Origin of the sequence: Bradyrhizobium hereditatis (genome assembly GCF_020329435.1) — a bacterium.
GTDB lineage: Bacteria > Pseudomonadota > Alphaproteobacteria > Rhizobiales > Xanthobacteraceae > Bradyrhizobium > Bradyrhizobium hereditatis.
Map to the genome: position 1 here is coordinate 1 of NZ_JAGKJK010000015.1, position 57,386 is coordinate 57,386.

General features: G+C 63.1%; 49 protein-coding genes, 1 tRNA gene and 1 pseudogene (1 of these 51 running past the window's edge). 27 read left to right on the plus strand and 24 right to left on the minus strand.

Features of this window, described 5'->3' with window-relative positions; genetic code table 11:
* A pseudogene (locus J6524_RS28970) lies at positions 1 to 286 on the plus strand (IS4 family transposase); the annotation flags it as partial.
* A gap of 49 nt (positions 287 to 335) precedes the next feature.
* Here the strand turns inward: J6524_RS28970 and J6524_RS28975 are convergent.
* Complete coding sequence (locus J6524_RS28975) at positions 336 to 1,610, minus strand: MFS transporter (protein ID WP_225677011.1); 1,275 nt, start codon at positions 1,608 to 1,610, stop codon at positions 336 to 338.
* 260 nt (positions 1,611 to 1,870) lie between these two features.
* Here J6524_RS28975 and J6524_RS28980 point away from each other — a divergent pair, with 260 nt between their 5' ends.
* From J6524_RS28980 to J6524_RS28995, 4 genes are read left to right on the plus strand one after another with little or no spacing between them, the layout of a single operon-like run.
* Positions 1,871 to 2,557 carry an ABC transporter ATP-binding protein gene (locus tag J6524_RS28980; protein ID WP_225677013.1) on the plus strand — a complete coding sequence of 229 codons (687 nt, stop codon included), beginning with the start codon at positions 1,871 to 1,873 and terminating at the stop codon, positions 2,555 to 2,557.
* Positions 2,554 to 5,013 carry an ABC transporter permease gene (locus J6524_RS28985; RefSeq protein ID WP_225677015.1) on the plus strand — a complete coding sequence of 820 codons (2,460 nt, stop codon included), beginning with the start codon at positions 2,554 to 2,556 and terminating at the stop codon, positions 5,011 to 5,013. Before J6524_RS28980 ends, J6524_RS28985 begins: the two co-directional genes overlap by 4 nt.
* Positions 5,003 to 6,088, plus strand: coding sequence for a lipocalin-like domain-containing protein (locus tag J6524_RS28990; RefSeq protein ID WP_225677017.1), 1,086 nt, complete (start codon positions 5,003 to 5,005; stop codon positions 6,086 to 6,088). The genes J6524_RS28985 and J6524_RS28990 overlap by 11 nt, the downstream gene beginning before the upstream one ends.
* A 30-nt stretch (positions 6,089 to 6,118) precedes the next feature.
* On the plus strand, positions 6,119 to 6,511 hold the full coding sequence (locus J6524_RS28995; RefSeq protein WP_225677019.1) for an MAPEG family protein: 393 nt from the start codon (positions 6,119 to 6,121) through the stop codon (positions 6,509 to 6,511).
* A gap of 147 nt (positions 6,512 to 6,658) precedes the next feature.
* On the opposite strand, the gene J6524_RS29000 is transcribed toward J6524_RS28995, so the two are convergent.
* The 3 genes from J6524_RS29000 to J6524_RS29010 form a co-directional block, all read right to left on the minus strand.
* Positions 6,659 to 7,852 carry an ABC transporter substrate-binding protein gene (locus tag J6524_RS29000; protein ID WP_225677021.1) on the minus strand — a complete coding sequence of 398 codons (1,194 nt, stop codon included), beginning with the start codon at positions 7,850 to 7,852 and terminating at the stop codon, positions 6,659 to 6,661.
* A gap of 241 nt (positions 7,853 to 8,093) precedes the next feature.
* On the minus strand, positions 8,094 to 11,249 hold the full coding sequence (locus tag J6524_RS29005; RefSeq protein ID WP_225677023.1) for an efflux RND transporter permease subunit: 3,156 nt from the start codon (positions 11,247 to 11,249) through the stop codon (positions 8,094 to 8,096).
* Positions 11,246 to 12,421 (minus strand): efflux RND transporter periplasmic adaptor subunit, encoded by a 1,176-nt coding sequence (locus tag J6524_RS29010; protein ID WP_225677253.1) that lies wholly within the window; start codon positions 12,419 to 12,421, stop codon positions 11,246 to 11,248. Before J6524_RS29010 ends, J6524_RS29005 begins: the two co-directional genes overlap by 4 nt.
* 796 nt (positions 12,422 to 13,217) lie before the next feature.
* Here J6524_RS29010 and J6524_RS29015 point away from each other — a divergent pair.
* From J6524_RS29015 to J6524_RS29040, 6 genes are all read left to right on the plus strand, one after another.
* Positions 13,218 to 14,768 carry an AMP-binding protein gene (locus J6524_RS29015; protein ID WP_225677025.1) on the plus strand — a complete coding sequence of 517 codons (1,551 nt, stop codon included), beginning with the start codon at positions 13,218 to 13,220 and terminating at the stop codon, positions 14,766 to 14,768.
* A 263-nt stretch (positions 14,769 to 15,031) separates the two neighbouring features.
* Positions 15,032 to 16,627 (plus strand): ABC transporter substrate-binding protein, encoded by a 1,596-nt coding sequence (locus J6524_RS29020; RefSeq protein WP_225677027.1) that lies wholly within the window; start codon positions 15,032 to 15,034, stop codon positions 16,625 to 16,627.
* A gap of 42 nt (positions 16,628 to 16,669) precedes the next feature.
* A complete protein-coding gene (locus J6524_RS29025) occupies positions 16,670 to 17,617 on the plus strand; it encodes an ABC transporter permease (protein ID WP_225677029.1) in 948 nt (315 codons plus the stop codon).
* Positions 17,607 to 18,515, plus strand: a complete 909-nt coding sequence (locus tag J6524_RS29030; RefSeq protein ID WP_249789672.1) for an ABC transporter permease — start codon at positions 17,607 to 17,609, stop codon at positions 18,513 to 18,515. The genes J6524_RS29025 and J6524_RS29030 overlap by 11 nt, the downstream gene beginning before the upstream one ends.
* Entirely contained in the window at positions 18,515 to 19,528 is a 1,014-nt protein-coding gene (locus J6524_RS29035) for an ABC transporter ATP-binding protein (RefSeq protein ID WP_225677034.1), read from the plus strand. Before J6524_RS29030 ends, J6524_RS29035 begins: the two co-directional genes overlap by 1 nt.
* On the plus strand, positions 19,525 to 20,526 hold the full coding sequence (locus J6524_RS29040; protein WP_225677036.1) for an ABC transporter ATP-binding protein: 1,002 nt from the start codon (positions 19,525 to 19,527) through the stop codon (positions 20,524 to 20,526). The genes J6524_RS29035 and J6524_RS29040 overlap by 4 nt, the downstream gene beginning before the upstream one ends.
* 206 nt (positions 20,527 to 20,732) lie before the next feature.
* Here J6524_RS29040 and J6524_RS29045 read toward each other — a convergent pair whose 3' ends face one another.
* The 7 genes from J6524_RS29045 to J6524_RS29075 all read right to left on the minus strand — a co-directional run bounded on the left by J6524_RS29045 (position 20,733) and on the right by J6524_RS29075 (position 29,441).
* Complete coding sequence (locus J6524_RS29045; RefSeq protein ID WP_225677038.1) at positions 20,733 to 22,709, minus strand: acetyl/propionyl/methylcrotonyl-CoA carboxylase subunit alpha; 1,977 nt, start codon at positions 22,707 to 22,709, stop codon at positions 20,733 to 20,735.
* A complete protein-coding gene (locus J6524_RS29050) occupies positions 22,706 to 24,322 on the minus strand; it encodes an acyl-CoA carboxylase subunit beta (protein ID WP_225677040.1) in 1,617 nt (538 codons plus the stop codon). The genes J6524_RS29045 and J6524_RS29050 overlap by 4 nt, the downstream gene beginning before the upstream one ends.
* A 137-nt stretch (positions 24,323 to 24,459) precedes the next feature.
* Entirely contained in the window at positions 24,460 to 25,326 is an 867-nt protein-coding gene (locus J6524_RS29055) for a beta-keto acid cleavage family enzyme (protein WP_225677042.1), read from the minus strand.
* 64 nt (positions 25,327 to 25,390) lie between these two features.
* On the minus strand, positions 25,391 to 26,212 hold the full coding sequence (locus J6524_RS29060; protein ID WP_225677044.1) for a helix-turn-helix domain-containing protein: 822 nt from the start codon (positions 26,210 to 26,212) through the stop codon (positions 25,391 to 25,393).
* Between the two features lie 113 nt (positions 26,213 to 26,325).
* Complete coding sequence (locus J6524_RS29065) at positions 26,326 to 26,982, minus strand: glutathione S-transferase family protein (RefSeq protein WP_225677046.1); 657 nt, start codon at positions 26,980 to 26,982, stop codon at positions 26,326 to 26,328.
* A gap of 33 nt (positions 26,983 to 27,015) precedes the next feature.
* Positions 27,016 to 28,167, minus strand: coding sequence for an acyl-CoA dehydrogenase family protein (locus tag J6524_RS29070; RefSeq protein ID WP_225677048.1), 1,152 nt, complete (start codon positions 28,165 to 28,167; stop codon positions 27,016 to 27,018).
* Between the two features lie 119 nt (positions 28,168 to 28,286).
* Complete coding sequence (locus tag J6524_RS29075; protein ID WP_225677050.1) at positions 28,287 to 29,441, minus strand: acyl-CoA dehydrogenase family protein; 1,155 nt, start codon at positions 29,439 to 29,441, stop codon at positions 28,287 to 28,289.
* Between the two features lie 203 nt (positions 29,442 to 29,644).
* Here J6524_RS29075 and J6524_RS29080 point away from each other — a divergent pair, with 203 nt between their 5' ends.
* From J6524_RS29080 to J6524_RS29090, 3 genes are all read left to right on the plus strand, one after another.
* Positions 29,645 to 30,859, plus strand: a complete 1,215-nt coding sequence (locus J6524_RS29080) for an ABC transporter substrate-binding protein (protein WP_225677051.1) — start codon at positions 29,645 to 29,647, stop codon at positions 30,857 to 30,859.
* A gap of 645 nt (positions 30,860 to 31,504) precedes the next feature.
* Positions 31,505 to 32,185: a hypothetical protein gene (locus J6524_RS29085; protein ID WP_225677053.1), complete on the plus strand. Its 681-nt coding sequence runs from the start codon at positions 31,505 to 31,507 to the stop codon at positions 32,183 to 32,185.
* A gap of 1,006 nt (positions 32,186 to 33,191) precedes the next feature.
* The gene (locus J6524_RS29090; RefSeq protein ID WP_225677055.1) at positions 33,192 to 34,736 is read left to right on the plus strand and encodes an acyl-CoA synthetase; all 1,545 of its coding nucleotides are present in this window, start codon (positions 33,192 to 33,194) and stop codon (positions 34,734 to 34,736) included.
* Positions 34,737 to 34,873: 137 nt separating this feature from the next.
* Here J6524_RS29090 and J6524_RS29095 read toward each other — a convergent pair whose 3' ends face one another.
* On the minus strand, positions 34,874 to 35,641 hold the full coding sequence (locus J6524_RS29095; protein WP_225677057.1) for a helix-turn-helix domain-containing protein: 768 nt from the start codon (positions 35,639 to 35,641) through the stop codon (positions 34,874 to 34,876).
* Between the two features lie 188 nt (positions 35,642 to 35,829).
* Here J6524_RS29095 and J6524_RS29100 point away from each other — a divergent pair, with 188 nt between their 5' ends.
* A complete protein-coding gene (locus tag J6524_RS29100) occupies positions 35,830 to 37,953 on the plus strand; it encodes a marine proteobacterial sortase target protein (protein ID WP_225677059.1) in 2,124 nt (707 codons plus the stop codon).
* Positions 37,850 to 38,209, plus strand: coding sequence for a di-heme-cytochrome C peroxidase (locus J6524_RS29105; RefSeq protein WP_283843358.1), 360 nt, complete (start codon positions 37,850 to 37,852; stop codon positions 38,207 to 38,209). Before J6524_RS29100 ends, J6524_RS29105 begins: the two co-directional genes overlap by 104 nt.
* A gap of 91 nt (positions 38,210 to 38,300) precedes the next feature.
* Here the strand turns inward: J6524_RS29105 and J6524_RS29110 are convergent, their stop codons facing one another.
* Positions 38,301 to 38,543, minus strand: a complete 243-nt coding sequence (locus J6524_RS29110; protein ID WP_225677063.1) for a hypothetical protein — start codon at positions 38,541 to 38,543, stop codon at positions 38,301 to 38,303.
* A gap of 233 nt (positions 38,544 to 38,776) precedes the next feature.
* On the opposite strand from J6524_RS29110, the gene J6524_RS29115 reads away from it, so the two are divergent.
* Entirely contained in the window at positions 38,777 to 39,739 is a 963-nt protein-coding gene (locus tag J6524_RS29115) for an alpha/beta hydrolase (protein ID WP_225677066.1), read from the plus strand.
* Between the two features lie 16 nt (positions 39,740 to 39,755).
* Here the strand turns inward: J6524_RS29115 and J6524_RS29120 are convergent.
* Positions 39,756 to 39,832 (minus strand) — tRNA-Arg (locus J6524_RS29120).
* A 583-nt stretch (positions 39,833 to 40,415) separates the two neighbouring features.
* Between J6524_RS29120 and J6524_RS29125 the strand changes: the two genes are divergently transcribed.
* A complete protein-coding gene (locus J6524_RS29125) occupies positions 40,416 to 40,907 on the plus strand; it encodes a PRC-barrel domain-containing protein (RefSeq protein ID WP_225677068.1) in 492 nt (163 codons plus the stop codon).
* An 82-nt stretch (positions 40,908 to 40,989) separates the two neighbouring features.
* Here the strand turns inward: J6524_RS29125 and J6524_RS29130 are convergent, their stop codons facing one another.
* The 3 genes from J6524_RS29130 to J6524_RS29140 are packed head-to-tail and all read right to left on the minus strand — an operon-like array spanning position 40,990 to position 43,043.
* Entirely contained in the window at positions 40,990 to 41,949 is a 960-nt protein-coding gene (locus tag J6524_RS29130) for a tripartite tricarboxylate transporter substrate binding protein (protein ID WP_225677070.1), read from the minus strand.
* A gap of 52 nt (positions 41,950 to 42,001) precedes the next feature.
* Complete coding sequence (locus J6524_RS29135; protein ID WP_225677072.1) at positions 42,002 to 42,370, minus strand: cupin domain-containing protein; 369 nt, start codon at positions 42,368 to 42,370, stop codon at positions 42,002 to 42,004.
* A 34-nt stretch (positions 42,371 to 42,404) separates the two neighbouring features.
* Positions 42,405 to 43,043, minus strand: coding sequence for an RraA family protein (locus J6524_RS29140; protein WP_225677074.1), 639 nt, complete (start codon positions 43,041 to 43,043; stop codon positions 42,405 to 42,407).
* 664 nt (positions 43,044 to 43,707) lie between these two features.
* On the opposite strand from J6524_RS29140, the gene J6524_RS29145 reads away from it, so the two are divergent.
* A complete protein-coding gene (locus J6524_RS29145) occupies positions 43,708 to 44,664 on the plus strand; it encodes a helix-turn-helix domain-containing protein (RefSeq protein WP_225677076.1) in 957 nt (318 codons plus the stop codon).
* Positions 44,665 to 44,928: 264 nt separating this feature from the next.
* Entirely contained in the window at positions 44,929 to 45,558 is a 630-nt protein-coding gene (locus J6524_RS29150; RefSeq protein ID WP_225677078.1) for a hypothetical protein, read from the plus strand.
* Positions 45,559 to 45,731: 173 nt separating this feature from the next.
* Here J6524_RS29150 and J6524_RS29155 read toward each other — a convergent pair whose 3' ends face one another.
* On the minus strand, positions 45,732 to 45,926 hold the full coding sequence (locus J6524_RS29155) for a hypothetical protein (protein WP_225677080.1): 195 nt from the start codon (positions 45,924 to 45,926) through the stop codon (positions 45,732 to 45,734).
* Between the two features lie 67 nt (positions 45,927 to 45,993).
* The gene (locus J6524_RS29160) at positions 45,994 to 46,998 is read right to left on the minus strand and encodes a 2-dehydropantoate 2-reductase (protein ID WP_225677082.1); all 1,005 of its coding nucleotides are present in this window, start codon (positions 46,996 to 46,998) and stop codon (positions 45,994 to 45,996) included.
* A 134-nt stretch (positions 46,999 to 47,132) separates the two neighbouring features.
* Here J6524_RS29160 and J6524_RS29165 point away from each other — a divergent pair, with 134 nt between their 5' ends.
* Both J6524_RS29165 and J6524_RS29170 read left to right on the plus strand, forming a co-directional pair.
* A complete protein-coding gene (locus tag J6524_RS29165) occupies positions 47,133 to 47,723 on the plus strand; it encodes a YidB family protein (RefSeq protein ID WP_225677084.1) in 591 nt (196 codons plus the stop codon).
* Positions 47,724 to 47,789: 66 nt separating this feature from the next.
* A complete protein-coding gene (locus J6524_RS29170) occupies positions 47,790 to 48,068 on the plus strand; it encodes a GlsB/YeaQ/YmgE family stress response membrane protein (RefSeq protein ID WP_225677086.1) in 279 nt (92 codons plus the stop codon).
* Positions 48,069 to 48,309: 241 nt separating this feature from the next.
* Here the strand turns inward: J6524_RS29170 and J6524_RS29175 are convergent, their stop codons facing one another.
* The gene (locus tag J6524_RS29175; protein WP_225677088.1) at positions 48,310 to 49,092 is read right to left on the minus strand and encodes an SDR family NAD(P)-dependent oxidoreductase; all 783 of its coding nucleotides are present in this window, start codon (positions 49,090 to 49,092) and stop codon (positions 48,310 to 48,312) included.
* Between the two features lie 301 nt (positions 49,093 to 49,393).
* On the opposite strand from J6524_RS29175, the gene J6524_RS29180 reads away from it, so the two are divergent.
* The 3 genes from J6524_RS29180 to J6524_RS29190 are packed head-to-tail and all read left to right on the plus strand — an operon-like array spanning position 49,394 to position 52,476.
* On the plus strand, positions 49,394 to 50,461 hold the full coding sequence (locus J6524_RS29180; protein ID WP_225677090.1) for an acyl-CoA dehydrogenase family protein: 1,068 nt from the start codon (positions 49,394 to 49,396) through the stop codon (positions 50,459 to 50,461).
* 36 nt (positions 50,462 to 50,497) lie between these two features.
* Complete coding sequence (locus J6524_RS29185; RefSeq protein WP_225677092.1) at positions 50,498 to 51,658, plus strand: acyl-CoA dehydrogenase family protein; 1,161 nt, start codon at positions 50,498 to 50,500, stop codon at positions 51,656 to 51,658.
* A gap of 17 nt (positions 51,659 to 51,675) precedes the next feature.
* Complete coding sequence (locus J6524_RS29190) at positions 51,676 to 52,476, plus strand: enoyl-CoA hydratase/isomerase family protein (RefSeq protein ID WP_225677094.1); 801 nt, start codon at positions 51,676 to 51,678, stop codon at positions 52,474 to 52,476.
* Positions 52,477 to 52,732: 256 nt separating this feature from the next.
* Here J6524_RS29190 and J6524_RS29195 read toward each other — a convergent pair whose 3' ends face one another.
* The 4 genes from J6524_RS29195 to J6524_RS29210 form a co-directional block, all read right to left on the minus strand.
* Positions 52,733 to 53,497: a VOC family protein gene (locus J6524_RS29195; RefSeq protein WP_225677096.1), complete on the minus strand. Its 765-nt coding sequence runs from the start codon at positions 53,495 to 53,497 to the stop codon at positions 52,733 to 52,735.
* A gap of 1 nt (position 53,498) precedes the next feature.
* The gene (locus tag J6524_RS29200; RefSeq protein ID WP_225677098.1) at positions 53,499 to 54,293 is read right to left on the minus strand and encodes an enoyl-CoA hydratase; all 795 of its coding nucleotides are present in this window, start codon (positions 54,291 to 54,293) and stop codon (positions 53,499 to 53,501) included.
* A 33-nt stretch (positions 54,294 to 54,326) separates the two neighbouring features.
* On the minus strand, positions 54,327 to 55,493 hold the full coding sequence (locus J6524_RS29205; RefSeq protein ID WP_225677255.1) for an ABC transporter substrate-binding protein: 1,167 nt from the start codon (positions 55,491 to 55,493) through the stop codon (positions 54,327 to 54,329).
* A gap of 325 nt (positions 55,494 to 55,818) precedes the next feature.
* The gene (locus J6524_RS29210; protein WP_225677100.1) at positions 55,819 to 56,232 is read right to left on the minus strand and encodes a VOC family protein; all 414 of its coding nucleotides are present in this window, start codon (positions 56,230 to 56,232) and stop codon (positions 55,819 to 55,821) included.
* Between the two features lie 41 nt (positions 56,233 to 56,273).
* On the opposite strand from J6524_RS29210, the gene J6524_RS29215 reads away from it, so the two are divergent.
* Entirely contained in the window at positions 56,274 to 57,104 is an 831-nt protein-coding gene (locus tag J6524_RS29215) for a thermonuclease family protein (RefSeq protein WP_225677102.1), read from the plus strand.
* Between the two features lie 100 nt (positions 57,105 to 57,204).
* A protein-coding gene (locus J6524_RS29220; protein ID WP_225677257.1) for a M48 family metalloprotease crosses the window boundary here: on the plus strand, positions 57,205 to 57,386 show its 5' end (the start). The gene runs 1,306 nt beyond the window's last position; only the first 182 of its 1,488 coding nucleotides appear in the window; the start codon lies at positions 57,205 to 57,207; the stop codon falls past the right edge of the window.

Below are 57,386 nucleotides of genomic sequence, written 5' to 3' on the forward strand. Positions count from 1 at the left end.
ACTTGTTCAGGCTCGCGACGGACGCAGCGCTGAACCTGCCAGCAACGCGTTCAACCAAGAGCAGATCAAGTTACTCGCCGCGCTTGCCACCAAATACGAAGGCAGGACCAAACTCCAAAGCAATCCCCATCGCCCGCAAACCTTGGCCTGGGCCTCATGGATCATTGCTCGCCTCGGCGGATGGGATGGATACCCTCGCACCAAACCCGGCCCCATCACCATGAGGCATGGCCTCCAATACTTCTTGGGCGTAGCTTCCGCCTGGGAAACCCTCAAAGACGTGTGAATCAGCTAGTGCTTTCGCAGGGACGACGAGAGAGCTGTTGCTCCCGCCCTCACGCGAACTTCGGCTGCGCCGCGGCCTGAGCCATCAACCGCCTGCGTTCGCTATTCGGCCAGAGCAAGAGCAGCCCGAGCAGGCCCGACGCCGCCATGATTACCGCATTGATGGTAAATCCGGTCATGTAGCCGTCGAGCGGCACCGCCGCATTCTGAATCACGGCGCCCATCACGAACGGCGCGATCATGCCCGCCAGCGTATAGATCGCGCCATAGATCGCGATCACGGCGCCGCGCTGCTGGACTGGCGTGAACTCGCCGAGCATCGGCGGGCACACCACATAGATCGAGCCGCACAGCCCGGAGCCGACCACGAGAAACGCGATCTGCCATCCCGCGCCGTTGACATAGGGCAGCATGGCAAGGATCGCGCCGCCGACGATCAAGGGCACCGAGCCGAGCACGCCGCGCGCGCCGCGCGTGGTGTAACCGCGCGTCAGCATCACCTGCGAAATCCAGCCGGTCAGTAGCACGATGGCCGCGCCGAAGACCCAAGGCAGAACCGAAATCCAGCCCGCATCCGATTGCGAGAAGCCGAGCCCCTTGACAATGAAAGGCGTGAACCAGGTGAGACCGAGCGAGAGCGCCCAATAGGCGCCGAAGGTGGCGGCGACGCAGCCGATGAAGGTTCGTGAGGTCAGAAGCTGCAAATACGGAACACGTGGATCGGCTGATGCCGTCGTAACGGTGTGAACGAGCGGCCCTTCCTTGCCCATCACGAGCCACGCTGCGACCCACATCAGGCCGACGACGCCGAGCGCGCCGAAGGCGTAGTGCCAGCTATGATTGACGATGATCCAGTTGAGCGCCGGCACCGCGAGGATCACGCCGAACGCTGATCCCTGCGAGAGAATGGCTGTTGGTAGCGTGCGCTTCTCGTCGGGAAACCATTTATAGACGGCATGCGCCGCCACTGCGAAGGCCGGCCCCTCGCCGGCGCCGAGGATGATGCGGCAGATCACCAGCGTCGCAAAGCCGACGGTGCCGACCATCGGAAACTGCGCCACCGACCAGATCACCGCCATCGCAAGCAGCACCCAGCGGGTGTCGACGCGGTTGACGATGAAGCCGACGACGATCGCCGAGATCGAAAACAGGAAGAAGAATGAGGAGCCGAGGAAGCCGAATTGCTCCGGTGACAGCTTCAATTCGTCCATGATCGGCGCGCCGGCGAGACCGACCACGATCTTGTCGGCGAAGTTCACCAGCATGAACAGAAACAGCAAGAAGGTGATGGTCCAGGCGCCTTTCGGCGTCGGTTGCGCGGTCATGGCTGGCTTCCCCGTTTTCTCTTTGCTGGCTCTATAAGATCGGCCGGTTCCAATGCTACAAGGGGGTTTGCAGGCAAGGCAACGGGGATTTTGCAGCAAGGCTTCCTCCGCGACTGCCGGCTGCTACGAGATGCACGCCACAATCGGATCACGATCACGTCGCCGCGCGATTGAGACCGTGATCCCGATCGTTCGTCCTGATATGTTGCATGCCACCTTGATCAGGGGATTTTCATGGTCAGATCAGTCCATCGTCGCGCATGACCAAAGACAGTCCCAGTGTGACCGGCCCGGTGCTTTACGTGACCGGCCTGAAGAAGAGCTACCGCACAGCCGGCGAAGAGGTCGCGGTGTTGCGCGGGGTGAACCTGACGGTGTCGGCCGGCGAGAGCGTCGCGCTGACGGGAGAATCCGGCAGCGGCAAGAGCACGCTGTTGCATCTCATCGCCGGCCTCGACGCGGCCGATGGCGGCGAGATCAGGCTGGCGGATGCGGAGGTCTCAGAGCTCAGCGATGCCGAGCGAGCGGAAATGCGCCGCGACCGGCTCGGCCTCGTGTTTCAGCAATTCAACCTGATCCCAAGCCTAACGGTGGAAGACAACCTCGCCTTCCAGTCACGCATTGCCGGCCGTCACGACGCAGCCTGGCACAGCGAACTGGTCGAACGGCTCGGGCTTGGCCGTCTCCTGAAGCGCTATCCCGAACAATTGTCCGGCGGCCAGCAGCAGCGCGTCGCCATCGGCCGCGCCTTGGCCATCAAACCACTGCTGCTGCTCGCGGACGAGCCGACTGGCAATCTCGACGAGGACACTGCGGACGAGGTACTGGCGCTGGCGCGTGATCTGGTGGCGCGAAGCGGCTGCGGCTTCCTGATGGTGACCCACAGCGCCAGGCTGGCTGCTACCCTCGACCGCCAGGTCAACCTCCATGCCGGGGTGATCGCGTGAAGCGCGCGCTGTGGACGCTGGCGGTGTTACTGAGCCATTGGCGACGGCATCCAATGCAGCTCGCGACCCTGCTGATCGGGCTGATCTCGGCAACCGCCCTGTGGAGCGGCGTGCAGGCACTCAATCAGCAGGCACGCATCTCCTATGACCGCGCCGCCGCCACCTTTGGCGGCACGCGCACCGCCATGCTGGTCGCAAGCAGCGGCGTAACCTTCCCGCAAAAACTCTTCGTCGATTTGCGCCGCGCCGGCTGGCCGGTCTCGCCGGTACTCGAGGGTCGGATCCAGATCGAAGGACGATCGTTGCGGCTGATGGGTATCGAGCCGGTGACGCTTCCAGCGGAAGTCGGCAATGCGCCGACGATCGGCAAAGCCAGTTTGCAATCCTTCATGACGCCGCCGGGCGAAATGCTGGTCGCGCCGGAAACGCTTGCCGATCTCAAGCTCGCCGAGGGCGCGCGGCCCGAGGCCAGCGGCACGTTGCTGCCGCCGCTTCGCATCCAGCCGAACCTCGTGCCCGGCGTGCTGGTTGTCGATATCGGCATCGCGCAGAGCCTCCTGAAAATGCCGGATCAACTCTCGCGCCTCCTGATCGGCAAAGCGGCGGGCAAGCGCGCACCGCTCGAAAACGTAACCGGCGACAAGCTTCGCCTGGTCGAACCGGATGCGGAGACCGATCTCGAACGCCTCACCAACAGTTTTCACCTGAACCTGACCGCATTCGGGCTGCTGTCCTTCTTTGTCGGCCTGTTCATCGTCAATTCGGCGATCGGGCTCGCCTTCGAACAGCGCCTGCCCGTGCTGCGCACCTTACGCGCCTGCGGCGTCTCGGCGCGGATGCTGAACGTGGTGCTTGTGCTCGAACTCGTGACGCTGGCGCTGGCGGCGGGACTGATCGGCCTCGTCTGCGGCTATTTCATCGCCGGCGCGTTGCTACCCGACGTCGCAGCGTCCTTGCGCGGACTCTATGGTGCGCAGATTCCAGGCCAGCTGACGCTCAAGCCGCAATGGTGGTTCGCCGGCATCGCCATCAGCATCCTTGGGGCACTTGCCGCAGCGGCCACCAGTCTCACCAAGGCGCTGCGACTGCCGCTGCTTGCCACAGCCCAGCCCTTCGCCTGGCAACAGGCGCAGCGGCGCTGGCTGACGTATCAGAGTGCGCTGGCGCTCGCGGCATTCGCAGGCGCCGGCGGCTTCTTGTGGTTCGGCGATTCCCTGCTGTCCGGGTTTGCGGTATTGGCGGCACTGATGCTCGGTGCCGCATTGATCCTGCCGATGGTTCTGGAGGTCGCGCTGTCGATTGGCCAGCGCTATGCACAGCAGCCGCTCGGTGTCTGGTTCTGGGCCGACAGCCGCCAGCAACTTTCCGGGCTGTCGCTTGCCTTGATGGCGCTGTTGCTCGCGCTCGCCGTCAATGTCGGCGTCTCCACCATGGTCGAGAGTTTTTCCCGCACTTTCCTGGTCTGGCTCGACGGGCGGCTGGCGGCGGATGTCTATGTCAATGCCGCCAACGACGATCAGGCGCACGAGATCAAGTCGTGGCTGCGTGAGCGCCCCGAGGTCGAGGCGATCCTGCCGGGCGGCCGTGCGGATACGCAACTGGCCGGCGCGCCGATCGAGGTATTGGGCCTGCCCGATCACGCCACCTATCGCGACAACTGGCCGCTCCTGCAATCGGCCGACAATGCCTGGACCAAGCTTCGTCCCGGCAACGCCGCCCTCGTCAGCGAACAACTGGCGCGGCGCCTGCAACTATCCGTCGGCGACCGCATTGACGTGCCCGCCTCGGGCGGCAACTGGACGCTCGACGTGGTCGGCATCTATGCCGACTACGGCAACCCCAAGGGCCAGATCGCGGTGAACTTCGCCGCGCTGACGCGGCGCTTCCCGGAAATACCGCTGACGCGCATGGGACTGCGGGTTGCTCCGGCAAACATCCCGGCGTTGATCTCGGCGCTGAAGGAAAAGTTTGGTCTCGACGATCGCAATGTTGCCGATCAGGCGACGATGAAGGCGGAATCGACGCGGATATTCAATCGCACTTTTTCAGTGACCGCCGCGCTGAATACCTTCACGCTGGCTGTCGCCGGTATCGCACTGTTGACGAGCTTGCTCACGCTGGCCAACTCCCGCCTGCCACAACTGGCGCCGCTATGGGCGATCGGCATCACGCGGCGGCAGCTGGCGGTGATCGAACTTCTCAAGACCATGTCGGTCGCGCTGATCACCACCATCTTCGCACTGCCCCTCGGCCTGCTCGTCGCGTGGTGTCTGCTCGCTATCGTCAACGTCAAGGCATTCGGCTGGCGGCTGCCGTTTCACCTCTTTCCGCTGCAATTGCTGTGGCTCACCGGCGTCGCGATGGCGGCTGCGCTTGCCGCCTCTGCGCTTCCCGTCATCAGGCTGGCGAGGATGCAGCCGGCCAGCCTGATCAGGATCTTTGCGAATGAACGCTAGCGGTCGCATCACGCGCCGCGGCTTCGTCGGCGGCGCGCTCCTCGCGGGCTTTGGCGGCGAAGCGCTCGCGCAGGGTTTTGCCGGGCTTGGCGAAAGCGCAGAAGGGTTTGCGCCGGTCGTGCCGGGCCGCACATTTGCTTTCCCCGCCGACCATGGGCCACATCCGGAATTCCGCATCGAGTGGTGGTACGTGACGGCCAATCTCAGTGATGCTAGTGGCAATGCCTACGGCACTCAATGGACACTGTTTCGCCAGGCGATTGCACCGGGCGGACCGCAGGATGGCTGGGCCAACCAGCAGATCTGGATGGGCCATGCCGCCGTCACCCGCGCCGATACCCATCGATTCAGCCAAGTCTTCGCGCGCGGCGGCGTCGGCCAGGCCGGCGTCGAGGCGAAGCCGTTTCATGCCTGGATCGATGCCTGGGAGATGCGCGGACTCGATCCGGCGAGTGACGAAAATATCGCGCCGCTGGAGCTGAAAGCATCAGGCGCCGATTTCAGCTACACGCTGCGCCTCGGCGCGCTGCGTCCGCTGGTGCTGCAGGGCGACGGCGGATATAGCCGCAAATCGCTGCGCGAGCAGGCCTCCTATTACTACAGCCAGCCGCATTACTCGGCGACGGGCATCCTCACCATCGACGACAAGCCTGTCGACGTCACCGGAATGGCCTGGCTCGATCGCGAGTGGAGCAGCCAGCCGCTGGCGTCAGATCAAAGCGGGTGGGATTGGCTCTCGCTGCATTTTACCACCGGCGACAAATTGATGCTGTACCGGATGCGCCAGACCGACGGTCAGCACTACGGCTCCGGCAAGTGGATCACGCCCGATGGCAAGGCTGAACAACTTGCCTCCGGCGACATCACGATGACGCCGCTGGTCTTCACGGAGATCGAGAAACGAAAGATCCCGACGACGTGGCGGATCGCCGTGCCGAAGATGGCACTGTCGATCGAATGCACGCCGCTCAATGCCCGAAGCTGGATGGGCACGAGCTTTCCCTATTGGGAAGGCCCGATCCGCTTTGCCGGCAGCCACACGGGGGTCGGCTATTTGGAAATGACCGGCTATTAAGCCACCGCATGAAGTCGGGGGAATTCTGCCATGTATCACTTCACCGCGCTCGTCACCTTGCTTGCGATCCTGGGCTATTTCTATTCTTCCATTCTGGTGTCGCGGGCGCGCGGCAAATTCGGCGTCAAACTGCCGGCGATTTCGGGCAATGCGGATTTTGAACGCGTGTTCCGCGCGCAGATGAATACGCTGGAATGGCTGCCGATCTTCTTGCCGTCGCTGTGGCTGTTCGCGATCTATGTCAGTGACGGTATCGCGGCGGCGATCGGGCTGGTCTGGGTGATCGGGCGCATTCTCTATGTGCTCGGCTATGCCAAGGCGGTCGCGAAACGCAGCCTCGGGTTTGCGATCCAGGCGTCGGCGACGATCGCGCTGTGGGTCGGAGCTCTCGGCGCGATCGTGTGGCGGATGGTACAGGCGTGACAGTCCGCGCGACTGCCCGTTCCCCGGATGCAGCGCAGCGCCCCTTGCGGTGCGCTGCTATTCCGGGGTCCATGGGACGGTGGGCCCCGGCTCTGCGGTGCATCGTCGAAGCGACGCTGCACCGCGTCCGGGGCACGATAATCAGAATCACTTCACCAGCGGACAGCCCGAATCCTTCGCCGCCGGGAACGCCTTGTCGCCGGGCACCACCGCGAGCTGCTTATAATAATCCCACGGCTTCTTCGATTCCGACGGCTTCTTGACCTCAAACAGATAGAGGTCGTGCACCATGCGGCCGTTCTCCAGCACCTTGCCGCCTTGCGCGAAGTCGTCGTCCACCGGAAGCTCCTTCAGCTTCTTGGCGACCGCCTCGGTATCCTTGGTGCCGGCGGCCTTGACCGCCTTGAGATATTGCAGCGTCGCCGAATAGGTGCCGGCCTGGATCATGTTCGGCATGCGACCGGTGCGCTTGAAGAATTTTTCGGCGAGATTGCGGCTCTTGGGGTCGCGGTCCCAGTAGTAGCCTTCCGTGAGCACCAGACCCTGCGCCGCATTGAGCCCGAGGCCGTGCACTTCGGCGAGCGTCAGCAACAGGCCGGCGAGCTTCTGACCGCTCCTGACGATGCCGAATTCGGCCGCCTGCTTGATCGAGTTCGTGGTGTCGAGGCCGGCATTAGCGAGGCCGATGATCTTGGCTTTCGAACTCTGCGCCTGCAGCAGGAATGAAGAGAAGTCCGACGAATTGAGGGGGATGCGAACTGCACCCAGCACCTTGCCGCCCTTCGCCTTGACGAAATCGCCAGTGTCCTTTTCCAGCGCGTGGCCGAAGGCGTAGTCCGCGGTCATGAAGAACCAGCTGTCACCGCCGGATTCCACCAGTGCACCTCCGGTACCGTAGGCAAGCGCATGTGTGTCGTAGGCCCAGTGAAATCCGTAAGGCTGGCAGGCATCGCCGGTGAGGCGCGAGGTCGCTGCGCCTACCACGATGTCGATCTTCTTCATCTGCTTGGAGAGATCGTGAATGGCGAGCGCAACGGAGGAGGTCGTCAGCTCGGTGATCATGTCGACGCCTTCGACCTCATACCAACGCCGCGCTATGGCGGTGGCGAGATCCGCCTTGTTCTGGTGATCGGCGGAGATGATCTCGATCTTGTGGCCAAGCACCTCGCCACCGAAATCCTCGATCGCCATCTTGGCCGCCTCGAACGACCATTTGCCGCCGTAATCAGCGTAGACGCCGGACTGATCGTTCAAAATGCCGATCTTGACGCCCTGTGCCGAAGCCGGCGCGGCAAGCAAAACACCACTCACCGCAACGGCGGCTAACAATCCCGACTTCATTTTTTTCTCCCGGAATTTTTTGTCAGAGGTACCTGGCAACACTATTCAATAACCCCAGTACTGCCCATCCATTTCGGATCAGCCAAAAGTATTGGGAACTCTTGGAAGGCGCGGCACACAGTCATTCCGTGGCGCGACGAAGTCGCGAACCCGCACACCATCTCACAACGAGTTATGCATCCATTCCGGGCCTGCGACCTTACGGCGCATCCCGGAATGACATTACGAGTGAAATCCGCACCTATGCCGTAACCGGCTTCTTGTCTTTCCTGCCTTCGGCGAGATTGCGCACGATGACGTAGAAGATCGGCGTGAAGATCAGGCCGAACAGCGTCACGCCGAGCATGCCGAAGAACACGGCTACGCCCACTGCCTGACGCATCTCCGACCCCGAGCCGGTCGAGATCACCAGCGGCAGCACGCCGAGGATGAAGGCAAACGACGTCATCAGGATCGGCCGCAGCCGCAACCGGCAAGCTTCTATCACGGCGTCCAGGCGCGCCTTTCCTTCCAACTCGATATCGCGCGCGAACTCGACGATGAGGATGGCGTTCTTGGCCGCAAGCCCCACCAGCACCACGAAGCCGATCTGGGTCAGGATGTTGACGTCCTGCCCCATGATGCGCACACCGACCGTGGCAGCGAGCAGACACATCGGTACGATCAGGATGACCGCAAACGGCAGGCTCCACGAGCCATATTGCGCTGCCAGCACGAGATACACGAACAGCACGCAGATCGGGAACACGAGGAGGCCGGCCTGGCCGCCGGTCACTTGCTGATAGGACAAATCCGTCCACTCAAAGGCGAAGCCGCTCGGCAGCGTCTCGTCGGCGAGCTTCTTCATTATGTCGATCGCGGTAGCCGAGCTGGTCCCCGGCAGCGTCTCGCCCTGCAATTCGGAAGCCGGATAGAGATTATAGCGCGCAACGCGGTCGGGGCCTGAGATGTCCTTGAAGTCCACGACGCTGCCCAGCATCACCATGTCGCCGGCGGCGTTGCGGGTGCGCAGCCGCGAAAGATCGGCAGGCTCTTTCCGGAACGGCAGGTCGGCCTGCGCGGTGACGCGATAGGTTCGTCCGAACAGATTGAAGTCGTTGACGTAGGTCGAGCCGAAATAGGTCTGGATCGCGTCGGTAATGTTCGCAATCGGCACGCCAAGCTTCTGCGCCTTGACGCGGTCGATATCGACGAACAGTTGCGGCGTGTTGGCGGTGAACGTCGAGAACACCTGGGTCAATCCGGGCGCCTTGCGCGCGGCCCCGGCCAGTTCGTCGGTCGCCGCCGCCAGCATTTCGGAACCGCGGCCCTGGCGGTCCTGGATGCGCATGGCGAAGCCGCCGCCGGTGCCGATGCCGGGCACTGCAGGCGGCGGAATAACGATGATGGACGCGCCCTGGAGGCTCGCGAGCCGCTTGCGCAGCTCACCGGCAATGACGTTGGCGGACAGCCCCTTCTTGTGACGGACTTCCGGGTCTTCGAACACGGGAAACAGCGCCGCGGCATTGCTCGCTTGCGTCCGGGTTGCACCCGAGAAACCTGCAAAGGCTGCGACTTGGCGGATGCCGGGCGTATCGAGCGCAATCTTTTCGATCTCCCTCACGACCTCGGTCGTCCGCGCCAGCGAGGCCGCGCCCGGCAACTGCACGGAGATGATGACGTAGCCGCGATCCTGCGCCGGGATGAAGCCTTGCGGCGTGGTGACGAGCAGCCATCCTGCGCTGCCGATCAGCGCGACGTACACCAGCAACATCACCACCGAATGCCGAATCACGAAATCGGCGGCACGGGCGTAGCCATGCGAGAGCCGGTCGAAGCCGCGATTGAAGACACCCGTGAAGGCGTCCCAGCCGCGTGCGATGAAATTCCACCTCGCCGCCGGCCGCTTATCCTCATGCGGCTGCAGGATCAGGGACGCCAGCGCCGGCGATAGCGTCAGCGAGCAGAAGCAGGAGATCGCGGTCGCGACTGCAATGGTGACGGCGAACTGCTGGAAGAACTGTCCGGAGATGCCGCCGAGAAATGCTGTCGGCACGAACACCGCGCACAACACAAGCGCAATCGACACCAGCGCGCTGCCGACCTCTTGCATGGTGCGGAGGGCAGCGTCGCGCCTGTTCATGCCGTGCTCGAGATGGCGCTCGACATTCTCGACCACCACGATCGCGTCGTCGACCACAATGCCGACCGCGAGCACGAGACCGAACAGGGTCAAATTGTTGATCGAGAATCCAAGCGCCGCCATCACCGCGAAGGTGCCGACCAACGACACGGGGATCGCCAGGATGGGAATGATGGCCGGGCGCCAACCTTGCAGGAACACCAGCACCACGATCACGACCAGCGCCATCGCTTCGTAGATCGTCTTGATCAACTCGCTGACGGACTGCGCGATGAATTCGGTCGGGTTGTAGCCGATATTGTAGTCGAGCCCTTTCGGAAAGCTCGCCTTCAACTTTTCCATCGTGTCCGAAATGTTCTTGGCGGTCGCCAGCGCGTTCGAACCCGGCCGCTGGGTGACCAACATGGCCACGGCGGATTTCCGGAGCATGAAGCTGTTGGTCGCATAGGCCAGCGCGCCGAGCTCGATCCGAGCGACATCGCGCAGCCTCACCGTGCGCCCGTCGGCGCCGGCCTTGACCACGATCTCCTCGAACTGCTTGGGATCCTTGAGCCGGCCGGTGAAAGTGAGGTTGGGTGAAAAGGCACGGTCGGCGATCGGTGGTTCCGCGATCTGGCCGCCCGCAATCTGCACGTTCTGCGACCGGATCGCCGCCACCACCTCGCCCGCCGTCAGTCCCAGCGTGGAGAGCTTGTCGGGATCGAGCCACATCCGCATCGAATAGTCTCGCGCGCCGAACATCTGGATATCGCCGACACCGTCGAGCCGGAGCAACTGGTCGCGGACCTGCAGCAGTGCGTAGTTCGAGATGTAGAGCTGGTCGAACGTGTCGTCCGGCGACAGCATGAACACGACCATCAGGATGTCGGGACTGTTCTTGCGGGTGACGACGCCGTTGCGCTGCACCTCCTCAGGAAGGCGCGGCTGCGCGATCGCGACGCGGTTCTGCACCAGCACCTGAGCCTTGTCGAGATCGGTGCCGAGCTTGAACGTGACTGTGATCGTCAACTGCCCGTTCGAGGTCGCCTGGCTGTAAAGGTACAGCATGTCCTCGACGCCGTTGATCTCCTGCTCGATCGGAGCCGCAACCGTATCGGAAACGGTCTGCGCGGAGGCGCCCGGATACTGCGTGGTGACCGTCACCGTCGGCGGCACCACCTGCGGATATTCCGAGACCGGCAATGCCATGTAGGCGATCGCGCCGACAATCAGCAGCACGATCGACAGCACCATCGCCAGGATGGGCTGGTTGATGGAAAGCCGACCCAGATTCATGTCTTGTCACCGGCCGGCTTGATATCGGCCGCATGCGGCGTGACATTGGCCCCCACCCGCGCCCGCTGCAGGCCGTCGATGATGACGCGGTCCTCGGCCTTTATTCCTTCGCGGATCACGCGCAGGCCTTCATCGAGCGGCCCAAGGGTCACCGGCCTCGCCTCGACCGTGTTGTCATCCTTGACGACGAAAACGATCTTGCGCGACTGATCGGTTGCAATCGCCGTGTCGGGCAGCAGTAGCGCCTCATAAGGCGCACTGCCGATGATCCGAACGCGGCCGAACTGACCGGGCAGAATAGACAGGTCCTTGTTTGGCACGACCGCGCGGCTGCGTAGCGTCCCGGTCGAGGCATCCAGACGATTGTCGAGGAAATTCATCGTGCCCTCATGCGAGGGCTTGGTTTCGCCGGTCAGCGTCACCTGGACCGGGTTCGGTGTATCGCGCGAGCTTGGCCGCTTGCCTTCGAACCAGAGCCGGCTGTTGCGCAGGTATGTCGCCTCGTCGACATCGAAATAGATGTAGATCGGATCGAGCGAGACGATCGTTGTGAGCAGCGTGGCGCCGCCCTCGCTGCCCTGCACGAGATTGCCCGGCGTGACCAGGTGGCGGCTGACACGGCCGGTGATCGGCGCCATCACATGAGTGAACTCGATGTTGAGCTTGGCGGCCTTGAGCGCGCCTTCGGCCTGCATCTCGGCGGCGCGGGCGGCCTGCAAGGTCTGGCGGCGCTGGTCGACGATGGAATCGGACACGGCCTGGGTCTGATTCAATGTCAGCGCACGGTCGAGTTCGCGCCTGGCAAGCTCCGCCCTTGCGCGCGCATCGGATAGCTGGCCATCCGCCTGCTCGGCGATCGCCTCGAAGGGCCGGGCGTCGATCACATAAAGGAGGTCGCCGGCGCGGACGATGGCGCCGTCGCGGAATTCCACTGATGTCACGAACCCGCCGACGCGCGCGCGGACCTGGACTTCCTGAACTGCCTCGAACCGTCCGGTGAATTCATCCCAGTCGGTGACGGTGCGTTTCACGGGCTGCGCGACCGTGACCGTCGGCGGCGCCGCGGCCGCCGGTTGTTGCGGCGGCTTGTCGCCGCAAGCGGACAGCGCCAACGCGACCAGCGGCGCCAACAAATTGAGGCGAAGCGAGCGAAAATCGACCGATACCGGCATAGTCGAATGCTTCATTTGCTCAGTGGCGGTCAAACCCCATCTCCCCTGCACTTTCGAATTCCTGATGGATGAAAGCCGCCATGGAACCTTGGCGGAGGACACAGATGTGATCAGTCCGCAGTGTCGTCAAGAACCGGCGAGGATCAAGCACAATCGTTATGCATCGGCAGTCCTAACGCACTGCGCACACTATTTCTGCAGCGCGACAAGAGCGGTCTCGTCGCAACGAGCCTTCAGCTAATCGTTAGCTGATGACGAAAACGTGACCGCTCAGGCGCCCGGTTGCCACGCATCGTGCCTGGGGCGGACCGTCCGGTATCCGACGGGTCCCCGGCGTGGCCCGTTGGGTCGCGGATAATGTGGAGCTTCTGCGGCTAACCGACCGCGATGACCGGTCTTGTCGTTTCGACCCATCATCTTCGGGCATGACGTCGCGAATTTCCTCCGCTAACCTTGTCGTCAAGGCTGGCAACACAGCCGATGTCCGGGGAGGACGAGGGTGCATAGAGGGCGTGTCGCATTCGGCGCCGTGGATGAGGTTGTGTTCGGACGGCCGGCATCCGAGGCGATCGTCGGGCAATGGGACTGGCTCGGCGCGAGACACGCCTTCCTCATGGTCAGCGGCACGCTCAACCGACAAGCCGGTATCATCGAGAACATCCCGCCGCGCGCTGGGCGCGCGATGCGTCGATACTTCGGCGCAACCCCCACCGCACACTGCGCACAACCGCCAGCGAACAGCTCCGGGCCGCGAACGCCGATCTGGACATAGCCGTGTAAGGAGACCACAGCAAACATGTATACCGGCAAGCATGTGCACCTTCGTCCGCTTCAGCCCGCCTTCATCATGGCATCAACCGGGGAGACGGTGACCTATCGCGAGCTGGAAGCCCGCAGCAACCGGCTGGCCCATCTGTTTCGCAGGCGCGGCCTGAAGCGGCTCGATCACTATTCGATCTTCATGGAGAACAACAGCCGCTATCTCGAAGCCTGCGGCGCCGGTGAACGGAGCGGACTCTATTATACCTGCGTGAACTCCTACCTGACCGCGGGCGAGCTCGCCTACATCCTGACCAACAGCCAGTCGCGCATCCTCATCACATCAAGGGAAAAACTCGATGTCGCGCGCGAGGCGTTGAAGGAATGCCCGCAGGTGGAGCTTTGCATCGTCGCCGATGGCGACGGCGAAACCGACCGCATCGTTGGCCTGCAAGAAGTAACTGCTGATATGCCGCACACTCCGATATCAGATGAATGCGTCGGCACCGCGATGCTCTATTCCTCCGGCACCACCGGCCGGCCGAAGGGGATTCTGCGCCCATTGCCGGAACTCCCGGCGGATCAGCAATTGCCGCTTTTCGATTTCCTGGTGAAGATCTGGCAGTACCGCGAGGGCATGATCTATTTGTCGCCGGCGCCGCTCTATCACTCGGCGCCGCAGGCCGCCGTCAACCTCACAATCAAGATGGGCGGCACCGCCATCATCATGGAACGCTTCGATCCGGAAAAATATCTGGAGCTGGTTCAGAAATGGGGCGTCACCCACACACAGCTTGTGCCCACGATGTTCTCACGCATGCTGAAATTACCTGAGGAGGTGCGCAAGCGCTACGATCTTTCGTCGCTTGAAATCGCGATCCATGCCGCCGCGCCTTGCCCTGCCGCTGTGAAGGACGACATCATCAAATGGTGGGGGCCGATCATCCACGAATATTACGGCGCCACCGAAGGGCTCGGCTTCACCGCCTGCAACAGCGAGGAATGGCTGGCGCATCGCGGCACCGTCGGCCGGGTGCTGCTCGGCGACCTGCACATACTCGATGAGAACATGCAGCCTTGCCCGGTCGGCACGGCGGGCACGGTGTGGTTCAAGACCGCCACGCCGTTCGAATATTTCAACGATCCGGCCAAGACCGCGGAGGCCCGTTCACCCGATGGCACCATGAGCACGGTGGGCGACGTCGGCTATGTCGACGAGGACGGCTATCTCTATCTGACCGATCGCGCGACCTTCATGATCATCTCCGGCGGCGTCAATATCTACCCGCAGGAGTGCGAGAATCTCCTTATCACTCATCCCAAGATCGCGGATGCGGCGGTATTCGGCGTGCCCAATCCCGATCTCGGCGAGGAAGTAAAGGCGGTGGTGCAGCCGATGCCCGGCGTTTCGCCGGGGCAGGAATTGGCCGACGAACTGATTGCCTTCTGCAGCCAGTCGCTGTCGCGCCAGAAGGTGCCGCGCTCGATTGACTTCGAGGCGGAATTGCCGCGGCTGCCAACCGGCAAGCTCTACAAGCGCCTGTTGCGCGACCGCTATTGGGGCAACAAGACGTCTCGGATCGTTTGAGAATGCCATCATGTGAGGCGATGCCACCATGTGAGATGGTGGGATCAGACTCGCTGCTTGGTGCGGTGCATCATCACGTGGGGGCGTTTCGGCACGAGTGGCGACGCAGAGAATATCCGACGCAGGGCGCTAGTTCCGCCGCGCGGATTTCGATTAGTTCGAATTGCCGATCCTCGCATTGGCTTGGCCGGTTGCCCGAACGCCACGCCATGGTATCGTCGATACCAATCGGGCCAGTTGAGACCGAAAAAGGGGAGGAGATCATGCGGAGCGTTCATGCGCTTGCCGCCGCAGCGTTGTTGTTGCTGCCGGCTTACGACCTTGCTTCTGCCGGCGAGCCGAAACAGGGCGGCATCCTCAGGATGTATCACCGCGACAGTCCAGGCAGCGCCTCGATCCATGAAGGCGCGACCTACTCGATCAACATCCCCTTCATGCCTGTCTTCAACAACCTCGTCATGTTCAAGCAGGACGTGCCGCAGAATAGTGTCGAATCGATCGTGCCCGACCTCGCCGAGAGCTGGGCCTGGAGCGGCGACAACAAGAAGCTGACCTTCAAACTCCGGCAGGGCGTCAAATGGCACGATGGCAAGCCGTTCACCTCGGCCGACGTCAAATGCACGTTCGACATGCTGATGGGCAAGTCGCAGCAGAAGTTCCGCCAAAACCCACGAAAGTCCTGGTACGATCAGGTCAGCGAAGTAACCGTGAATGGCGATTATGAGGCTTCGTTCGCGCTGAAGCGGCCGCAGCCGGCCCTGCTCTCGTTACTCGCTTCCGGTTACACGCCGGTCTATCCTTGCCACGTCTCGCCGGCCGAGATGCGCACCAAGCCGATCGGCACCGGGCCGTTCAAATTCGTCGAGTTCAAGGCCAACGAATCGATCAAACTGACCAAGAATCCCGATTACTGGAAGAAAGGCCTGCCGCACCTCGACGGCATCGAATTCACCATCATTCCTAACCGCTCGACCGCCATACTCGGATTTGTCTCCAACAAGTTCGATATGACCTTCCCGACCGAAGTGTCGATCCCGCTGCTCAAGGAGGTCAAGTCGCAGGCGCCGAACGCGGTCTGCGTGGTCGAGCCGATCAACGTCTCGACCAACATCATCGTCAATTCGTCCTCCCCGCCCTTCGACAGTCTCGACATCAGACGCGCGCTGGCGCTGGCGCTGGACCGCCAGGCGTTCATCCAGATCATGTTCGAGGGACAGGCCGATGTCGGCGGCACCATGCTGCCGGCGCCCGGCGGCCTGTGGGCGATGCCCAAGGAAATGCTGGAATCGATCCCCGGCTACGGTCCCGACGTCAACGCCAACCGGGAGGAGGCGCGCAAACTGATGCAGAAGGCCGGCTATGGCCCGGACAAGCGCCTCGCCGTCAAGATCTCCACCCGCAACATTCCGATTTACCGCGATCCGGCCGTCATCCTGATCGATCAGTTGAAGAGTATCTATATCGACGGCGAACTCGACGTCGTCGATACCGCCCAGTGGTTCCCGAAAGTCGCGCGCAAGGATTACTCGCTCGGCCTCAATCTTACCGGCAACGCGGTCGACGATCCCGACCAGTCGTTCTACGAGAACTATTCCTGCGGCTCGGAGCGCAACTACACCAACTACTGCAACAAGGAGATCGAAAAGCTGTTCGACCAGCAATCCGCCGAGACCGACAAGGAGAAGCGGAAGAAGCTGGTCTGGGAGATCGACAAGAAGCTGCAGGAGGACGTAGCGCGGCCGATCATCTTCCACGGCCGCGCCGGGACGTGCTGGCATCCTTACGTCAAGGGTGTCACCGTGATGGTGAACAGCTCCTATAACGGCTATCGTTACGAGGACGTCTGGATGGACAAGTAACCTCGCGCCGAGAGAAGCCGATGGGTCAGGGAGAGTAGCCGGGTGTTTGCTTATATCGTGCGACGCCTCGCCTTGATGCTCGTGACCCTGTTCGGGATCTCGATCATCATCTTCGTGCTGCTGCGCGTCGTTCCCGGCAACATCGTCGACATCCTGTTCGACGCCGCCGGCTTCGTCGATCCGACCGACAAGGCCAACCTGGAAAAGGAGTTGGGCCTCGACCTGCCGATCTACCAGCAATATCTGAGCTGGATCGGTGGGCTGCTGCACGGCGATCTCGGTTATTCCTACGTGTCGGAAAAGCCCGCGCTGCAGGAAATTTTGCCGCGGATTCCGATCACAGCGAAGCTCGCAGGCCTCGCGCTATTGTTCTCCACCTCTATCGGCATTCCCTTAGGGGTGCTAAGCGCGGTGCATCAGGGCTCGCGGCTTGACTATACGCTGCGCGTCGTCAGCCTGAGCGGCCTCTCGCTACCATCCTTCTGGCTCGGGCTCCTGGTGCTGATGGCGGCGGTCTCCCTGTTCGGCCACATGCCGATTTACAATCCAAACCCGGCGACCTGGATCGAGGCCTTCGCGATCTACGCCGTGCCGGCGATGGCGGTCGGTTTTCGCAGCGCCGCGCTGACCATGCGCATCACGCGTTCCTCCATGCTGGAAATCCTGCGGCAGGACTTTATCCGCACCGCGCGCGCCAAAGGCGCCTCGGAAGCATCGGTGAATTACCGTCACGCGCTGAAGAACGCCATTCTTCCGGTCATCACGGTGATCGGCATCGAGGCGGCGTTCTTGATCGGCGGGCTGATCGTTACCGAAACCGTGTTCAACATCCCCGGCGTCGCTCGCTTCCTGGTCGAGGCGCTACGCTGGCGCGACTACCCGATCGTCCAAAATCTTGTGATGCTGATCGCCGTGGTCGTGGTGGTCACCAATTTCACCGTCGACATGCTTTACGCCGCGATCGACCCGCGCATCCGCTATGGAGACTAGCCGCGTGACGACGATCAACTTCGATAGCGAATTAAGACGGGCCGGTGCGCATTCGACGCATGGCTGGCGCCGCCTGGTATTTCTGGCGCAGCGCTATCTGCTCGGCACGGTCGGCCTTGTCATCATGGTGCTGTTCGTCTTGATGGCAATCTCGGCCGACCTGATCTGCCGCTACGACCCGCTCAGCGTCGATTCCGCTCAGCGGCTGGCGGCGCCCAGCGCGGCACACTGGATGGGCACCGATTCGTTCGGGCGCGACGTCTGGAGCCGGATCGTGCACGGCGCGCGGATCTCGCTCGCTGTCGGTCTCGGCGCCACCGCGCTGGGGTCTACGCTCGGCGTCATCGTCGGCCTCGTATCGGGCTATCTGTCCGGCTGGGTCGATCTGCTGTTCCAGCGCATCACCGACATCTTGCAGGCGCTGCCCTTGCTGGTGTTGGCGCTGGTGATGACGGCGGCACTGGGTCCGTCGCTGCCGAACGTGATCATCGCCATCGCGATCCCGCTGATCCCGACAGTTGCCCGCGTGATTCGAGCCAACACGCTGGCGCTGCGCGAATTGCCCTTCGTCGAAGCCGCCAAATCGATCGGCATGAGCGAGACTCGCATCGCGCTGCGTCACGTGTTGCCCAACACGCTGGCGCCCCTGATCGTGCTGGCGACTGCGCAGCTCGGCTCCACCATTCTCACCGAAGCTTCGCTGTCGTTTCTCGGGCTCGGCATTCCCGAGCCCTATCCGTCCTGGGGACGCATGCTGTCGGAATCGGCGGCGGAATATGTCCGCACTGCGCCGTGGCTGGTGATTTTCCCGGGCGTTGCCATCAGCCTTGCCGTGTTCGGCACCAATCTGTTCGGCGACGCGCTGCGCGACATCCTCGACCCGAGGCAGCGCGGCTGATGACTGAGGCAAAGGCGGCAGACACGGTTCTCGACGTAAAGAACCTGCAGACGGTGTTCTTCACCAATTCGGGACTGTTCCGCGCGGTCGACGACGTTTCGTTCAGCGTCCGCCGCGGCGAGACGCTGGCGATCGTCGGTGAATCCGGCTGCGGCAAGAGCGTGACCGCGCTCTCGGTGATGCGGCTGGTGCCGGACCCGCCGGGCCGGGTGGTCGGCGGTTCGGTGACGTTGGAAGGAAAGGATCTGCTCAGCCTTGACGAAGCCGAGATGCGCAACATCTGCGGCAATCGGATCTCGATGATCTTTCAGGAGCCGATGACCTCGCTTAATCCGGTGATGCGGATCGGCGACCAAATCACCGAAGTGCTCCGCCTGCACCAGGAGATGACCGCAAAGGAAGCCTGGGCGAAGGCTGTGGAGATGCTGCGGCTGGTCCGGATTCCGGAGCCGCAGCGCCGCGCGCATGAATATCCGCATCAGCTTTCCGGCGGCATGCGCCAGCGCGCGATGATTGCGATGGCGCTCGCGTGCCGGCCGGCGCTTTTGATCGCGGACGAGCCGACCACCGCGCTCGACGTGACGATCCAGGCGCAGATCCTGGCGCTGATCGTCGATTTGCAGAAGACGCTCGGCACCGGCTTGATCCTGATCACCCACGACCTCGGCGTCGTCGCGCAGACCGCGCAGCGCGTCATCGTGATGTATGCCGGAAAGAAAGTCGAGGAAGCGACGGTAGAGGATCTGTTCGAAAATCCGAAGCACCCCTATACGCGCGGGTTGATGGCCTCGATGCCGGCGGTGATTTCATTCGGCGCAAAGACCGATGCGCGGCTCAACGAAATTCCCGGCATGGTGCCGTCGCTGACCAACCTGCCGCCGGGCTGCGCCTTTGCGCCGCGCTGCAGCCTCGCCATGGATCGCTGCCGGGCAGAATACCCGCCGCTGCAGGAAACAGGCGCCGATCATTTCGCGGCATGCTGGCGGGTAGCGGAAATGGGGGCCGCGCCATGACCGATCAACGCCCCCTGCTTGAAGTCACCGACCTCGTCAAGCACTACGCCGTGCGCGGCGGCATTTTGCGTCGGCGCGTTGGCACCGTGCATGCCGTCGACGGCGTCAGCTTCTCCGTCGGCAAGGGCGAGACGCTTGGCCTCGTCGGCGAATCCGGGTGCGGCAAATCGACGGTCGCGCGTAGCGTGTTGCGGCTGGTCGAGCCGTCCAGCGGCGCCATCAAGCTCAACGGCACCGACATCACCGGCCTGAGCAAGGCCGACATGCGGCCTCATCGGCGCTCGATGCAGATCGTGTTCCAGGACCCGTTTGCCTCGCTCAATCCGCGCATGACCGCGGGCGATATCGTCGGCGAGCCGCTTGGCGTGCACGGAATCGCGACCGGACGCGCGCAGCAGGACCGCGTCGCCGAACTGTTCGCGCAAGTTGGGCTCCGCCCCGACCAGATGAAGAACTATCCGCACCAGTTCTCCGGCGGACAGCGGCAGCGCATTTGCATCGCACGCGCGCTGTCGCTCGGGCCGAGCCTGATCGTGTGTGACGAGCCGGTCTCCGCACTCGACGTCTCGATCCAGGCGCAGGTGATCAATCTCCTGATCGACCTGCAGCGCAAGAATGATTTTTCCTACCTGTTCATTGCCCACGATCTCGCCGTGGTCGCCCATATCAGCCACCGCGTCGCTGTGATGTATCTCGGGCGCATTGTCGAGATTGCCGACAAGAGCGAATTGTTCGCCAACCCGCGCCACCCCTATACGCAAGCGCTGCTGGCCTCGGTTCCCGTCGCCGATCCCAAGGCCAAGCGTCTGGCGCCGATGATCGACGGCGACGTCCCGAGCCCGATCAATCCGCCCTCAGGGTGCGCCTTCCATACCCGCTGCCGCTATGCCATGGACCGTTGCAAGGTGGAGCGGCCGGCGCTGGTGGCGGCCGGCGAAGGACATCAGGTGGCGTGCTGGCTGAATGATGGCACGGGGCGGGCGCCGGAGGACCTGTAGGGTGGGCAAAGCGAAGCGTGCCCACCATTTCACGCACGGCAAGAATGGTGGGCACGTCGCTGCGCTCCTTTGCCCACCCTACGCAGCTACGCGGCCGACGCCGTATTCCGCTGTCATTGCGAGCGCAGCGAAGCAATCCATGCCTCTGCACGGGGATAGATGGATTGCTTCGTCGCTCGCGCTCCTCGCAATGACGGTGGAGGACGTCACGCCGCCGCAATCTCCACGACGATCCTGCCCGTGGTCACCTGCTCGCCCTCGGCGACGTCGATCGCCAACACCGTGCCGGCGACGCCTGCCGTATGCACATGCTCCATCTTCATCGCCTCCAGCGTCATCACCGGCTGGCCGGCGGTGACCTCCTCACCCGGCTTGACCAGCAGCGCTACCACGCGCCCGTTCATCGCCGCGCGCACCTTGCCGTCGCCGCCGCCGGCCGCAGCCGAAGCCGGCGCGGCCAGCGTCAGGTCGCGGACGGCGATCGTGACGCCGCGATGCAGGATGTACAGCTGATCGCTATCGCGCAGGAATATTGCCGAGACCATCAGGCCGTCGGTGCGGAAGCGGATCGTATCGTGACCCAGCTCGTCGATTTCGAAACGAAACTCGCTGCCATCGACGGCGGCGACGTAGCCGCCATCGCGGTTTCGAACGACATCTACCTCTTTTACCCCATGCCCGAGATCGATCCGCATCGTCAGCGGAAACGTCGCGGCCAGGCTGCGTCCGCTGCGCCAGGGTGGCGCATGCGGATTGGTGACATAGAGCAGCAAGGCGGCCAACGCGGCATCCGCGTTACCGTCAGCGCGCGGTGCCAGCAGTTCATCCCGGTGATTGCCGATGAAAGAAGTCGTCGCCTCGCCTCTGGCGAATGCGGGATGGCGCAGGCAGGAGATCAGAAATCCCTGATTGGTGGTGACGCCGAAGGCTGCCGTCTGCTCCAGGGCGCAGATCAGTCGCCCGCGCGCCTCGTTGCGATCGGCGCCATGGCTGATGACCTTGGCGATCATGGAATCATAGAACGGGGGAATCTCGGAGCCGGATTGCAGCGCATGCTCGACGCGGATGCCCTCGGGCATCTGCCACAGCGCCATCCGCCCCGACTGCGGCATGAAATCATGGTCGGCGTCCTCCGAGCACAGCCGCACCTCGATGGCGTGACCGGAGAATTTTATATCGTCCTGCGTGAGCCAGAGCGGTTCGCCAGCAGCGATGCGCAACTGCAATTCAACCAGGTCGAGGCCGGTGATTGCTTCGGTTACGGGATGCTCGACCTGCAGCCGCGTATTCATTTCCATGAAATAGAACTCGCCGCTCTCGTCGAGCAGGAATTCCAGCGTGCCGGCGCCTTCATATCCAATCGCCTTGACCGCAGCGACTGCAACGGCGCCCATCCGCGCCCGCAATTCCGGCGTCACCTTCGGCGACGGCGCTTCCTCGATCAGCTTCTGATGCCGGCGCTGCACCGAACAATCGCGCTCGCCGAGATGAATGGCGTTGCCATAGCGATCGCCGAATACCTGGATCTCGATGTGGCGGGGATCGACGATGGCGCGCTCCAGGATCACGGTCGGATCGCCGAATGCGCCCTGCGCCTCGGACCGCGCACTGCGCAGCGCATCCGGAAATGCCGCGGCGTCCTCAACCAGCCGCATCCCGCGCCCGCCACCGCCGGCGACCGCTTTGATCATGACGGGGAAGCCGATCTTTCTGGCTTCCGCCAGCATCACGGCGTCGCTCTGGTCCGCGCCCTGATAGCCAGGCACGACAGGCACGCCGGCCCTTTGCATGATGTCCTTGGCGCCGGCCTTGTTGCCCATCGCGCGGATCGCTTCCGGCGATGGGCCGATGAACACCAGTCCGGCATCGCGGCAGGCTCGCGCAAAATCCTCGTTCTCGGCGAGGAAGCCATAGCCCGGATGCACGGCGCTGGCGCCGCTCGCCTTGGCGGCCGCGATGATTGCATCGATCCGCAAGTACGACTGCGCCGGCAGCGCCTCGCCGATTCTTACCGCCTGATCCGCCCCGCGGACATGCAGCGCATCGCGGTCAGCGTCCGAGTATACAGCGACCACGCCATAGCCGAGCCGCCGCGCAGTGCGCATGATGCGCAGCGCGATCTCGCCGCGGTTGGCGACCAGGATCTTGAAGAACGGCGTCCGCTTCACTGTTGCACCGCTCATGGCCGGGCGACCGAGAATTGCATGCGCTGCGGAGACCGCGCATCGCCCTCGCGGCAGATCGCCAGCACTTCGGCCAGCACGCTGCGGGTATCGCGCGGATCAATCACGCCATCGTCAAGCACGCGCGCGCTGGTCGAGAACACATCCATCTGGCTGTCGAACACGCCGGTGATCTCTGCCTTCATTGCCTCCAGCTTTTCCTTCTCGATCGGCTTGCCGCGCCGCGCCGCGGCCGCTTCAGTTACGATCGCCATGGTTTCGGCCGCTTGCTCGCCGCCCATCACGGCAGTCTTGGCGTTCGGCCATGAGAAGCAGAAGCGCGGATGGAAGCCGCGCCCGCACATGCCATAATTGCCGGCGCCGAAGGAGGCGCCGCAGTAGATCGTGATCTGCGGTACCGTCGCCGACGTCACGGCCTGGATCATCTTGGAGCCGTGCTTGATCATGCCGGCCTCTTCGTAGGCCTTGCCGACCATGTAGCCGGTGGTGTTGTTCATATAGAGAATCGGAGTGCGCGACTGGCAGCAGGCCTGAATGAAGTGCGTCGCCTTGTTGGCGCCGGGCACATCAAGCGGGCCGTTATTGGTGATGATGCCGATCGCCTGCCCCTCGATGCGAGCATGGCCGCAAACGGTGGCGGGGCCGTAATTCGCGCCGAATTCGGTGAAGTCGGAATCGTCGACAAAGCGCGCGATGGCCTGCCGCATGTCGACCGGACGCTTGTGATCCATCGGCATGATGCCGAGCAGTTCCTCGGCATCGTAGCGGGGTGGCTTGAAGGATGCTGGCGCAGGCTTCGGCCGGTCCCACTCCAGATTGGCCATGATGTCGCGCGCGATGCGGAGCGCGTCGCGATCGTCTTCGGCCAGATAATCGCCGAGGCCCGAGATGGTAGTATGCATCTCGGCGCCGCCGAGCTCCTCCTCCGTCGCGATCTCTCCCGTTGCCGCCTTCAGCAGCGGCGGACCGGCCAGGAATGCGCGGGTGCGGCCGCGAACCATCACAATGTAATCGGACAGCCCGGTCTGGTACGCGCCGCCTGCGGTCGACGATCCATGCGTCACGGTCACGACAGGAAGCCCGGCCGCCGACAGCCGCGCCAAATTGCGAAAAATATTGCCGCCGCGAATGAAGTCTTCGACGCGGTAGCGCAAGAGGTTGGCGCCAGCGCTTTCGACCAGCTGGACGTAAGGCAGCTTATTCTCCAGCGCGAGCTCCTGCACGCGCAACGTCTTGTCGAGACCGTAGGGCTGCAGCGCGCCGGCGTCGATGCCTGCATCATTGGCGCTCACCATGCAGCGGATGCCGGAGACGAAGCCGATGCCTGCGATCACGCCGCCGCCGGGCACGCTCTTCTCGGCATCCGGCACGTCGAACATGTAGCCGGCGAGCGTCGACAGCTCGATGAAGGGCGAGCCAGGATCGAGCACCAGCGCTACGCGCTCACGCGGCAATAATTGCCCGCGCTTGTGGAAGCGGTCCTTGGCCGCGGCCGATGCGGCGCGCGCGCGCTCTTCCAGCGCCCGCATCCGCGCGATCAGCGCCAGCATGCCGTCGCGATTGGCCTTGAAGGCGGCGCTGGAGGGAACGATGGTGGACTCGATCGTCGCCATGGATCAACCTGCTCCGTCTTTCCGAAATGCGCCGGTAGCCTGACGCACTGTCATTGCGAGGAGCAAAGCGACGAAGCAATCCATGCTTTCTTTACACGGCAGGATGGATTGCTTCGCTTCGCTCGCAATGACGACGGTCAATGCCTCGTCCCGAAAATCTGCCGCGCCTCTGCCGGGCTCGCGATCTCGCGGCCCGCGCGCCGCGCGCAGGCGGCGATGGCTTCGATGAGTTGCCCGTTCGAGGTAACCTTGGTGCCGTCGCCCAAATAGAAAGTATCCTCCAGCCCGGTGCGGAGGTGACCGCCGAGATCGGCGCAGCGCTGGTGCAGCGGCCAGATTTCGGCGCGGCCGATCGCGGTGACCTGCCAATGCGCTTGCGGCAATTTCAGCTTGAGCAGGATCGGCAGCAATTCCGGATCGGCCGGCATGCCGGAAGCTACCCCCATCACGAAGTTATATTCGAGCGGTCCCGAATACATCCCGGTCTGCACATACATGCCGACGCAACGCACAATGCCGACGTCGAAACATTCGAATTCGGGAATCGTGCCCGCTTCCTTCATCACGTCGAGATAGTCCTGCACCTTCTCGACCGCGTTATCGAACATCATGGGTGGCCAGGCCCAGGTGTTGTCGGCCTTCACCTTCAGATAGTTCAGCGAGCCGGCGTTGCAGGCAGCGATCTCAGGCTTCGTCTCGCGCACGCAATCGAGCGCGCCCTGGTATTTCGGGCCTGACGTGCCCGTCGTGTGATTGATGATGACGCCGGGACAGGCCTCGCGGATCGCTTGCTGAATTTCCTTGGAGACGTTCACATCCCAGGACGGCAGATGGCCCTTGTTCGGCTCCTGCTGGCGCAGATGGATATGCATGATGCTGGCACCCGCATTGAATGCGGCCTTGGCCTCGCGCGCCATCTGCTCCGGCGTCACCGGCACATTGTGCTGCTTCGGATCAGTCAACACGCCGTTCAGCGCGCAGGTTATGACGGCCTTGTCGCCCATGGATCAACCTTCGAAAACGGGACGCGAGGGATCGTAAATATCCAGCGCGATCATGCGTTCCGCATCAGCCGGCTTCTTGCGTCAACCCGCTATTGCCGGCTGCGACGCGGCGATGGCTATAGATCGCGAGATCACGCGAGCCTGAAAAGATCGCGCGCGGCTTTAGGCCATAGAAGCGGCGGATCGAGTGGCTGAAATGCGTGGAGTCGGGATAGCCGATGTCCTGCGCGAGATGCGCAAGGTTGATGTCCTGATTGGCGAAGTGCAACAGATGCCGCGCCCGCTTCCAGGCGCGAAACGAGCGGAAGGAGATTCCGGTCTCTTCCTTGAAGAGGTGCAGGAAGCGCGAGGGAGACAAACCCGCCTCCGCGGCGCAGCTCGCCGCCGTCACCGGCTCGCCGGAGAATTTTCCGATCTGCACGATCGCTCGCGCCACGCGAGGATCGAGATCGCGCTGCGGCAGGACCTCGCCGAGGCAGAGCGAATCGAATTCAGCGCTGGAGAATTCGTTGCCGGCATGGTGCTCGCGCAATTCGCGATAGGCGGCGCGAATGCGGCTGGTGAAGGCTGCAGCATCAGGTCCCGCAAGGCGCGCGGCGAGGTCTTCGAGCACGCCAGGGCGAACGCTCTCCGGCTCGATCACGATGCTCAGCACCGAACGATAATCGCTGGCGATGGTGTGCCTGACGTTTGGCAGCACGGCGATCATTTCGCTATGGGTTTGCCGGCCGTCTGATGTCGTGAGCCATAGACCGCCTTCGAGCGCGACATAGATGTTGAACCCGCCCGAGCAACGTTGCCGCGGCCGGCCGAGCAGGCCGGCGTAGAACACGCGTTCCGGGGTAATCAGCATCAGATGGCCTGACTTGCGGCCGATATCGTCCATGGCTCGTCCTCCTCGCGCGGCTCTCTGGCCGCTGCGATGGGGTCAACCATAGCGGAAATTCGTCTGATGTCACCGATCGGGAAAGGTTAATTCGCGTCCCGAATCGGCACCATTCAGGCCCGTATTCGAGGCGGCACGTTCTGCTCGACGCCAGCCTTGCGTTCCGCCGCAACCGCGCGCTGATAGCCGTCCCGCTCCTGCAACCGCGCCCAATACGCCGCGACATTCGGCCCGAAATCCTTGGCCAGGCCGATCGTGCCGGCAAGCCGCAACGCATAGCCGTTGACGATATCGGCCGCAGTAAAGCGTCCGGCGCAGAGGAATTCCGAATTCGCCGTCGCAGCTTCGACCGCCCGCAGCCGGCCAAGGAACCACTTTGCGTAATCGCCGGCCACCTGCGGGTTCCGCCGCTCTTCCGGTTCGAGCTGGCTGTATCTCAGCACCAGCGTTTGCGGAAAGGTCAGCGTCGCGTCGCTGAAATACATCCAGTTCAGGAAGGCGCCGTAGGCCGGGTCGTCCAGCCCGACCACCAGCGGCGACGGCCCGTATTTGGTCCCGAGGTAGTAACAGATGCCCGATGACTCCGTCATTTTGGTCTCACCGTCGATCATGAACGGAATCGTGCCGAGCGGATTGATCGAAAGATATTCTTTGGCGAGCACCCGCGGCGGGAACGGCAGCATCTTGAGCTCGTACGGCAGGCCCATCTCTTCCAGCATCCAGAGCGGACGGAACGAGCGCGCGCCGTCGCAGTGATAGAGCGTGATCATCAGGTTTCCCCGTTAGTATCTTGACCGTTCTTATTAGCCTTTCGGCAGCGTGCCCATCATCTTGCACAATACCATCAACATCACCTCGTCGGCGCCGCCGCCGATCGAGGTCAGGCGGCTGTCGCGATAAGCGCGGCTGACCGGCGTCTCGTTCATGAATCCCATGCCGCCCCAGAACTGCAGGCAGGCGTCGGTGAGTTCGCGCCCCAGACGCCCCGCCTTGAGCTTGGCCATGGTGGCAAGCCGCGTCACGTCCTCGCCAGCGATCAGCGCCTCGGCGGCACGATAGACCAGCGCGCGGAGCAGCTCGACCTCGGTCTGCATTTCAGCCAGCTTGAAATGAACCGTCTGGTTATCGAGGATCGATTTTCCGAACGCCTTGCGGCTACGGGTATATTCGATGGTCTCGGCGATGATGAACTCATGCGCCTTAAGGCAGGCCGCCGCGCCCCACAGCCGCTCCTCCTGGAACTGTATCATCTGGTAGGTGAAGCCCTTGCCTTCCTCGCCGATGCGATTGCGCTTGGGCACCCGGACATTATCAAAGAAGATCTGCGCCGTGTCGGATGAGCGCATGCCCATTTTGTCGAGCTTGCGCGCCACCTGCACGCCCTTCGCTTTCATGGGCACGCAGATCAGCGACTTGTTGCGATGGACCTGGTCGTCGCTGGTATTGGCGAGCAGGCAGATCCAGTCGGCCTGCACGCCATTGGTGATCCACATCTTGCCGCCATTGATGACGTAATCGTCGCCATCGGAACGCGCCTGGGTCTTGATCGAGGCGACGTCCGATCCCGCGCCCGGCTCGGAGACGCCGACACAGGCCACCGCGTCGCCCGCGATCGCAGGCGCCAAGAACTCACGTCGCACTTCATCCGAACCGAATCGCGCCAACGCAGGCGTCGCCATATCGGTCTGCACCCCGATCGCCATCGGCACGCCGCCGCATTTGATCGCGCCGAGCTCCTCGGCCATCATCAGCGCGTAGGAATAATCGAGCCCCTGGCCGCCAAACTCGACCGGCTTGTTCAGCCCGAGAAAGCCGAGATCGCCGAGCTTCTTGAACAGCTCATGGGCCGGAAAGATGTCGTTCTTCTCCCATTCGTCGACGAAGGGATTGATCTCCGCGGCGATGAATTTCTGCAGGATGCGGCGGGGTTCGTCGTGGTCGGCGGTGAAGAGCATTTTATTGTTTCCTGTCGTTTCGGGGCGGCGCGAAGCGACGAACCCGGAACCTCGACGTTGTTTTACTCACTTCCAGATTCCGGGTTCGATGCTACGCATCGCCCCGGAATGACGGCGTATCACAACCCCATCTGTCTCGAAGCGAGATCCTTCATGATCTCCTCGGTGCCGCCGCCGATAGCGTTGACCTTGACCTCGCGATAGATGCGCTCGACCTTGACACCGCGCATGAAGCCGGCACCGCCGAAAATTTGCACCGCTTCGGAGGCGCAGAATGCCATGGTCTGGGTCGCCTGGTTCTTCATCATGCAGATCTCGGCAACCGGGCTCTCGCCCTGCCCGAGCCGCCACGCCAGCATTTCCAGCATCGCCTGCGACGCCGCGACCTTCTGCGCCATGTCCACGATCTTGTGACGGATCACCTGATGCTGCGCGATCGGCTTGCCAAACGTCTTGCGTTCCTTGGCGTAGGCAATCGCCTCCTCGACGCAGACGCGGGCATAGGCCGTACAGCTCGCTGCCATGCCCATGCGCTCGCTGTTGAAATTATGCATGATGAGCTTGAAGCCCTGGCCCTCGTCGCCGATCAGGTTTTCCGCAGGCACGCGGCATTCGTTGAAATGTAGCGTCGCGGTATCCGATGCCCACCAGCCCATCTTCTTCAATTTGGTGCGCGACAGGCCCGGCGTGTTGCCCTCGATCAGGAGCAGGCTGACGCCACTCGGCCCCTCGCCGCCCGTGCGCACCGCAACCGTTAGGTAATCGGCCCGCATGCCCGAGGTGATGAACGTCTTCTCGCCGCTGACGATATAATGGTCGCCGTCCCGCCGTGCCTTGGTGCAGAGGTTGGCGACATCGGAGCCGCCGCTCGGCTCGGTGATCGCGAGCGCCGAAATTTTCTCGCCCGCCAGCACCTGCGGCAGCACGCGCGCCCTGACCTCAGGCCTTGCAGCACGCGCGATCGGCGGCGAACCGATGGTGTGACTCATCAGGCTCGAGCTGACGCCACCGGCGCCGGCGCGCGCCAGTTCCTGCGACGCCACGATCTTCATGAACTGGTCGGCCGGCACGCCGCCATATTCTTCCGGGAAGCCAAGCCCAAGCAGACCGATTTCGGATGCCTTGCGATAGAGCTCGCGCGGAAACTCTCCCGCCTCGTCCCATTCATTGGCGTAAGGTTCGATCTCGCGCGCCACGAAGCGACGCATCACATCGCGGAACGCTTCATGGTCCGCCGTGTAGAACGGGCTTTGCACTTTTGCGCGCTCCAGCATGCTTTCCTCCGCCAGTAATCACGATGCCCCGATTTGGCCGGCGCAAACTTGCGTTGAGCGGCTGGCATTGCGCAGACGCCGTCAGCCCAATCATCGCATGTCCGGTCCAGCAACTGAACACAAGACCGTTGGCGCGAGCATGCCCTAGCCTCGGCTCAAAGCCAACAAGAGGTCATCGACCCATTGGCCGGGGAGGATGAAGCATGGTCCGATCGCTCAATGCTGCCCCTGCGTTCTTCCTGACAGCGCTCCTGTCGCTTGCCATGGCGACAGCAGCCTCGGCGCAACACCCCGGCATTACCGACACCGAGATCAAGTTCGGCAATATCATGCCCTATAGCGGCCCGGCGTCGGCACTCAGCGTCACCGGCAAGGCTTTTGCAGCCTATTTCGACCTGATCAACGAGAAGGGCGGCGTCAACGGACGCAAGCTCAACATGATTTCGCTCGACGACGGTTTCTCGCCGCCGAAGACGGTCGAGGCGACGCGCCGGCTGGTCGAGAATGACGGCGTTGCCTTCATGTTCGGAACGATGGGCACCGCACCGAGTTCGGCGACAGCAAAATATCTCAACGGCGCCAAGGTGCCGCATCTGTTCCTGATCAGCTCCGCTTCGAAGTGGAATGATCCGGTTCACCAGCCCTGGCTGATGGCGCTGCCGTGGGCACCGAATTATGTCGAGGAGGCCGGCATCGAGGTGCGCTTTGCCCGCGCCAAGAATCCAAATGCACGCTTTGCGATCCTTTATCAGAACGACGACGCCGGAAAGGATTATCTGCGCGGCGTCAGGCAAGCGCTCGGCGCGGACGCCGACAAGGTGATCGCGATGGCGACCAGTTTCGAGGTCGCCGATCCCACTGTCGATTCGCAGATCCTCACGCTCGCCAACACCAAGGCCGACGTCTTTCTGATCTACAGCGTGACGCCGCGTGCTTGCGCCCAAGCGATCCGAAAGGCCTATGAAACCGGTTGGCGGCCGATGCGCTTCATCTCAAGCGGCTGCGCCAACAAGGAAACGGTCATGGTGCCGGCAGGGCTTGAAGCGGCAACGGGCATCATGTCGGTCGGAGCCCTAAAGCCTTATTCGGCTGACTCCACCGATCCCGACCTGGTTGCCTACCGCGATTTCATGAAGGCGCGGCTGCCAAACATCGATCCCGCCAATCTGGCGGCGGGATATGGTTACATGGTCGCGCAGGCTTTGGTCGTGGTGCTGACACAGTGCAAGAATGACCTTAGCCGCGAAAACATCATGGCGCAGGCGGCGAACCTCAAGGGCGTAGCGCTGCCGATGCTGATGCCGGGAGTGACGCTCAACACCTCGCCGACGGATTACCGGCCAATCAAGGACGGCTATATGGTTGAGTTTCGCGACAACCAGTTCAACGTGATCAGTGAGTTGCTGCGCGGCTCCTGACCGCGGCGGCCTGTCCCGATTGTCGGGATCAGTGAGCTGCCGGCGACAGATCCTGGATCAGGCGGTGCAGTCATTGCCGCTGAGTATGCGGACACCTCACAATCGCGCGGCTATCGCAAAAGCATGTTCCTGTGTAACCACAGGTGAGCGAGACGCAATCAAACCTGGGCTGGCGGCGTTGATTAATTTGAAGGTCACTGTCGCGACGCGACCGGACACCGATCAAGCATCGTCACTGTGAGCTTCTTCGGCTGTCACGCACGGGCTGCGCAATGAGCCGGCCTAGAGCGTGATGATGTCAGGTTTGATTGCGACCAAGGTGCGCTCCCTCTCCCGCTTGCGGGGGAGGGCTGGGGTGGGGGTGTCTCCGCGGGCGACGCTACCCGAGTGGAGAGAGCCCCCACCCGGCGCTTCGCGCCGACCTCCCCCGCAAGCGGGAGAGGTGAAGCGCGTCTGCGGCCAAATCGATTCAATCAAGGATCATCATGCTCTAACGGTTGACGCTTCACCCAGTTCAGAAAAGTCGATCCTCTTGTCGTGCGGCGATCTCACAATCGCCCCAGGACTGCTGCGCTCCCGCCTCGCTTCTGTCAAACCGGGCTGACCTCTTCCATCAACAAGAGAACCGCCGGGTGAAGGTACCAAATGTTATACTCGCAAAGTCCACCACTGGCGGAGCAGCAGTGGCCGAGCGCCGAAGAAGTTTCGTCGGGCGCCCTTGCGCGCGATCCGGACGCCCGATCCGATTGGCGTTTTGGCAGAAGGCGCATGAAGCCGGCGAACGATTCTTCTTATCCCTACCGCTTCGGGGAGGGGCAGGCGAAGACCGGCCGGCCGTCGATAGGCCGGAGAATAGTCCGCAGCCTTACCCGGTTTTCTATTGCGGTTCTCATCGGTGTCGGCGCCACGCTTGGCTGGCATTCCTACGGTGATGCAGCAAAGGGGATGGTGGTGGCCCGGGCTCCAATGCTGGCCTGGTTGTTATCCACGTCGCCGACGAAGTCCCCGGTGGTGGCAGCAACTTCCCCTGGCCCGCTGCAGCAGCTTGAGCCCCTGGCGTCCAATCTCGATGCCGTGCGGCGCAGCGTAGAACAACTCGCTTACAAGCAAGAACAGATCGCCCAAAACATTGCGGCACTGCGGGCTGTTGAGGAGGACATCAGGCAGAAGATGTCGTTTGCGCCTCCGGCCCCTGCCCCGGCGCCGGCCCAGCAGGCGGCCTCCATCCCGCAGCCTAAACCCCCGCAACCCAGGGCGCAGTCATCGGCTGTGCAGTCATCGTCGGCGCCTCGCCCTTCGCCTCCTACGGGACCACTCTCGCGCTGACGGCTCGGATCGCGGTGGGCGATATTGACGACCTCGTCGAGCGCCGGAAATGAGACGAGTGGCATTTCAGAGAGCCGCCATAGGCACTGCAGAGATCAACGTCAGGCGACTTCCGTTTCTGGATTTCTCGGCCTGACGTCATGTCCTCGTTGCATCAACTTCTGATTTTCAGAAATTGTCATTGACACGAAGGCCAAATCAGCAATATATCGATTTGGTCCCGTCCCGATACGAGGGGCGTTTCGCGATCGTCACAGACGCGGGACGGGATGCGGTGGACGTGGATGCGCCTTTGACGAACGGTGCTGATGCGTACGGCGAAGTCGTGTGGTCCTGACGCCCCGATGCTGGCGTCAAGTCTTGCGGTTGCGCATCGATCCAATTGGATCGAGCGCGATATCCGCGAGGCGACGGTGACAACGAGCCCGGCCCGCCGGGGAGAGCACGATATAAGCCGTAAAACCATTGCGCAGGGAATGTCGGATGCCTCCGCTGAACCTGTATGCTCGTGTGCGCCTTTTTGCACACTTTTGCACACGAGACCGCGGGTGCAGCGTGCACCCGGCATTCCCTGCGCCCTCTGTTTGGAGGAGGGCGGGAAGTTTCAGGCAAACCTCGGGCAGTTCATGTCGCGAGATCGCGAAGTCATACTCAGTTGTCGTCGCCCGGCTTGACCAAGCCCCATACAAGTATTCCAGAGACGTCAATGATTGAGCTGATAAGCCGCGGAGTACTGGATCCCCGCCTTCGCGGGGATGACGGTCGAGTGTGCGTTGCTATCTCTCCGTCATTGCGAGCGCAGCGAATCTATCAATCATGCAACGCACGAGGATCTGGCTTGCTTCGGCCTTCGCTCTTCGAGCTACGGTGACAAGTCATCGCGGCGCCGCTCGAACCGCCCAAACAGTCCGCCCCAGCCACTCCACGCAAGACAGCACCCCTATATGACCCCTCATCTGTTACATAGAATACCGTCAAGCAAAAACTGCTGAACGTGGAGGAGGGCTTGTCCGTACGCTATTACGACTGGATCGCCCATTTCGGCCGCCGCACGCCGAACAAGATCGCTGCCATCGACCTCGCCAGTGAGCGCCGCCTCTCCTATTCCCAGTTCGACGCGCGCATCTCGCGCGTTGCCACCCATCTGCGTGAGGTGCTCGGCGTCAAGCGCGGCGACCGCGTTGCGGTGCTGGCGCTCAACACGACAGATACGCTCGAAGTGCAGTTCGCCTGCGGGCGCTTAGGGGCGGTATTCCTGCCGCTGAACACACGGCTGACGGTTCCGGAATTGCAATTCATCGTCGGCGATGCCTCGCCGAGCGTGATGATTCACGACACTGATCTCGCCGAGACCGCGTTAGCCGTCGCCAAGCTCTGCAACGTTTCGTCGACGCTGCTGCTTGGCGCCGGCGGCACCTATGAAGCGGCGATTGCCGCCTCGAAGCCGCTCGATGAATTCGAGTTCGTTACCCATGACGACATCTCGACCATCATGTACACGTCAGGCACCACAGGTCAGCCAAAGGGCGCGATCATCACGCATGGCATGACGTTCTGGAATTGCGTCAATCTCGGCGGCCCCGCCTATGTCACACCATCGACGGTGCTGCTCACCGTGCTGCCGCTGTTCCACACCGGCGGGCTCAATTGCTACACCAACCCGGTGCTGCATGCTGGCGGCACCGTCCTGATCATGCGAGCCTTCGATCCGGGTCTCGCGTTGCAATTGATCAGCGATCCCGCATACGGCATTACACAATTTTTCGGCGTGCCGGCCATCTATCAGTTCATGGCGCAGCATCCGTCATTCGCGAGCGCCGATTTCAGTCGCCTGGTGATCGGCGGCGTCGGCGGCGCGCCGATGCCGGTGCCGCTGTTGAAAGTGTGGGAGGAGCGCGGCGTCGCCCTGCAACAGGGCTACGGCATGACCGAGACGTCGCCGGCGGTGCTGGCGCTCGACCGCGAGGACGCTGCGCGGAAAGCAGGCTCGTCCGGCAAGCCGGTGCTGCACACGGAAGTGCGGATCGTTCGCCCCGACGGCACCGACGCTGACGTCGGTGAACTCGGCGAACTCTGGGTCAAGGGGCCGAACGTGACGCCGGGCTATTGGAACAGGCCGGACGCCAACCAATCGTCCTTCACCGATGGCTGGCTTCACACCGGCGATGCCACGCGTATGGATGAAGAGGGTTTTTACTACATCGTCGATCGCTGGAAGGACATGTACATTTCCGGCGGCGAGAATGTCTATCCGGCCGAAGTCGAGAACGTGCTGCATCAGCTCCCCGCGATCGCCGAGGCGGCCGTCATCGGCATTCCCGATGAGCAATGGGGCGAGGTCGGCATGGCGATCGTTGCCGTCAAGCCTGGCCAGACGCTGACGCCTGCTGAAATTCACGCTCATTGCGCCGCCAATCTGGCACGGTTCAAATGCCCGCGGCTGATCGAGTTCGTCGATGCGCTGCCGCGCAACGCGACGGGGAAGATTCACAAGCCGACGCTGCGCAGGCAGTTCAACGCGCCGACAGCGACCGACAAGCTTGCGTCGTAGCTGTGCCGGCCCCCAACTTCGTCATGCCCCGCGAAGGCGGGGCATCCAGTAAACACGGAGTGCAGTGATTGAACTCGAGGCCGCGGCGTACTGGATCGTCCGCATTCGCGGACGATGGCAGCGGAGGGGATGGTGAGTTATCCCGGCAGGAACAGCGCGAATGGCTCTTCCGTCGTCCGCCGCAAATGCTGGCGATACTGCGTGTAATTGGGATCATCGGCCGAGACGCGGCCGAAGGTCGGGTTCGCGACCATCTTGATCGGCAGATAGGCAATTGGGGCGGCGATCGGCGTCAGCGACGAGCCGCGGCCGGCGAGCAGTGTGGTGATGATGCCGTACATCTCGCCCGAGATCGCCAGCCGCGCCACCGTGATCAGGCGGTGCTGGCCGTGCCGGTTGGTGACGAGGTAGATGTGGCCGGACTGGTTGGGCACCGCCACTTCGCCGAACTGGGTGAAGGCGGCGTCCTGCCGTTCGCTTTCGTGAAACACCAGCGACGCCGCCGCCGTGTCCCACGCGATCTCGGTGCGATAGGCGAAGATGGCGTTCTTGTCGCCGAACGAGGGGCGCACCGTGACGTAGGTTCCCTCGATCCAGGCCACCGCGCGACGCGAATAGGCGCCGAGACCGTCCGGCGCAACCTCGCCGTTAACGGCGGCGGCTTGTGCCGGAGGCGCCTCCGCGGCCTTGCGCAAGGAGACGCCGAGCGCCTGCTCGAGGCGGACGGTGGTGGCGAGGGTGAACGGACGGCGGCCGCCCAGCACCTTTTCGAGCGTCGAAAGGCTGAGCTTGGCCTGTTCGGCCAGCGCCTGCCGCGAGATGCGGCGGCGCGCGATTTCTTCTCGGATCTTGTCGGCCACCCGCCGGCTTTGCTCGGCGGAAAGCTGCTTGTCCGGCACTGACATCGTCACCCCTGAACTATCAGCGCCAGTCTAGCAGACGCACAATGCATCACAAACCCGCACAAACCCGCCGCTGCCCCGGCGGAGCGTGGTGGCGAGCGACCGAACAATGCCGATCATTCCGCTCGCGCCAAATCGCTGAATTCCACACCCTCTCGCGTACGGCGAAATCGCCGTTCGGGAGTGACGACATGACGACATGTGACGAAATCGAGGCCGACAAACCCAGCGACCAGCCCAGCTTGATCCGGCTGGTGCTGTTCTTTGTGATGCAAGGCGTTGCCGTAATCCTGGTCGGGTTTGCGGCATTATTTTTGAGCTTTGAGCCGGTCTGGTCGGCCGAGCGCCTGCAATCCAACTACCTCAAGCCCGGCGATGCGCGGGCCGGTTCGCTACTCCTCAAGATCGACGAGGGATATGCCGATGCGTCACGGCTCGACGTCGATGTCGATCTCACCGTGTCCGGCCCCACGGTTCGCGCCCGCGTCACCCAGATTTTCCGTAACCCGTCTAAAGACTGGGTCGAAGCGGTCTACGTCTACCCGCTGCCATCAGGCGGCGCGGTCGATTCGCTGAAGATGGTGATCGGCGATCGCGTCGTGGTCGGCGACATCAAGGAGCGGCAGCAAGCGAAGGCGATCTACGAACAGGCCAAGCAGAATGGGCAAAAGGCCGCGCTGACCGAACAGGAACGGCCGAACATCTTCACCAACTCGGTCGCCAATATCGGCCCCGGCGAAACCGTGCTGGTACAGATCGAATATCAGGGGCCGTTCCAGCAATCCGGCACAGAATTTTCGCTGCGCGTGCCGATGGTCGTCGCGCCGCGCTACAATCCCGCACCGGTCGTGCAGAGCGTCGACTTCGAGCCCGGCGGCGGTTGGGGTGCGACCAAGTCCGATCCCGTTCCGGATCGCGACCGCATCTCACCCCAGGTGCTCGATCCCGCCACCAACGCGCCGGTCAACCCGACCCGCATCACCGTGCGGCTGCAAGCCGGCTTCCCGCTCGGCGAAGTCAAGAGCCACCATCACGCGATCAAGACCGAAAAGCCCGACGCCAACAGGAGCATTATCAGGCTTGCCGAAGGCCCGGTGCCGGCCGACCGCGATTTCGAGCTGACCTGGAAGCCCGCGGCGGAGCAAGCGCCGTCGGTTGGGCTGTTCCGTGAGCGCGTCGGCGACAGCGACTATCTACTCGCCTTCGTCACGCCGCCTTCGGTCGAACAGGCGCAGCAGAAACCGCTGCCGCGCGAGGTGATCTTCGTAATCGACAATTCCGGCTCGATGGGCGGCGTGTCGATCATCCAGGCCAAGGCGAGCCTCATTTACGCGCTCGGCCGCCTGCAGCCGAACGATCGCTTCAACGTCATTCGCTTCGACCACACCATGGAGGTGCTGTTCCCATCAGCCGTGCCGGCCGATAGCGAGCACATCAGCCGCGCCACCTCGTTCGTTGGCGCGCTGCGGGCCAATGGTGGCACCGAAATGGTGCCGGCGATGCGCGCGGCGCTGTTCGACAAGGCTGGCGATGCCAACTACGTCCGGCAAGTCGTGTTCCTGACCGACGGTGCGATCGGCAACGAGCAGCAACTGTTCGAAACCATCAATGCGCTGCGCGGCCGCTCGCGCATCTTCATGGTCGGCATCGGCTCAGCCCCGAACACCTACCTAATGACGCGCGCTGCCGAACTCGGCCGCGGCACGTTCACCCATATCGGCTCAGTGGAGCAGGTCGAGGAGCGGATGCGCGGCCTGTTCGCCAAGCTGGAGAATCCCGCGGTGACTAATCTCACCGCAAAATTCTCCGAAGCCGCGGCGGATATCACGCCCGTCGCCATCCCGGACGTCTATCGCGACGAGCCGCTGGTGCTGGCGGCAAAGCTCGACAAGCTCGCGGGCTCGGTCGAGATCAACGGCCGCGTCGGCGATCGTCCCTGGGTCGTCACCCTGCCGCTGGCGAATGCCGCCGAAGGCAAGGGCCTCTCCAAGCTCTGGGCTCGGCGCAAGATTGCGGATGCGGAGGTTGCGCGCACCACGCGGCAGGCAACTCCGGAAGATGCCGACAGGACCATCCTGGCGCTGGCGCTCGAGCATCAGCTCGTCACCCGCCTGACCAGCCTGGTCGCGGTCGACAAGACGCCGAGCCGTCCCCAGGGCGAACCGCTCAAGCTCTCGGAATTGCCGATCAACCTGCCGGCAGGCTGGGATTTTGAAAAAGTGTTCGGCGAGACTCGCCTACAAGGTCCGCCCGCTGAACGGCGTCTGGGCGACGCCGCCCTATCTGCACAACGGTTCGGTGCCGACCATCGATGATCTATTGGGAGACCCGGAAAAGCGGCCGAAGAAATTCTATCTCGGCAGCCGCGAATACGATCCCGTCAAGCTCGGTTACAAGACCGACCCGATCACGGGCGGTTTCGAGTTCGATACCTCCATTCGCGGCAATTCGAACAGAGGTCACGAATTCAGGAAAGACTACGACAAGAACAAGGAAATCAAGGGCGTGATCGGGCCGGAGCTGTCAGCGGATGATCGCAAGGCGCTGATCGAGTATCTCAAGACGCTCTGAGCCCGTCTATGCATGCGCCACGCGGCCGGGCACTGCCAGGCCGCTGGCGTTTTCCGACGCAACGCGGCGCAGATCTGATTGGGCGCCGCGCCTATCGGCTGGCCACCAGCCGCAATTGCGGCTTGATCGTTTCTTCGAGCTCGGACTTGAGCTGGCGCACGCGCGGGTCGCCCGAGCGCGCCGCGCACACCGCATATTGGTTGACCGAGCGCTTGAGCGCGCGCCGCTCCTCCGCAGTCCGCGTCACTTCCGGGCTGGACAGCCTCAGCACCATGCCGCCGAGTTGCACCAGCACTTCGTCAAGCGCCTGATCCATTCCAGCAAATTGATCCATCGCACCACTCCCTCGAAAAGGAGTAATGAGCCGCGCGCCGGTCCGTTCCCCGGCGCGCTCGTTTACGGATAATGGTCAGTAAACGGATGGCGATTCTATCAGCGCGCGCCGCGCATCTGCTTGCCGGAATCATTATCAATTGAAGGAAATCGGCCGGGCCTGCCGCAGAAACGACGCGATTGCGGTGGCCTCGCCTGTTACCTATGCTGCCGCCCCGTCTCACGAGGCCCCGCATGATTCCGCCGCTTGATCCTGTCGTCGCCCAGATCATCCCGCTCCTGCCGCTGCGCGATCCCACGACGATGACGCCGCAGAGCGCCCGTGATGCCCTGCGCGCACTGGCCGCCTCGCGCGCGGCGGTGCCGCCGCCGCGGGTAGCGAGCACGGAAGACATCAAAGTGAAGGGCGCAGCCGGGTTCCTTGGCGCACGGGTCTACCGGAACTCGAACGAAAAGTCGCCGACGGTGGTGTTTTTCCACGGCGGCGGCTGGGTAGCCGGCGATCTCGAGACCCATGACCGGCAGGCGCGCTGGCTTGCGATCGAGACCGGCGCGGTCGTCGTCTCCGTCGATTATCGCCGTCCGCCCGAGGTGTGTTTTCCCGGCGCGTTCGAAGACGCCTTCGCGGCGACCAAAGATGTCATTGCCCGCATCGCCGAGTTCGGCGGTGATGCCGCGCGCGTCGGCGTCGCCGGTGACAGCGCCGGCGGCAATCTCGCGGCCACCACCGCAATCGCCTGCCGCGACGCCGGGATCAGGCTAGCCGCGCAGCTGCTGGTCTATCCCGTCACCGACGTCCTCGGCAATTTTGCCGATGCAACAGAGAACGCGCGCTTTCCCTCGCGCACTGAGAACGCGGAAGGCTATTTCCTCACCCGCGCGACCATGGAATGGTTTTGTGGCCACTACCTCGGAGACAGCACTCACGGCTCCGACTGGCGCGTGTCGCCGTTGCGCGCCAAAAATCTCGCCGGCGTCGCGCCGGCAATCGTCTGCACCGCCTGGTTCGATCCGCTGCGCGACGAGGGCAAGGCCTATGCCGACGCCCTGACGGCCGCCGGCGTGCCGACTAGCTACTATGACGGTCTCGGCCTGATCCACGGCTATTTCGGTCTCGGCGAAGCTTCCGAGACCGCAAAGCGAGAGGCGCAGCGCGCCCGCGCCGATTTCAAGGCGCTGCTGGACAAGGGCGCGTAGTCGGCGATTGCAGGGCTGGCGATCCCGGGAAGACTCGAACTTCCGACCTACGGTTTAGGAAACCGCCGCTCTATCCGGCTGAGCTACGGGACCGCGGACCTGCGTGGTAAGACAGGTACCGGCGCTTCATAGCAAAGCGAGACTGGCATCGCCAGCCCTTCACGTGCGTGTCCTCAAATCCTCGCACCGTCATCGCCGGCCGTCTTTCCAAGCATCCACGCTCTTTGGCTAAGACCAAGGCATGAATGCCCGAAACAAGCAGACAAACTGGCGAACCGATCGGGGCGTGCCGGATTGGCGCAATGGCGGCATATGCATCCCCCGCCCGGTGCCGAGCGCAGACGGCAGCAAGCGCCCATGCCGGGAACGGGTTAGATGTCAGCGCGTACCGATGCGTTGGTGTCGCAGCAAGAAACCGGCAAAATAACTGCGTCCATCGTTCCCCGTTGCGGCCGGTTGTCACCCAGCATGGGCTGTCGATTCAACGCAGCCAGGGGGCATCTGTTTCCGAAGGAAGGCGCATCCTGTGTCGCTTCGGAACGCCCAAAAGGCCTGCAGATTGCGCAGGCAGCGTCCGCTTGCCGACTTTCGCCGCAAACTTCATCCGAAACGATGAGGAACATTCGCGCGCGCGTTCAGTTCTACGGAAACCGATCAACCTTTCGAGGAGGATACAATGCAGAAAATGTTAGCAGCGGCTCTCCTGAGTGCCGCCATCTTCAGTGCTCCCGCCTATGCGCAGACCCCGCAGACGGCTCAGCCCGCCGCTCCCGCCGCCTCGCAGGAAAAGATGGACCTCAAGGGCAACTGGCGCGCGTCCAAGCTCATGGGCCTCGACGTCTATAACGACGCCAACGAGAAGCTCGGCGACATCAATGAACTGATCCTGGACAAGAACGGCAAGGTCGCTGCCGTGGTCATCGGGATCGGCGGCTTCCTCGGTATGGGCGAGCACGACATCGCGGTTTCCATGGATAAGCTCAAATTCATGGAGGAGCCGATGCGCACGGCAACGACAACGACCCCGCGCGAGACCACGACCGGCGCGGCCACGACCGGCGCGGCCACTACGACCGCGAACGACTGGACTCCGGATCACGCCGTCATGAGCGGCACCAAGGAGCAGCTCAAGGCGATGCCGCAGTTCAAATATTCGGACTACAACTAAGACGTCCGATATTCTCGGCTGATCAAGGCCCCACCTCGGTGGGGCCTTTTTCATGAGCGGGTCAAGCTGAAGCGCTGTCGAGCTACGCCTTGATGTTGTTCTCGCGCACGACCTGGCCCCAGATGCTGACCTGCTTGGCGAAGAACGTGCCGAACTCCTTGCCGTCGGCGAGCAGAAGCTTCATCTGCTGGGTCTCTTGCAATTGCGAGGCCACGGCCGGTTCGCTCAAGATCTCCTTCACCGATTTCGCCATGCTGGCGATGACGTCCGCCGGCGTGTCCTTGGGCGCGAAAATTCCCCACCACGCCAGCGTCTCGAAATCGGGGAATCCCGCCTCGATCGCGGTCTGAGTGTCTTTCAGCGCCGGCAGCCGCTCGCGGCCCAATTGCAGGATCGGCCGCAGCCTGTTGGTGCCGAGTTGCGCCGTGATCAGCGCCGCCGATCCCACGATCATGTCGACATGGCCGCCGAGCACGTCGTTCATCGCCGGTCCGCCGCCGCGATAGGGCACATGGGTGATCTCAACGCCGGCCTTCTTGCCGAGCACCGTCATTGCGAGATGACCGAGTGTGCCGATGCCGACGGAGGCATATTTCACCGCGCCGGGATTTGCCTTGCAGGCCGCCACCACGTCGGCAAAGGTCTTGTACGGCCGATCGGCATTCGCCGCGACAACGTAAGGCGCGGTGCCGACCAGGAACACCGGCACGAGGTCCTTCTCGACATCCACGCCCGGCTTTTCCAGGATCGAGGGAATGACCGCGTGCGAATCGAACGTCACCAGGAACGTCGCGCCGTCAGGCGCACTCTTGGCGACCTGGATGGCGCCGAGCGAGCCCGCCGCACCCGACTTGTTCTCCACCAGCACCGTGCGGCCAAGCTTCGTCTGCAAGTGAGACTGCAACAACCGCGCCAGCGCATCGGTGGAGCCTCCCGGCGGAAACGGCACCACCAGCGTCATGTTCTTGGCCGGCTGCGCCAGCGCTGGCGCAGCCGCAAATGCGGCGGATGCCGCAAGCAGATTGCGTCTTGTGATTTTCATCACAACTCTCCTCCCATTAGCGCCCGCGATTTTTTGTTTTTGCAGGCTTTGCTTATGTGCCGAAGCCGGACCCGGCTTTCCTGTACTCGGGCCGCGGCGGGCTGAAGATGTCAAGCACGCGGGCGCCTTCCGGTCCAGCCCGCATGGTGTGCGGCACGTTTCCCGGCGTGCGCCAGAAATCGCCCTTCTTGACCGGAATTTCCTCGCCGCCCTGGACGCGGATGGCCGAGCCATCCAGCAGCACGCCCCATTGCTCCTCGGGGTGATGATGCAGCGTGCCTTGCGCGTGCGGCGCCAGCGTCACCACCGAGAGCATCGCCTGCTCGCCGGAGAAGATGCGCGTCGTGACGCCGGCGGCGAGTTCGCGAAACAGGCCATCGGCCGGGTTGTCCAGATTGTGAAATTCGTCCTTCTGACTCATGATTTGATTCCTCCGTCAGCGCTCGTTGCTGGCTTCAGGACTTGCCGTAGCTGCCCTGGTAACGGCCTTCGCGGATCGAGATGATGGTTTGCTGCTCGCGCGCGATCTGGGCGCGGACCGCTTCCAAGAGGCTCGCCGCCACAGCAGTGGGAAACGACACCACGCCGTCTTCGTCACCCACGACTATGTCGCCCGGCGAAATCACCGAGCCGCCGACGGAAACCGGCACGTTGATCTCGCCCGGCCCGCTCTTATAGGGCCCGCGGTGAATGGCGCTGCGCGCAAAGCATGGAAAGTCGGAGGCCGCAAACGAAGCGGCGTCGCGGATGGCGCCATCGATCACATAGCCCGCGGCGCCGCGGTATTCGGCGATGTTCTTCATGATCTCGCCGACCAGGGCCCGCGTCTCGTCGCCGCCACCGTCGACCACGATGACGTCGCCAGGACCGACCAGCTCAAGCGCCCGGTGGATCGCCAGATTATCCCCCGGCCGCGTGCGCACGGTGAAGGCCACGCCGACCAGCTTGCCGCCGCGATGGAAGGGGCGCAGGCCTACCGCCCCCGGCAGGCGGGCAAGATTGTCAGAGATGACGGACGTGGGCGCCCCCCTGAACGCCTCGATCAGATCGGGCGCGGGCTTCGGCACACTTGCCATGGCTGTCGTGATGCTCATGCAGACTGTTTCCCCTCTATCTGGGCCGAACCTTTCGCCATTTCGGCATGGCGCGGCGACTTGAATTGTTCCGTTGCAGCAAAACCAATAGCATTCCGTAGGAACAGCTATAATGGATTTGCAACCCGCGGCGCGGTGCCCAGTACATGCCCGTCTAAACTGTCGGCAATCTCTCCGGTCCGTACCCGGGGTCCACCCCTCTCCCTAACCCTCCCGGCAAGGGGGAAGGAAGCCTTGGCGATGTGCTCACCTCACGCGCATTATGGCTTCTCCCTGCATCACGGCTACTTCTGCACTTTGGCAAGGAGTGAGCGAAACGTCAGCAGCTGTGAGGGACGCACGGCGGAAGGGTTCCCTCTCCCCTTGCGGGAGAGGGTTAGGGAGAGGGGTGCCGCTTGCTCCGCTGCATGACGATCAGCAAGAACAACTCTTTCCACGAACATTGCCGTTGCGCGTGTCTCGTTGATGCACCGTCGAACTCCTTCGCCCATCGTTCGCCCGTGGCGTACCCCTCTCCCCACCCCGCAAGCCGTGTCACCACCAGCCGCAGCGCAATGCAGGCAACAGGAAATCGTGCTTGCCTGGCCACACGTGTTAACATCAGCTTAACCAAACCCGTTCGACGCTAACATCGGATTCGACGCTTCAAGCCAGTCGCCTCGCAATGCCGTTTCAGAACCTTTCGCCTTCGCCGGCGCTCTCGATCGTTCAGTTTTCCGACATCGACGCCTTCCGGCCGGTCGAGTTTGTCGCGGACGCCCGCAGCGTCCCGTTGACCCTTGCGAACTTCCACACCGCGCGCGCGATAGTGCAGTTGCCCCACTGCCAGGTCGCCGTGCTCACCTCGTTTCCCCGCATCGTCGATGTCAGCTACCGCGCCGCGCATGGCGTCGTCATCTTTCAGCTCAAGGACGCCTACGAAGTATCGGTCAACGGCCTGTCCGTGAACCGTCCGACCTTCGTCGGCATGCGCGGCAATGTGGATCTGAAGTTCGTCGAACCCCACGGGTCGCTGCACGCCATCATCACCCTTGGGGCCAGCCTGCGCGACCGTGAATGGTTCGATACGCCGGATGAGTTATGCCCGTTCACGCCGCACGCCGACGACCTGGCGGTGGTTCGATCCGTCACCACCCGCATCCTGCAGACGGCTTCCGCCAGACCGGACCTGTTGCAGGAGCCGAACTCGGCGCTTGCCGTCCAGGAAGGCCTGTTGCTCGCGATCGACGAGATGTTCCGCCGCAGCAGGACGCCGGAATTGACGAACCGGTTTGCCAGCCGGGGCTATTGCCGCCTGGTTCGCATGATCGACGAATATGTCGCCTTTCATCCCGCCGCGGCGATCTACAGCGCTGAGCTCGCCGAACAGTGCGGCGTGTCGGTGAGAACGCTGGGTACAGCGGTGGCAAGTGTCCGCGGCATGAGCCTGCATCGTTATTTGCGACTCAAGCAGCTTTGGTCCGCACGTGCGCAGCTCGTGAAAGGATCCGACGCTGTCACGGTGACGTCGTGCGCCCGCGCCAACGGCTTCCACCACATGGGCGAGTTTGCCAGGCTCTATCGCGCAACGTTCCATGAGACGGCCTCGCGCACGCTGGCCCGCGCCCGAGGCTCTGACTGATTCTTGCCACAATGTGGCGCGCTTATCCGCTCGCTCCGAGACAGCGAAGTTAGATTCGTTGTAACATCTCGCGCGCAGCATCGCTTTGCTCTTGAATTTCTTTCGGATTTCTAAGGGCCTAGCGCTGAGTTCCAGCAGTCACATGTTCGAGGTAAGGTCACAACGCCAGCGGGAACATCGAGCAGTTTCGGGGTGACAGCGCTGCCAAAATGATGACAATCGACTCAGGCAAAGTTCCCTAGATTCGACTGGAGACCTCCGTCCGTGATCGCCTCACGTGCATCTTCATTTGTTGTAGCCACGATCGGCGGGCTGTTCGTGCTCGCGCCGGTGGCTTCGGATGCGCAGTGGTGGCGCAGTGCGCCGTACGACTTCGAATCTTGCGCCGATGTGGCCGAGAAGGCGAAGACCAAGGAAGAAAAGACGACGAAACTCGCCGAATGTAACGCGAAGTTCGCCGGACGCCGCAAGCCGGGCGGTGGGTACACTTATTACGACTTCATGCAGGACCGGACGTTCGATATCGCAGGCCCCAACCCGACTCCGGAAGAGCAGAAGAAGATCGACGAGCAATATACCGCTTATCTCGAACGCGAGCGGCGCAATCACGCCGCAGCGCTGGCGGCAGCCAAGCAGCAACAGGCGGAGCCGCCGGTGCAGGCGATACAGCAGGTTTCGCTGCGCTCCGAGCCGGCCCCTCCTCCGCCGGTCGAAACCGAAAAAGTGCCGATACCGGTGGCAAGCCCACTCAAGCAGGCGGCCCGACTGAGGGCAGCCCATTGCGCCAAGAACCAGTTCTCCTGTGAATGGCCGCGACTTTCTGAAAGCATCAACGAGCTGAAGCGGCTGTTCAATCCGCAGCAGCAGCCAGCGAGCAAGCAGAAGAAGGGCTGACGTTGCCCCCCGTCATTCCCCGCGCAAGCGGGGAATCCAGTATCCACAGAACTAACGTGGATGCAGCACTGCTCCCCAAATCCGCCGATGACTACTTGATGCCCGCCGGGCCTGTCATCCGGCCGGCCGAAGGCCGGACGGGGGTGGCGGGCATGGCGACTGACGCCGTTCAATCAATGCGTGCGCACCCGCTTGACGCGGCGCGACTTGACGATCGGCGCGACAATGGCCCGTGACGCCGCCCGCTGCTCCCTTAGCCTCGCCTCATAGCCCGGCGACGGTGTCACCGTCGGCGGCACGGCGTGAGCCGGGACCGATGCCCATCCGGCAACAGCAACCGCAATCAGCGCCTGATATTTTCGTTTCATTTGTCTCTCCCTCGCGCCCGCTGCAGAATCCCGCAGGACTTCCGGCAGTTCAAGGCGAATGCGCAGCTCAGCCGGCGCGAATCTGCTCCGGCGTTAGGCCGGGCGAGCCCTTGCCCTCACGCTCGGCCTGCCGGGTCAAGTCCACGATCCGGCGCGACAGCGGCGCCTTGAGCCCACGGCGCTCGGCAATCTCGGTGATGACGCCCTGCAGATACTCGATCTCGGTGCGGCGGCCGTGTTTCAAATCTTCCCACATCGACGAGCGCGCCTCGGGATCAATCTTCATCGTCCGCCCCAGCAGCACTTCGAAGACCTGATCCGGCAGGCGCAATAGCGACGGCAGCCATGAGAACGGGATTGGCGTCGGCGAGACCGGCTTGATGCCCTCGGCCTTGATCGCCGCGAGCCCCTCGGTGACCTGGTCGGCGAACAGACGCCGCCATGACCGCACGCTGAGCTGCTGGCGCAGCGGCAGATCGGCGAGCGCATTGAGCGCATTGTTGAGGTTGAGCAGCAGCTTGCCCCATTGCACCCCCTCGATGTTGTCGGTGGTGCGCATCTTGAGGCCCGGCACCGTCAGCTTCTCGGCCGTGCGCGCCTCGTCCCGCTCGATCACAATGTCGCCGGAGGTGGCGCGGTGAAATCGCCCCTCACCGAGCGCGATCACGTTGAAGGGCACCATGCCGCCGAGCACGCGCCGCCCCGGCAGGCGGCTACGCAGCACCGCCGTATTGCCGACGCCGTTTTGCAGGCTGACGATGACGGCATTAGGTGGCGCGTGCTTCGCGATGACATCAGCCATCGCAGCCGTATCCGCGCTTTTGACCGTGACAAGCACGATGCCGACGTCTTCAAAGATGGAAGGATTTTCCGATAATGCGAAGCGATCGCGGGCGATGGTCTGATCAAACCCTTCAAAACTGGTCGGCCGCAGGCCTTTGGCATCTATTTCAGCGATCACGCGCGGACGCGCCAACAGCGCGACGCGGCGGCCGCCGGCCGCCAGAATGCCGCCGACGAAGCAGCCGATGCTGCCCGCCCCAGCAATGCCAATTGCCGGCCCCGAAACCATTCGCTACCCGTCGCGTTGCAACAAGCTTCGATAGCAGAACCGTTAGCCAGTGCCTATCGAAGCATGGCCGGCCGCGACTTGTAACAGTCATGAGCCGCCTTTATGTTCGCACGGGGCTACGGAGGAGATGACCGATGGGTTTACTCGATGTCCTCAACGGCATGATGAACGGCCCGCGCGGGCCAAGCCACCCCAGCGCGCAATCCGAGGGCGGCGGAATGTCGCCCTTGACCATGGCGATCCTCGCGCTGCTTGCCTGGAAAGGCATCAAGCATTTCAGCGGCAACCAGACCGGCTCGGCGCCACAGCCGACGCCCGCGCCTAGCCCCGCACCTGGCAACATGCGCGCCGGCATGCCTGGCGGTGACATGGCCGGCGGCGGCCTCAGCGACATGCTCAAGGGCGGATTGGGCGGCCTGCTCGCGGGCGGTGCGGCCGGCACTATCCTGAGCGGCGGGCTCGGCGACCTCATGAAGCAATTGCAACAGAACGGCCTTGGCGATCAGGCCGACTCCTGGGTGAGCAACGGCCCGAACAAGCAGGTCGCGCCCGGCGATCTCGCGAACGCGCTCGGCGCCGACGAGATCGATCAACTGTCGTCGCAAAGCGGATTGTCGCGCGACGATCTGCTGCAAGGCCTCAGCCAGTTTCTACCCGACGTCGTCAATCATCTGACGCCGGACGGACGACTGCCGAGCGACAGCGAGATGTCGGAACGGATTTGACGCCTCGTCAGCGCGGCGTCTGCCGCGCCGCGCTGCTTCACGATCCACGCATGGAAAGGCACGGAAATGGGCGGCATTATCTGGATTATCGTCGTCGGCTTCGTCGCCGGCATCATCGCGCGCATCCTTTCGCCGGGTCAGAACAACCCCACCGGCTTCATCCTGACCACGGTGCTCGGCATCGCGGGCGCGTTTCTGGCGACCTTCGTCGGTCAGGCGATCGGCCATTACGGGCCCGAACAGGGCGCCGGCTTCATCACCGCCACCATTGGCGCGCTGGTGGTGCTGTTCATCTGGAACAGGCTTGTGGCACGCGGTGTGATATCGGATCCGGGGAATCGATAAGGCGGAGCTGTATCCGCCGTCATTGCGAGTCACCCGGTCGGCGCGTAGCGCCGCCGGATGAAAGGCTCCGCGAAGCAATCCATGGTGCCGCAGGCGAAGTATGGATTGCTTCGTCGCTATCGCTCCTCGCAATGACGGCCACAACTGTAGCCCGGATGAGCGCAGCGATATCCGGGAAAAGTCTCTCCCGCGGATAAGGTCTCCCCGGATGTTGCTGCGCTCATCCGGGCTACATTCATCGTCACAACACCAGATGCATGCCGGCATCCATCCGCACGAACTCGCCCGTCATGTTGCTCGACGCGGGCGAGGCCAGGAAGCACACCAGCTGCGCGATATCTTCCGCCGTGGACGCGACCTTCAGCGGCACCTTCGCCACCACGGCATCGCGCACCGCTTTCGCGCCGGCCTCGCCGCGGCCCTTGGTGAACCAGGGCGTATCGATATAGCCGGGGCACACGGTATTGACGCGGATCAGCGGCGCCAGCGCGCGCGCCAGCGATTGCGTCATGGTATTGAGCGCACCCTTGCTCGCGGCATAGGCGACCGAGGAGCCGCCGCCGGAAATGCCGGCAACCGACGAGACGTTGACCACGGCGGACGGCGTGCCTGATGCCTTTGCGCCGGCCTCGAGCTGCGCGCGCGCCGCGCGGATCATCTGGAACGGGCCGATCGTGTTCACCGCGTAGATGCGTTGGAAATCTTCCGCTGAAAGCCCGTCGAGATCGTGATGCGGTACATGCTTGGTGGTGCCGGCATTGTTGATGAGCACGTCGAGCCGGCCCCAGGGCGCAGCCGCCGCCGCGATCTTCTTGCAGTCTTCATCGCGCGAGACGTCGCCCTGCACCACCACAACTTCGGCGCCGGCGCTGCGGCAGAGATCAGCCGTCACTTCGGCTTCCGCCTTGCTGTTGGAATAGTTGACGACGATCCGCGCACCGCCCTTTGCCAGCAGGCCGGCAGTGGCAGCCCCGAGGCCCGAGGCAGAACCGGTGACTATCGCGCACAAACCATCCTTCGACATCCCGTATTTCCTTCTGTATCTTTTAGCTGGGGTTCGCACCGCCCAAGAGGGTTCAAGGGCGGGCTTCAAGAACAGGCTTCACGCGTACCATATCGCGCGGCCGATGGCGCGCAACTCCGACGAAGTCCACTCTGCGGAATTATCCTTGGTCCGCGATCATCATGCCGCCGTCGCAGGCCGCCCTGCGGACAGCGCTTGTCAGGGGTATGGCTTTTGCCCATCATAAAGCGCAAGAAAAGACCGCAGCCGACCCGGCACTATCAGTTGGGATTGGCATGCCAATTTCAAATCGGGGAACGCTGTGGCGGAGAGTGAGAACATCGTTGCCGAGACCGCGGAGAAAATCTTCGCCGATCTCGCCGACGCCCAGACCATCAATCACGACAAGAAGGGTGAATGGAAAGCGCCGCTCTGGCAGGCGCTGACAGATGCCGGCCTGCCGCTCTCCTGGGTGCCGGAAGATTGCGGCGGCTCCGGCGCTTCGCTTGCCGAAGGGTTCAGCGTCTTGAGCGCCGCCGGGCGGTTTGCGGTCGCAGTCCCCCTCGCCGAAACCATGCTGGCCGGCTGGCTTTTGGCGCAGGCCAAGATCGTCTCGCCCGGCGGCGAGATGACGGTGGTGCCGGCAACCCCGAAGGACCGGATTACCGTCAACGCCGATGGCAGCCTGTCGGGCCGGGCGCGCGGCGTGCCTTTCGCCAAGGTCGCAAAGCACTTTGCCGTGCTCGCCAGCGATGCAAAGGGCAGCTTCTCCATCGCACTGGTCGATGCCGGCAAATGCCGGATCGAGAGCGGCCTCAATCTCGGCGGCGACCATTCGGATGTGGTGACGCTGGACCACGTGCAGCCGGTTGCGATCAAGCCGGCGCCGCCGGGCTTCGACCAGACGCGGCTCATGCTGATGGGCGGCGTCGCGAGATCGCTGCAGATCGCGGGCGCGCTGGAATCGATGCTGGAAATTTCCGTCCGCTATTCCAACGAACGCGTCGCCTTCGAAAAGAAGATTTCGAAATTTCAGGCAGTGCAGCACAATCTGGCGCGGCTCGCCGGCGAGTCGGCCGCCGCGCTCGCAGCGGCCACCTCGGCCGCGGACGCTATCGCCAATGCGACCTCGTTCAACGACGAAATGTTTCTCGAAGCGGTGGCGGCCAAGATCCGCTGCGCGGAAGCGGCGGAGAAAGGTGGCGCCATCGCCCATCAGGTGCATGGCGCGATCGGCTTTACGATCGAGCACATCCTGCATCGCTACTCGCTGCGTGGGCTCGCCTGGCGCGACGATTTCGGCTCCGAAAGCTACTGGGCCGTCGAGCTCGGCAAGCTCGTTTGTAGCAGAGGCGCCGATGAATTGTGGCCGCTGGTTGCCTCGCGCTGACACCAATACCGTTTTGCTGAGAAGTCGAGACCAATAATGACCGCAGCCCTCCGTTTCGATCCGATCCGCCTGCCGCCCGAATGCGAGCAGTTGCGCAAGGAAGTCCGCGCCTTCCTCGCCGAAGAAATCGCCGCCGGCACGTTCGATCCGCATAAGCCGAACCGCGAAGATACCGACGTGCCGGAGTTCTCCCGCAAGGTCGGCGAGCGCGGCTGGCTCGGCATGACCTGGCCGAAGAAGTATGGCGGCCACGAGCGCTCATTCCTCGAGCGCTACGTGGTAACAGAGGAAATGCGCGTCGCGAACGCGCCGACGCGGCGCTTCTTCGTCGCCGACCGCCAGAGCGGCCCGGTGCTTCTGAAATACGCGCCCGAGCACATCAAGATGGAGATCCTGCCGCGCATCTGCAAAGGCGAGCTCTGCTTTGCCATCGGCATGAGCGAGCCGAATTCCGGCTCCGATCTGTTCGCGGCGAAGACCCGCGCGACCAAGACCGATGGCGGCTATCTGATCAACGGCACCAAGATCTGGACCTCTTCGGCGCATATCGCCGACTACATGATCGCGATCTTCCGGACCTCACCGCCGACGAAGGAGAACCGCCGCCATGGCCTGACTCAGTTCCTGGTCAAGATGAAGCAGCCGGGCATCCAGGTAAACCCGATCGGCCAGATCACCGGGCAGTATGAGTTCAACGAGGTTGTGTTCACCGATCACTTCATTCCCGACGATCACGTGCTCGGCGAGATCGACGGCGCCTGGAAGCAGGCAACGAGCGAACTCGCCTATGAACGAAGCGGCCCCGAGCGCTTCCTCGAAACGTACTACGTCCTGACCGAGCTGGTCCGCGCCGTCGGCAACAATCCGGATACCCGCAGCGCGGAGGGCATCGGCCGCCTAGTGGCGCAGGTCCACACTATGCGGCGCATGTCGGTGTCGGTGGCGGGCATGCTGCAGGCCGGCAAGGAGCCGGTGGTCGAAGCCTCCATCGTCAAGGACATCGGCACGATCTGGGAGCAGCAACTGCCGCATCGCGTGCGCGAGCTTGCTGCGTTTGTCGAGGAAACCGCGACTAACCGCGAGACGCTGGAAAAGCAGCTCGACTTCGCGATCAAGACCGCGCCGAAACTGACGATCCAGGGCGGCACTACGGAAGTGCTGCGCGGCATCATCGCCCGCGGGCTCGGTCTGCGCTAATTCAACGAGGAAACCTGATGACCAAATACACTGATATCGGCGTCGAGAAGCACGGCCACGTCGGCCTGATCGAAATCCGCAAACCGCCGCTGAACTTCTTTGACGTCTCGCTGATCAACCAGATTGCGGATGCGCTGGAAGAGTTCGACAACGATGTCGAAATCCGAGCTTCCGTGCTGGCCGCGCAAGGCAAGGCGTTCTGCGCCGGCGCCGATTTTTCCGATCCGAAGCGGCAGGAGCAGGAAGTACAGGCGCAGACGGACCCGGCGGCGAATTTGCCGATCAACCATCTCTATGTTCAGGCCGTGCGCATCTTCCGCAACAAGAAGCCGATCGTCGCGGCTGTCCATGGCGCCGCCATCGGCGGTGGCCTCGGCCTTGCCGTGTCCGCCGACTTCCGCGTCACCTGCCCCGAGGCGCGCTTCTCGGCCAATTTCACCAAGCTCGGCTTCCATCCGGGTTTTGGCCTGACCGCCACGCTTCCCGAACTGGTCGGCAGGAACAATGCGGAGCTGATCTTCTACACCAGCCGCCGCATCACCGGCGAAGACGCCACCAAAATGGGGCTGGCCAATATCTGCGTGCCGCAGGACCAGGTCCGCAGCGAGGCGATGAAGCTTGCGCAGGAGATTGCCGAATGCTCCCCGCTCGGCCTGATCTCGACCCGCGCCACCATGCGCGCCGGCCTCGCCGACCGCGTCATGGCCGCAACCAACCACGAGCTCGCCGAGCAGACCAAGCTGCGCGCGACAGAGGATTTCAAGGAAGGCGTGAAGGCGACGGCGGAGCGACGAGTGGCGAATTTCAAGGGACGGTAACGCAAGCGCGCGGCCCTCTCACCGCGACGTCCCGACCTTCAGCCAAGAACACTGGCGGCAGGGTTCCCTCCCCCCTTGCGGGGAAGGGTTAGGGAGAGGGGTGCCACTTGCTCGACTGCTGATTGATCGCAAGGATTTTTGGCACAGATTGCTTGGCACGAGTTCACGCAGCCTCTTCCGAATGAGTGTGCGGCGTACCCCTCTCCCCAAGCCTTACTAGCGTGCTCACCTAACGATGAATTGCGCCGCGCGGCGCTCACGCCACCAGCTTGAACGTCACGCCACAGAGATCGAAGCTGTCGCCTGACATCCTGCAGCCCTTCGCCTTTGCGGCCTCACGCACCTTGGCGATATCGGCGACCTTGAACGTTAGTCCGCTCATCAAATCGCTGGTGCCGCCCACAAAGCGGAAGCTCGCATTGGGCAGCTTCAATTCAGGCGCACCTCCTGCACCCTTGCTGACGGGCACCTGCAAAATCCTCCCCCAATGCTCGGCCAGCCCTTGCGGGTCCGGGCTCTGCATCTCGACTTCCGTCAAGGCCAGCGTCACGTCGTTGCGGATCGCCTTCTGCCAGTCCGGGCCCGCCGGCGGATAGGGCCCGAGCACGTCGTCGCTGCCGTCAGTGTGGTTGAACTCGATGAAGGCGGCGCGGCAATCGCGCGGGTGCAGTTGCACGCCATGGTAAGGCGCGTGCGTGATCACATTCGCCGTACGCACGCCCATCCCGTTCGCATGCTTGCCGCGCGCGTCGGGATCGTCGCAGCAGAAGATCGCCATGTAGCCGCCGCGGCCGCCGGTCTTGTCGAGAAAACGTCCCGCCGCAGTGCCCGGCTGGAACGGCGCCACCACCTCCAGCAAAATGGTGTCGACTGGCAGCAGCGCGTTCTCCAGGCCGTACTTTGCGACGTTGCTGTCGCGGAAGCAGACGTTGAGGCCCATGATCGCGGAAATGTCCGAGATCACGGGCTCGAGATGCGGCGCCACCAGGCAGATCTGCCGCAGCCTGAGATACTCCGCCATATCAATGCCCCTGGAAGATCGGCTTGCGCTTCTCGACAAACGCCTTCGCCGCTTCCTTATGGTCGGCGGTGTCGCCTGAGCGCGAGTGGTGGATGGCTTCGGCGTCGAAGCAGGCTTCCAGCGACATCGTCTCGGCGTTGTTGATATTGCGCTTGATGTAGCCCAGCGTCACCGATGGCCCCTGCGCCAGCGACATTGCGAGATCGCGCGCCTCGGCGTCGATCTCGGCGTCCGGCACCACCTTTGTTACCATGCCGAGATTGTAGGCCTCCGTCGCGCTCAGCACTGGAGAAGTCAGATAGAGCTCGCGCGCCTTCGCGCTGCCGAGCATCTGGGTGAGGAAATAGGTGCCGCCGTAATCGCCCGAGAGTCCAACCTTGGCAAAGGCGGTCGTGATCTTGCAGGAGGCGCTGGCGACGCGCAGATCGCAGGACAGCGCGATCGAGAGACCGGCGCCGGCCGCCGCGCCATCGAGCTGCGCCACCACGGGTTTTGGCATCTGGTGCAGGATGCGCGAGACTTCCATGCCGCGGCGCAAGTTGGCCATCTTGGCTTCAAAACCGAGCGGCGCCCGCCCCTCCGCCATCGACTTGACGTCACCGCCGACGCAGAACGTGCCGCCGGCGCCCTTGATCAGCACCGCGCGCACCTCGTGATCCTCGGCCGCGCGCCGCGCCGCCTCCACCAGCCCGCGCGTCATGTCCGGGTTGAGCGCGTTGCGCCGCTCGGGGCGGTTCATGGTGATGGTGAGCAAGCCCTGTTCGAATTTCTGGAGGACCATTTCGTTTGCGCTCATGTGTCGTACTTTCGTTGTTGTTGATTTGAGCCGTCACTTCTTCACCAGCGGGCAGCGCGAGGCCTCCAGCGGCTGGAATGCCTCGTTGCCGGGAATCGTCGCCAGCAGCTTGTAATAATCCCAGCGCCCCTTCGACTCCGACGGCTTCTTCACCTCGAACAGATACATGTCGTGCACCATGCGGCCGTCGTCGCGGATCTTGCCGTTCTTGGCGAACATGTCGTTGATCGGCGTCTCCTTCATCATCTTCATCACCGCGGCAGCATCCGTCGTGTTCGCGGCTTTCACGGCTTTCAGATAATGCAGCACGGACGAATAGACGCTGGCCTGCGCGGCGGTCGGCGGCCGCTTGACGCGCTCCTGGAAGCGTTTTGAGAACGCGCGGGTCTCATCGTTGAGGTCCCAGTAGAACGCTTCCGCCAGCAGAAGACCCTGCGCGGTCTCCAGCCCGACGCTGTCGATGTCGGTGACAAAGGCAAGCAGCGGCGAGAGTTTCTGCCCGCCGCTCTTGGTCAGCCCGAACTCCGCCGCCTGCTTGATCGCATTGATGGTGTCGCCGCCGGCATTGGCGAGGCCCACGACCTTCGCCTTCGAGCTCTGCGCCTGCAGCAGGAACGAGGAGAAGTCAGACGTATTGAGCGGATGCTTGACGCTGCCGAGCACCTTGCCGCCGGCCTTCACCACCACATTGGTGGTGTCCTTTTCCAAGTCCTGACCGAAGGCATAGTCAGCGGTGAGGAAGAACCACGTCTCGAAGCCGGATTTGACAGTGGCGAGCCCGGTGACGTTGGCCTGCGCAAACGTGTCGTAAGAGTAATGCACGGTGTAGGGACCGCAGGCCTCGTTGCTGAGGCGGATCGAGGCCGGGCCGCTATACATCACGATCTTGTTGCGCGCCTTCGCGATCTCGCCGGCGGCAAGTGCGGTGGCGGACGCGGCGACGTCGTACAGCATCTCGACGCCCTGATTATCGAGCATGTCGCGCGCAATGCTGGCGGCAAGGTCGGCCTTGTTGAGATGATCCGCCGCGACGATCTCGACCTTGCGGCCCAGCACCTCGCCGCCAAAATCCTCCACCGCCATCTTCGCGGCGGTCTCCGAGCCCGGCCCGGTGATATCAGCGTAGAGGCCCGACATGTCGAGAATGCCGCCGATCTTGAGCGGCGGCTTGCCTTGCGCCAATGCCGCACTCGCCGACATCGCCAACGCCACCGCGACAATGCTTGCTGTTGCTCTCTTCACGGAGTCCTCCCCTGCTCGCGCCGCATTGCCTGCGGCTTTGAAATTTCGGCGCGATCATGCCGCATGGCATCTGCGGCAGCAAGGCAGAGAGGAAGACGGAGTGTCGGCGTGATTTCCCGCTAAGCGGAATGATCTTTGTGGACTCAAGTAGATGGGGTAACGGGCCCCGAGGCCTCCCAAGCCAGCCGCGCTAGCTACGGCGCAATGTGGTAGCGCGCGTCGCGCGGCTGGCTTGGGAGGCCTCGGGGCCCGTTACCCCATCTACGAAGCGCCGCTGCTCCACTTAGGCCAACAACCCCTTTCCCGGCACATGATTGAGCTCGAGCCTGATGCCGTCGGGATCCTCGAACAAAATCGAATAATATCCCGGCGCCCATTGGTCCTCGCGCGGCGCGCGGATGATTTTGGCGCATAACGTCTGCAGGAAGGCATGCAGCTCGTCGACATCGGCACGCTCGCGAGCGCGGAAGCAGAGGTGATGCAGGCCGACGCGCTTCTGCTCGAACGCGGCGCCTTCGTACTCGACTGACGGCGCGCTGATGCCGACCGCGGTGCGGCCGCCAACGCAGTAATAGGTGGTCTCGGTATCGATCACCGGCTTGAGGCCGAGAAACGGCAGCAGCTTGTGATAAAAATCGCGGGAGCGTTCGAAATTCGAGGCAGTCAGAAAAATATGGGCGATGCCGTTGACTTCCATTGTCTCCCCCTGCGTAGCAATCTAAGGTAGTGGAACGGCTATTGATCAAGCATACAGGAATGGCGGGGCCGGTGAGCAGCGTTATAGTGCGTCCGATATTGCGTGGCTGCGCTTCGCTTCCGGCATGCGCCGCATCACTTTTCGCGCTGGCGTGCATTGGCAGTGCCGACGCTGCCGATTGCGTACTGGAGCGGCAGGGCGAAGGCCGCGTCGCCACTGTCGTCGATGCGCGCAGCTTTCGCCTCGAAGACGGCCGCGAAATCCGCCTCGCCGGCATCGAGCGAACTGGAACCGACAGGACCGGCGGCAGAGCCGCATTGTCGGCTATCGTCGCCGGCCGCGAAGTAACGCTGCACGGGGAGGATGATTCGCCGGACCGCTACGGCCGCCAATCGGCCTTCGTGTTCGTGGCGGGCTCGGAACTCTCGGTACAAATGGAACTGCTGCGCCGCGGCGAAGCGCTGATTTCGAGCGATATAGCCGAGAAAAATTGCGCTGCTGCACTGGCTGCCGCCGAACGCACGGCACGCGACGCCAAATTGGGCATCTGGGCGGAAACCTCGGCCATAAAAAACACCGAAAGTCCGGGCGATATTCTGGCCGCGATTGGGCAGTTCACGGTGGTTGAGGGTAGAGTACTGTCCGTTCGACAAGCGGGGGCAATCACTTACCTGAATTTCGGGCGGAACTGGACACAGGACTTTGCTGCGACTATTCCAAGGCGCATCATTCCGGCGTTCGAGAACGCCGGCCTTCGTCCTAAGTTGTTCGAAAATCGGAGGATTCGTGTCCGCGGTGTTGTCTCTTCGCGGGGCGGACCGCGGATTGAAGTGCTCAGGGTGGGGCAGATAGAGGTGCTGGGCGGGAACTAGCGCGTGATCCGAAGACTGGGCACCGGTTTTCGCTTAGGATCGTGCGCGAAACAGGGATGAGATCACTGTTCCGGGTCGGATCGTGATCTTAGTGGCTGATTTGACGCATCGTGCAGAACGGCGCGAAGGGAACAGGGGCCGCCGCCTTTTGGCTGCGCCGGCGCTTATTTGCGCCGCGCTGACGCTTTCCGCCTGTGGAAATCTGGGAAAAATCGAGACCGCCGCGCCGACCGTGCCCGCGCCGAAGCCATCGCGCACTGTCGCGCAAACGCCGGCGAGCGA

What these genes read in the sequence shown, in the direction of transcription:
- J6524_RS29065 (WP_225677046.1), bottom strand. Translation starts at nt 26,982, where the DNA reads ATGATCACGCTCTATCACTGCGACGGCGCGCGCTCGTTCCGTCCGCTC.
- J6524_RS29015 (WP_225677025.1), top strand. Translation starts at nt 13,218, where the DNA reads ATGTATACCGGCAAGCATGTGCACCTTCGTCCGCTTCAGCCCGCCTTC.
- J6524_RS29200 (WP_225677098.1), bottom strand. Translation starts at nt 54,293, where the DNA reads ATGAGCGCAAACGAAATGGTCCTCCAGAAATTCGAACAGGGCTTGCTC.
- J6524_RS29195 (WP_225677096.1), bottom strand. Translation starts at nt 53,497, where the DNA reads ATGGCGGAGTATCTCAGGCTGCGGCAGATCTGCCTGGTGGCGCCGCAT.
- J6524_RS29185 (WP_225677092.1), top strand. Translation starts at nt 50,498, where the DNA reads ATGACCGCAGCCCTCCGTTTCGATCCGATCCGCCTGCCGCCCGAATGC.
- J6524_RS29055 (WP_225677042.1), bottom strand. Translation starts at nt 25,326, where the DNA reads ATGGGCGACAAGGCCGTCATAACCTGCGCGCTGAACGGCGTGTTGACT.
- J6524_RS29135 (WP_225677072.1), bottom strand. Translation starts at nt 42,370, where the DNA reads ATGAGTCAGAAGGACGAATTTCACAATCTGGACAACCCGGCCGATGGC.
- J6524_RS29045 (WP_225677038.1), bottom strand. Translation starts at nt 22,709, where the DNA reads ATGAGCGGTGCAACAGTGAAGCGGACGCCGTTCTTCAAGATCCTGGTC.
- J6524_RS29060 (WP_225677044.1), bottom strand. Translation starts at nt 26,212, where the DNA reads ATGGACGATATCGGCCGCAAGTCAGGCCATCTGATGCTGATTACCCCG.
- J6524_RS29085 (WP_225677053.1), top strand. Translation starts at nt 31,505, where the DNA reads ATGTTATACTCGCAAAGTCCACCACTGGCGGAGCAGCAGTGGCCGAGC.
- J6524_RS29190 (WP_225677094.1), top strand. Translation starts at nt 51,676, where the DNA reads ATGACCAAATACACTGATATCGGCGTCGAGAAGCACGGCCACGTCGGC.
- J6524_RS29050 (WP_225677040.1), bottom strand. Translation starts at nt 24,322, where the DNA reads ATGGCGACGATCGAGTCCACCATCGTTCCCTCCAGCGCCGCCTTCAAG.
- J6524_RS29030 (WP_249789672.1), top strand. Translation starts at nt 17,607, where the DNA reads ATGGAGACTAGCCGCGTGACGACGATCAACTTCGATAGCGAATTAAGA.
- J6524_RS29035 (WP_225677034.1), top strand. Translation starts at nt 18,515, where the DNA reads ATGACTGAGGCAAAGGCGGCAGACACGGTTCTCGACGTAAAGAACCTG.
- J6524_RS29175 (WP_225677088.1), bottom strand. Translation starts at nt 49,092, where the DNA reads ATGTCGAAGGATGGTTTGTGCGCGATAGTCACCGGTTCTGCCTCGGGC.
- J6524_RS29010 (WP_225677253.1), bottom strand. Translation starts at nt 12,421, where the DNA reads ATGCCGGTATCGGTCGATTTTCGCTCGCTTCGCCTCAATTTGTTGGCG.
- J6524_RS29160 (WP_225677082.1), bottom strand. Translation starts at nt 46,998, where the DNA reads ATGGTTTCGGGGCCGGCAATTGGCATTGCTGGGGCGGGCAGCATCGGC.
- J6524_RS29145 (WP_225677076.1), top strand. Translation starts at nt 43,708, where the DNA reads ATGCCGTTTCAGAACCTTTCGCCTTCGCCGGCGCTCTCGATCGTTCAG.
- J6524_RS28975 (WP_225677011.1), bottom strand. Translation starts at nt 1,610, where the DNA reads ATGACCGCGCAACCGACGCCGAAAGGCGCCTGGACCATCACCTTCTTG.
- J6524_RS29125 (WP_225677068.1), top strand. Translation starts at nt 40,416, where the DNA reads ATGCAGAAAATGTTAGCAGCGGCTCTCCTGAGTGCCGCCATCTTCAGT.
- J6524_RS29115 (WP_225677066.1), top strand. Translation starts at nt 38,777, where the DNA reads ATGATTCCGCCGCTTGATCCTGTCGTCGCCCAGATCATCCCGCTCCTG.
- J6524_RS28990 (WP_225677017.1), top strand. Translation starts at nt 5,003, where the DNA reads ATGAACGCTAGCGGTCGCATCACGCGCCGCGGCTTCGTCGGCGGCGCG.
- J6524_RS29205 (WP_225677255.1), bottom strand. Translation starts at nt 55,493, where the DNA reads ATGTCGGCGAGTGCGGCATTGGCGCAAGGCAAGCCGCCGCTCAAGATC.
- J6524_RS29100 (WP_225677059.1), top strand. Translation starts at nt 35,830, where the DNA reads ATGACGACATGTGACGAAATCGAGGCCGACAAACCCAGCGACCAGCCC.
- J6524_RS29040 (WP_225677036.1), top strand. Translation starts at nt 19,525, where the DNA reads ATGACCGATCAACGCCCCCTGCTTGAAGTCACCGACCTCGTCAAGCAC.
- J6524_RS28980 (WP_225677013.1), top strand. Translation starts at nt 1,871, where the DNA reads ATGACCAAAGACAGTCCCAGTGTGACCGGCCCGGTGCTTTACGTGACC.
- J6524_RS29155 (WP_225677080.1), bottom strand. Translation starts at nt 45,926, where the DNA reads ATGAAACGAAAATATCAGGCGCTGATTGCGGTTGCTGTTGCCGGATGG.
- J6524_RS29020 (WP_225677027.1), top strand. Translation starts at nt 15,032, where the DNA reads ATGCGGAGCGTTCATGCGCTTGCCGCCGCAGCGTTGTTGTTGCTGCCG.
- J6524_RS29000 (WP_225677021.1), bottom strand. Translation starts at nt 7,852, where the DNA reads ATGAAGTCGGGATTGTTAGCCGCCGTTGCGGTGAGTGGTGTTTTGCTT.
- J6524_RS29110 (WP_225677063.1), bottom strand. Translation starts at nt 38,543, where the DNA reads ATGGATCAATTTGCTGGAATGGATCAGGCGCTTGACGAAGTGCTGGTG.
- J6524_RS28995 (WP_225677019.1), top strand. Translation starts at nt 6,119, where the DNA reads ATGTATCACTTCACCGCGCTCGTCACCTTGCTTGCGATCCTGGGCTAT.
- J6524_RS29080 (WP_225677051.1), top strand. Translation starts at nt 29,645, where the DNA reads ATGGTCCGATCGCTCAATGCTGCCCCTGCGTTCTTCCTGACAGCGCTC.
- J6524_RS29075 (WP_225677050.1), bottom strand. Translation starts at nt 29,441, where the DNA reads ATGCTGGAGCGCGCAAAAGTGCAAAGCCCGTTCTACACGGCGGACCAT.
- J6524_RS29005 (WP_225677023.1), bottom strand. Translation starts at nt 11,249, where the DNA reads ATGAATCTGGGTCGGCTTTCCATCAACCAGCCCATCCTGGCGATGGTG.
- J6524_RS29140 (WP_225677074.1), bottom strand. Translation starts at nt 43,043, where the DNA reads ATGAGCATCACGACAGCCATGGCAAGTGTGCCGAAGCCCGCGCCCGAT.
- J6524_RS29170 (WP_225677086.1), top strand. Translation starts at nt 47,790, where the DNA reads ATGGGCGGCATTATCTGGATTATCGTCGTCGGCTTCGTCGCCGGCATC.
- J6524_RS29070 (WP_225677048.1), bottom strand. Translation starts at nt 28,167, where the DNA reads ATGCTCTTCACCGCCGACCACGACGAACCCCGCCGCATCCTGCAGAAA.
- J6524_RS29095 (WP_225677057.1), bottom strand. Translation starts at nt 35,641, where the DNA reads ATGTCAGTGCCGGACAAGCAGCTTTCCGCCGAGCAAAGCCGGCGGGTG.
- J6524_RS29210 (WP_225677100.1), bottom strand. Translation starts at nt 56,232, where the DNA reads ATGGAAGTCAACGGCATCGCCCATATTTTTCTGACTGCCTCGAATTTC.
- J6524_RS29165 (WP_225677084.1), top strand. Translation starts at nt 47,133, where the DNA reads ATGGGTTTACTCGATGTCCTCAACGGCATGATGAACGGCCCGCGCGGG.
- J6524_RS29130 (WP_225677070.1), bottom strand. Translation starts at nt 41,949, where the DNA reads ATGAAAATCACAAGACGCAATCTGCTTGCGGCATCCGCCGCATTTGCG.